Origin of the sequence: Pseudomonas sp. IPO3747 (genome assembly GCF_013385245.1) — a bacterium.
GTDB classification, from domain to species: Bacteria; Pseudomonadota; Gammaproteobacteria; order Pseudomonadales; family Pseudomonadaceae; genus Aquipseudomonas; species Aquipseudomonas edaphica.
The window spans coordinates 146,064-203,734 of sequence record NZ_JACAQL010000022.1 but is presented as its reverse complement, the minus strand read 5'-3'; the positions used below and the strand labels follow the sequence as shown (position 1 = coordinate 203,734).

Sequence of the window (57,671 nt, the reverse complement as noted above, 5' to 3'; positions counted from 1 at the left end):
ACGCATGCTGATACGCCGGGCGCGTGATGAAGTCATAGGACAGGTCGGCGCCGCCGTGGGACATGGCGGCAATATCGTCGACAGTGAGGTTCAACTCCTGAAAGCTGAACCCGCCCGCCTTGCGAATCGCCCCGCCCAGCAACTGGTTGCCGGTGATCGACAACGGGTGGCTTTCCGACCAGGCAGTGCCGTCCAGCTTGCGTTCCACGCCGAGGAAGCCGTTGGCGTCCAGGCGCAGGATCTTGGCGCCCATCACATCAATGGCATGCAGGGCGTCGCCGATGATCATCTGCTGCGCGGCAAACGAAGGGTCGAGCCAGTTCAGCGACGGCTGGCCTTCCTTGAAGTAATGCAGGTACACCCAGCGGCGCGGCTTGTCATCCACACCGATGACCACCGGGGTTGCACTCCAGTCAGTTTCCTTGACGCCGGGTTCGAAGAAGATCACCCGCTGCAACTGGCCAACGATGTAATGCTTGTCGCGCAGCGCATCCACCTGCGCGGGGCTGAGGTTTTGCGCATCCCGCCCCTCGGCAACGTCGGGCAGCAAGGGCCAGTCTTCCTCGCGGATCTCGACCATGTGGTAGAGCCCCGGATAGTCCTCATACGCCATCTCTGCCAGGCGGAAGTCCGCGCCCTTGCCCGTGTGGGAGGGGATCACATCGTCGATGATCACCGCGTTGTGCGCGGCGGCCATGCGCGTCAGGGCCTGCAACTGCGCTTCGGTGCCCAGCTGTGGGTCAATCTCGAAGCTGATGCGGTCGAAATTGCCATCGATGGTCGGCGTATGCCGTGTGCCGTCGAGCCCGCCGGACTTTTTCAGCGGGCCGTTGTGAATGCCCTGGATGCCGATCTTCGACAACGCCTGCCACAGGCTTTCATCGCCCAGGGCTTCGAGCACCGTGCCGTTCTCACGGGTCACAATCGAGGCCGGATAAGCGGTGAACCATACCGACGACAACGCTGAGGCATCACGCGGCCGGGTCTGCGCATACGGCTGCTGCCACAAACGCCCTTGCCCGCTGTACAGCCTTGCCCGCTGACGCGCCGCATTGAGCATGGATTGTTGCACCAGCCAGTTCACATGATCGTTATCCGCCGCCGTCATAAGCCTGTTTCCTATTGCCGTGAAAAGGTGATTGGTAAGCATAGGAGCGGCGGAGGCCTTGATTCGTTGCATTTACTCCAATTGCCGGTACTGCCTGGGCGTAAACCCGGTCAATGCCTTGAACTGGCGGGTAAATGCGCTGTGGTCGGTGTAGCCGCATTGCAGCGCCACCTCGGTGATCGGCAGGTCGGTGTGCAACAGCCGGTGCGCATGCTCCAGGCGCACCTTCTGGATCATCTGCCGGGGTGTGAGGTTGAATACACGTTTGCAGTAGCGCTCCAGTTGCGCCACGGAAATCCCGGCAATGCGGGTCAGCTCGCCGAGGGTGACACGGCGGTTGAAATGTTGGCGAATGTGCTCATCCACGGCGGCCAGGCGCTGGTAGGCCGGATGCTTTTCGCTGGCCGATTGCAGGTCCACCGAAATACCCGCCAGGCCGATGATCGCGCCCTTGTCGTTGTACAGCGGCCATTTGTGCGTCAGGCACCAGCCCGGTTCGCGGCTGCCATACAGGTGCAGCTCAAGCTGGTCTTCGAGCACAAAACCCTGCTCCAGCACGCGCCGGTCTTGCTCGGTGTAGCCCGGCCCCAATTGTGCGGGGAACACTTCGGCGCTGGTCTTACCCAGCAGCGGCTGCAGCTGTTTGAGGCCGCAGCGTTGCACCAGGGTGTGGTTGGCGAGGACGTAGCGGGCGTCGATATCCTTGATGAAAATCGCCGCGTTGGGGATTACGTCGAGCAAGGGCAGCAACTGCGCGACCCCCGCCAATAGTTGCTCGATGCTGTTGGGGCGGTTGGCCTGTAGAAAGCTCGCAAATGCACTGGGCAGCATGGCCTGCACTCCATTTTTTTTAAGCAGATTGCCCTATGCCAGCCTGAGTATCCACACAAGGTTGTGGCAGCCTTGGAGGCCACACTCGATCAAAAATGTGGGAGCTGGCTTGCCTGCGATGCAGACGCCTCGGTCATTCAGGCAAACCGAGGTGATGCAATCGCAGGCAAGCCAGCTCCCACAAAAAAGCCTGGATCGGCGGATACAAACTGTGCCGAATTCGTCATTCACATCAACGCAAAACATCAATCGCAGCGCCCTTGATCGGTTCAGGATATCGCCACTGCATGCCTATCCAATAACTCACAAGAAGGCGCCGCCATGTCTGCTCAAGGCAAGTTCAAGAAACAACTTTCACTGATGGACCTGACCTTTATCGGGTTAGGCGCCATCTTCGGTTCGGGCTGGTTGTTTGCGGCCAGCCACGTGTCCGCCATCGCCGGCCCGGCGGGGATTATTTCCTGGCTGATCGGCGGTTTCGCCGTGCTGCTGCTGGGCATTGTGTACTGCGAACTCGGCGCCGCCCTGCCCCGCGCCGGTGGCGTGGTGCGTTACCCGGTGTATTCCCATGGCCCGCTGCTGGGCTACCTGATGGGCTTTATCACGCTGATCGCGTTCTCCAGCCTGGTGGCGATCGAAGTGGTCGCCTCGCGCCAATACGCCGCGGCCTGGTTTCCCGAGCTGACCAAGGTCGGTTCCAGCGACCCGACCACCCTGGGCTGGTTGGTGCAATTTGCACTGCTGTGCCTGTTCTTTGTGCTCAATTACCGCAGTGTGAAGACCTTCGCCATCGCCAATAACCTGGTCAGCGTATTCAAGTTCATCGTGCCGCTGCTGGTGATTGGTGTGCTGTTCACCTTCTTCAAACCGGCGAATTTCCAGACCCAGGGTTTTGCCCCGTTTGGCCTGTCGGGCATCGAGATGGCGGTGTCGGCCGGCGGAGTGATTTTTGCCTACCTGGGCCTCACGCCGATCATCTCGGTGGCCAGTGAAGTAAAGAACCCGCAACGCACGATTCCGATTGCCTTGATCCTCTCCGTGCTGCTGTCGACTGCCATCTATGTGCTGCTGCAAACCGCCTTCCTCGGTGGCGTGCCGACCGAGATGCTGGCCGATGGCTGGGCGGGTATCAGCAAGCAACTGGCGCTGCCTTATCGTGATATTGCCCTGGCGTTGGGCGTGGGTTGGCTGGCCTACCTGGTGGTGGCCGATGCGGTGATCTCACCCAGCGGCTGCGGCAATATCTACATGAATGCCACGCCGCGTGTGGTGTACGGCTGGGCGCAGACCGGCACGTTTTTCAAGATCTTTACGCGCATTGATGAGAAGTCCGGCATCCCGCGCCCGGCGCTGTGGTTGACCTTTGGTTTGTCGGTGTTCTGGACCCTGCCGTTTCCGTCCTGGGAAGCACTGATCAATGTGGTGTCGGCGGCGCTGATCTTAAGCTACGCCGTGGCCCCGGTGACCGTCGCGGCGCTGCGCCGCAATGCGCCCGGCATGGCCCGGCCGTTCCGGGTCAAGGGCATGGCGGTGCTCGGCCCGCTGTCGTTCATCATCGCCGCGCTGATCGTTTACTGGTCCGGCTGGAGCACCGTGTCGTGGCTGCTTGGCCTGCAAATCCTGATGTTTGTGGTGTACCTGCTGTGCGCACGCTGGGTGCCGACCGCGCACCTGAATCTCAAGCAACAAGTGCGCTCGTCGGCCTGGCTGATCGGCTTCTACGCGGTGACTATCCTGCTGTCCAAGCTCGGCAGTTTCGGCGGCATCGGCGCGATCAGCCACCCGTTTGACACGCTGGTCGTCGCCCTCTGCGCCCTGGGCATCTACTACTGGGGCGCCGCCACCGGCGTGCCCGCGCACCTGGTGCGCCTGGAACACGAAGACGACGAAAGCGAAGCGGTCAGCGACGCGCATTACAGCGCGCCACTGTCGCCAGCCACTCACTGATGGAGCCTGTTATGAAGCGCCTGCATGTTATCGACTCCCACACCGGCGGCGAACCGACGCGCCTGGTCATGGACGGCTTCCCTGCGCTCGCCGGCGCTACCATCGCCGACCAGTTGCACACCTTGCGCAGCGAACACGATCAATGGCGCCGCGCCTGCCTGCTGGAGCCACGTGGCAATGACGTGCTGGTCGGCGCGCTGTACTGCGCGCCGGTCACGCCAGGCGCCACCTGCGGGGTGATCTTTTTCAACAATGCCGGTTATCTGGGCATGTGTGGCCACGGCACCATCGGCCTGGTCGCCTCCTTGCACCACTTGGGCCGCATAACGCCCGGCGTGCACACCATCGACACGCCGGTCGGCCCGGTAGCCGCCACCTTGCACGACGACGGCGCGGTGACCTTGCGCAACGTACCCGCCTACCGTCATCAGCGGCAGGTGCCGGTGGACGTGCCGGGCTATGGCGTGGTGCATGGCGATGTTGCCTGGGGCGGCAACTGGTTTTTCCTGGTGTCGCAGCACGGCCACAGGCTGGCGATGGACAACGTCGACACCCTCACCGACTACACCTGGGCGATGCTCAAGGCCCTGGAAACCCAAGGCATCCACGGTGCCGACGGCGCACTGATCGACCATATCGAACTGTTCGCCGACGACGCCCACGCCGACAGCCGCAACTTCGTCATGTGCCCCGGCAAAGCCTACGACCGCTCGCCGTGCGGCACCGGCACCAGCGCCAAACTCGCGTGCCTGGCGGCTGACGACAAACTCGCCCCCGGCGCCACCTGGGTGCAAGCCAGCATCACCGGCAGCCAATTCGAAGGCCGTTATGAATGGGATGGCGAGCGCATTCGCCCCTTCATCACCGGCCGCGCCTACATGACCGCCGACAGCACCTTGCTGATCGACGAACAGGACCCTTTTGCCTGGGGCATCTGAGCCCGGGCCTTATTTAACTGAACGCTGGAGTTAGAACAATGAGCGACAACATCTTCACCGGTTGCATCCCTGCACTGATGACCCCGTGCACGCCTGAACGCAAACCGGACTTCGACGCCCTGGTCGCCAAGGGCCGTGAACTGATCGATATCGGCATGAGCGCCGTGGTGTATTGCGGTTCCATGGGTGACTGGCCGCTGCTGACCGAAGCCGAACGCCAGGAAGGCGTGGCCCGTTTGGTTGCCGCTGGCGTGCCGACCATCGTCGGCACCGGCGCGGTCAACAGCCGTGAAGCGGTGGCCCACGCCGCCCACGCGGCCAAGGTCGGCGCCCATGGCTTGATGGTAATCCCGCGCGTGCTGTCCCGTGGCGCTTCGGCCACCGCGCAAAAGGCGCACTTCTCGGCGATCCTCAAGGCCGCGCCGAACCTGCCGGCAGTGATCTACAACAGCCCGTATTACGGCTTCGCCACCCGCGCCGAGCTGTTCTTTGAACTGCGCCGTGAACACCCCAACCTGATCGGCTTCAAGGAATTCGGCGGCGGCGCCGACCTGCGCTACGCGGCAGAGAACATCACCTCCCAGGACGATGCCGTGACCCTGATGGTCGGCGTCGACACCCAAGTGGTACACGGCTTCGTCAACTGCAACGCCACCGGCGCCATCACCGGTATTGGCAACGCACTGCCGCGCGAAGTGCTGCAACTGGTCGCCCTGAGCAAAAAAGCCGCCAAAGGCGACGCCAAGGCCCGGCGCCTGGCACGTGAGCTGGAAGCCGCGCTGGCCGTGCTGTCGTCCTTCGACGAGGGTTGCGACCTGGTGCTGTATTACAAGCATTTGATGGTGCTCAACGGCGACCAGGGCTACGCCCTGCACTTCAACGAAACCGACGCACTCAGCACCGCCCAACAGCGTTACGCCGAAAACCAGTACGCACTGTTCCGCCAGTGGTACGCCAATTGGTCGGCTGAACAGAACGTGGCCTGACACCCTCGCGCGCCGCTGTGGTTCTCACAGCGGCCAACCCTCATTTTTCAAGGACACCCCATGACTCTGACGGGCAAGATGCTGATCGGTCAGCACGCAGTCTGCGGCCATCGCGAAGCGATCCAGGCCATTAATCCCGCCACCGACCAGCCCCTGGCGCCCGCCTACCCAGGCGGCGCTGGCGAGCATGTCGAACAGGCCTGTGCCTTGGCTTGGGCGGCGTTTGACAGCTATCGCGACACCTCGCTGGCAGCACGCGCGGCCTTTCTTGAAACCATCGCCGACAACATTGAAGCCCTCGGCGATGAGTTGATCGAACGTGCCATGGCCGAAACCAGCCTGCCACGCCCGCGTATCCAGGGCGAACGCGGCCGCACCTGCGGGCAATTGCGCACATTTGCCCGCACGGTGCGCGCCGGTGAATGGCTGGACGTGCGCGTCGACACCGCGCAACCGGCGCGTCAGCCATTGCCACGTGCAGACCTGCGCCAGCGGCATATTGCGCTGGGGCCGGTGGCAGTGTTTGGTGCGAGCAATTTCCCCTTGGCGTTCTCAGTGGCGGGCGGCGACACCGCCTCTGCACTCGCCGCCGGTTGCCCGGTGATCGTCAAGGCCCATGGCGCGCATCCCGGCACCAGCGAACTGGTCGGCCGTGCGCTGGCCAAGGCCGTTAAAGACTGCGGTTTGCCCGACGGGGTGTTTTCGCTGCTGTATGGATCGGGTCGCGAAGTCGGCATCGCATTGGTCACCGACCCGCGTATCAAGGCCGTGGGGTTTACCGGCTCACGCAGCGGCGGTATCGCCCTGACCCAGGCGGCGCAAGCGCGGCCGGAGCCGATTCCGGTGTATGCGGAAATGAGTTCGATCAACCCGGTGTATCTGTTTCCTGCGGCGTTGCACGCGCGTGCAGAGGCGTTGGCCCAAGGTTTTGTCGCCTCGTTGACCCAAGGCGCCGGGCAGTTTTGCACCAACCCTGGCTTGGTGATTGCGGCCGCAGGCCCGGCACTCGAGCGCTTTGTCGCCACGGCGAGTGAGTTGCTCCCGGTGTGCGCCGCCCAGACCATGCTGACGCCAGGTATTTTCCAGGCCTATGAAGCGGGCGTCGGCAACTTGACTGAACACGCACAAATCGCCGCCAAAGGCATGGCGGCGCAAGGCCCGAATCAAGGCCAGGCACAGCTGTTTGTGACCCAGGCCAGCGCGTTTTTGCGCAATGAGCATCTGCAGGCGGAAGTCTTTGGCGCAGCCTCCTTGGTCGTGGTGTGTGCCAACGACGAAGAAGTGCGCCAGGTTTCCGAGCAGTTGGAAGGCCAGTTGACCGCCACACTGCACCTGGACGACGCGGACCTGGCACGCGCCCAAGCCCTGCTGCCGGTATTGGAGCGCAAGGCCGGGCGCATGCTGGTCAACGGCTGGCCGACCGGTGTGGAAGTGTGCGACGCCATGGTCCACGGCGGCCCGTTCCCGGCCACCAGCGACTCGCGCAGCACCTCGGTCGGCACCGCAGCGATCCTGCGTTTTCTGCGCCCGGTGTGTTACCAGGACTTCCCGGACAGCTTGCTGCCCGCTGCGCTGCAACACGCCAACCCGCTGCTGTTGCGACGCTTGCTCGACGGCCAGAGAGAGGCCTGAACGATGAGCGACAGCAACCGTGCTGATATCGCTGTGATCGGCGCCGGCATCATTGGCGTCGCCTGCGCCCTGCAATTGGCCCGTCAAGGCCAACGCGTGGTGGTCATCGACCCACAGGCGCCGGGCATGGGCGCGTCCTATGGCAACGCCGGGCATTTGGCCACCGAGCAAGTGTTCCCGATCGCCGACGTGTCGATCCTCAAGCGCCTGCCCGCCATGCTGATGGACCCTATGGGTCCGTTGCGCCTGGACTGGAAGTACCTGCCACGCGCCCTGCCCTGGTTCGTGCGCTTGTTGCTCAACCTGCGCCCGGCGAACTACCGGCGCACGGTGGCGGGCATTCGTGCGCTCAATGAGGCCAGCCTGGGCGCTTGGCAGCGTCTGCTGCAGGCCATTGAGCAGCCGCAACTGTTGCGCGCCGAGGGTTCGTTGCTGGTATTTGAGCGTGCCGCGTCCGGGGAAGCCATCGACGCATTGCGCCAACGCATGCAGCAGCAGAATGTGCCGGTGGATTTCTGGTCGGGCGAGGCAATACGCAAGGCCGCGCCGCAACTGAACGATGCGATCCAGGGCGGCCTGTTCTTCCCGGGCACCGGGCATTTTATTGATCCGTACAGCGTGGTGTGCGCACTGGTGAGCGCGGCCAAGGCTTGCGGTGTGCAGTTTGTGCAGCAACGCGTGCTCGATGGGCGCCTGGCGTCGGACGGCGTATCGCTGCTAACCGACCAAGGCAGCCTGACCGCCCGCCAGGTGCTGATCGCCTGCGGCGCCCATTCGGCCAAACTCACCGCTGCACTCACCGGCAAGCAGGTCCCGCTGGACACCGAGCGCGGCTATCACCTGATGCTGCCCCACGAACACCAACGCTTGCCCTTTGCCGTGACCTCGTTCGAGCGCAAATTTATCATGACCCCCATGAACGATGGCTTGCGCCTGGCCGGCACGGTCGAATTCGCAGGCCTGGAGCGCCCCGCCAATATGCAACGCGCCTGGCAACTGCAACGTTTGAGCCAGGGCTTGTTTCGCCAGGACTTGAGTACCCGGGACGCAACCCCATGGATGGGCTTTCGCCCGTCGCTGCCGGACTCGCTGCCGATCATTGATCGGGTGGCTGATGGCAAGGTACTGCTCGCGTTTGGGCATCAGCATTTGGGGTTGACGCAGGCGGCGGTGACGGCGGAGATGGTCGTGCAACTGGCCACGCCAGGTAAGCGCATGGCGCTGCCGGACCTGGCCCCTTACCGATTGGCGCGCTTTTAGGTCTTTGGCGTTTTTGTGGCGAGCAGGCTTGCCCTGCGTTGGGCTGCGCAGCAGCCCCATACCGTTACACCTGACTCACCGAGTCGTCTGAATGAGGGGCGGCTTCGCCACCCAACGCAGGGCAAGCCTGCTCGCCACAGTGACAATCACAGTGGCAGTGCTCGCCCTCAACGCTACTTGACCAAGCGCTTCTCTTTGGACGGCCGATAGCCGAAATACGCGCTGTAGCACTTACTGAAATGGCTCGGCGACACAAACCCGCACGCCACCAGCACATCCACCTGTGACAGTTCGGTGTGCTGCAACAAACGCCGCGCCTCGGTGACGCGTAACTCCATGTAATAGCGTTGCGGCGTAGTGCCCAGTTGCTCCTTGAACAGGCGTTCGAGCTGGCGCCGCGAACGGCCGGCGTAGACTGCCAATTGGTCCAGTTCCAAGGGTTCTTCGAGGTTGGCGTCCATCAGTTTCACCACTTCACGCAGTGGCGCGCTGACGCTGATGTTCTCTGTGGGTTTGATACGCCGGTAGCGTGACTCTTCAAACGCCAGGATGTCTTCGATACCTTCGACCAAGGCCTTGCCATGCAGGCTTTTGATCCAGTCCAGGGCCATATGGAACGCGCCCGATGGGCTGGAGGCGGTGAGGCGATCGCGGTCAATCACGTAGGGTTCGCTGGTGACCTGCGCAGCTTTGGACACTTCCGACAGCGCCGGGCGATGTTCCGGGTGGATCGCGCAGCGGTAACCCTGCAACAGCCCGGCGCGACCAAGGAACCAGGCGCCGTTCCATAGGCCGGCGAGGCTCACACCCTGTTCGGCGGCGCTGCGCAACAGCTGGATGAAATCCTCGCCGGCTTTGAGTTCGGTGCGAAAACCGCCGCAGATCACCAGCAAATCCAGGTCGGGCAATGCCGACGCTTGCAGGCGGGCATCCGGGCGGATCACCAGGCCCAGGTCGCTGATAACTTCGCCCTCGTCACACCCGAAGGTACGCGTGGCAAACAGCTCGGGGCGCAACAGGTTGGCGGTGATCAGGGTGTCGAGGGTCTGGGTGAATGCCGGCAGGGAAAAGTGTTCGAGCAGCAAAAAACCAACGCGGGTGACCGGCGACGGCTGCTGGAAGTTTTCATTCAGGTAGCGCAGGTTCTTGCCTTTCATGCCACCGCTGAACTGGCGTCTTTCCATCGAGGGTTGGCCCACTCTTTTTGTTTATGCAATGGGCGCTATCTTAGGGGCAAATGCGCCGGCTGTCGTGCCGCATTCCCACGAAAAATAATGACTATGCTGCGTGGCCGCCGCCACGATGGAGGACGCTTGCCTGTTGATAGTCAACACGACCTTTAAGCCTGATCTTTACAAAAGCAACCGCCTCCCAGGCCCGCAGCCTGGCAGCTGCGGGACCATCTGATACGGTTTTTTCTTTGCTATCTGCGTCTGTATCGAAACGCCAGTGAAGCGGACAATGGGCGCCATTCCGACACTCCTGTCGACTCCCTTCCCTTCGGAGGCCTTATGACCAAGATGGCAATTTTCCTGTTCGGTTTTCTGGTGCTGACCATCGGTATCGGCTTGCTGGCAACCATCTCGCCGGTGTGAGGCACTGCTTCACGCAAAAAGCATCGGGTACAACGACAGCACCAACAGCGCCGCCATCGACCCGTTGAATACCCGCAACCAACGCGGCTCGCGCAGCACGTTGCGCAATCCACTGCCGCAGCCCACCCACACGCACACACTGGGCAGGTTGACCACCGCAAATACCAGCGCAATCACCAGTACATTGGTCACATAACCTTCGGCCGGCGTATAGGTGGTGATTGCTCCCAGCGCCATGATCCATGCCTTGGGGTTGACCCACTGAAACGCGGCCGCGCCAAGAAAGGTCATGGGTTTGCCACGCTCGTCAGGGTTCTCGGACATGCCGCCAGCGGTGGCAATCTTCCACGCCAGGTAGAGCAAATAGGCCGCTCCCACATAGCGCAACACCGTGTAGGCCCACGGGAATACCTTGAACACTTCGCCCAGGCCCAGGCCTACCGACATCACCAACAGCATGAAGCCGATGCTGATCCCCAGCGCGTGGGGCATCGAGCGGCGAAAGCCAAAATTCACCCCCGAGGCGAGCAACATGGTGTTGTTCGGGCCGGGCGTGATCGAGGACACGAAGGCAAACAGGACAAAGGCGGACAAGAGGCTGGTGGACATGAACATGGCGCGGCATCCAGGCGGTAGTGGTATGCCTGCGACAGTAGTGGGTTACAGCCCTTGCCGCCCCGTACAGCTAGGGGCGGATCGAGGCATACACTTTGGCGTTATCGAGCTGATCGGTAGAGTTGCGCGCCTTGCTTGAGTCTGCGCTGAACACATCACAACGGCGTACAGGCCGACTACGGTTCCCGCTGAGCCCGGCGGGAACCGTTGGTGTTGGCAGACAACCCACGCGTCTCAGTTTTGGGGCCGTTGCTTGGTCGAGTCCAGCTCAGCCTTTTTGCCCGTGGAGATCTCGGTGATCTGCGCGGACTTGGCGATGGCAAAGTCGAAGGTGTCCTGCATTTTGGCGATGGCGTCGGTCGAGGTGCCATCGAGCCCACCCTTGGCCGCCCAATCGAAGTTCCACACGCCGGAGAGGTTATCGGCCCCCGCCACGTCGTGGGTTTCGATCGCAGTGAACACGTCCGGGTGGCGCTCCATGTACTTGGCAGCGTCGGACACATCCGTGGGCACTTTGCCCGAAGCATTGTTGGCCAGTTGCGTGAGTTCCTGCTTGGTGATCGCTGACTTGCCCGTTTGGCGCATGTAGTCGGCAATAACCTTGCTGGACTTGGCAATGTTCAACTTGTCGTCGAACGTGGAAGGCGAAGACTTTGGCGTATTCGACCCGCCAGACGCGGGCGTTACGGTAGTAGACATCGGCGCTGCTCCTTCAATGGAACGAATGAAATCGTCAAGCTGACGATACCCCGACGCGGACGTTAGCATGGGCAAAGGGCCATTCCGCACGCTTCACAACATTTCACAACGCCAGGCGGGTTTTGCCGGTGTTTTCGAAGCGCCGTTACCCTGTGCTAGCTGACAACCTCTAGTATGAGTGGGCTGTTGTGGCGAGCAAGCTTGCTTGCGCTGGGGTGCGAAGCAGCCCCAATAAAGGCACTGCAATGTTCCTGAAAGAACTCAGCGACTGGGTTTGGCGCTGCTTCGCAGCCCAACGCAGGCGGTGCGACGATTCGACAAGCCTGCTCGCCACAGGAGAAACTGGCTGCCTTGAAAAGTTGTGTAGGTACCTAGGGCCATCGCAGGCAAGCCAGCTCCCACATACAAGCAATTCGAAAAAATCATCAAGCCGGGCGCACATCCCGCTGCCTGGCCAACCCTTCCAGCGTAAACCGTGCCTGCATCAGCACCACATCGCGCACCGCCTCCATCTCCTTCTGATTCACCTCGGTCCACTTCAGCGCTTCCAGCAACTTGGGCTTCTGCACCCGAAACGCCAAGCCCTGGGTGAACAGCGCCATGGAGTGAATCACCGTGCGCTCGTCTTCCACGGCAAAGCCGGAAAGGCGCGCGATCAGTTGGCGTATGACCCGACCAATGCGTGCCTTGAAGCGGTCTTCAAAGGCGGTAGTTGCGCTTTGCGGGCACAGGCCCGCCTGATGACGATCCATAAATGCGCGCCAGATCGTGGTCTGGGGGCTGTCCTGGATGGTGGACACCACCGTACCCAGAATGCCCAGCGAGACGTCGATCAAGGTTTTATCGCTCGCCTTGGCATCCGCCAACGCGGCCTCGGCCGCTTCCACGCACGGCGACATCTTGCGCCACAGCAGCGTGATCAAATGCTCGACACACTCCAGGTACACGCCTTCCTTGCCATCGAAGTAGTACTGGATCGCGGGCGCATTAACCCCGGCAGCCGTGGCGATGTCACGGGTGGACGCGCGGTCATAGCCGCGTTCGCCAAACACCTCGACCGCCGCTTCGACGATACGTGCGCGGGTTTCTTCACCGCGCTGGTAACCACCTTCGGCAGCAGGTTTATGTCGTGCCATGTGCAGCTCCTCTCGAATACCGGACCAAAATATACCAGTTGACAAAAATTCGCGAAAAATAGAATTTATTCCATCCGATATAAAACCGGCTCTCACAAACAGGAATGACCCGATGTCCGCTGCAACACCCTCCCCTCAGGTCATTCCTGAAGACACCGTCAATGGCCAGCGCAGCAAGGCGCGCCGCATTCTGCTGGGTATCGTCAGCCTCGCGCTGCTGGGCGGCCTTGGCTGGGCCGCGTGGTGGTGGCTGGACGGGCGCTTTATCGAGACCACCGACGATGCCTACCTGCAGGCCGACAGCATCAGCGTAGCGCCCAAGATCAACGGCTATGTGGCCGAGGTGCTGGTCAGCGACAACCAGAACGTCAAGCGTGGCGACGTGCTGGTGCGCCTGGATGCGCGCAAATACCAGGCGGTGAGCGACGAAGCCTCGGCGACGATAGCTGCGCGCAATGCCGACTACGCCAAAGCCCAGGCCGACCTGGTACAGCAAGATTCCACCATTGCCGAAGCCCGCGCCCAATTGCAAGGCGCCCAGGCCGACGCACAACACGCGCAAACCGAAGTGGCTCGCTATGCGCCGCTGGCCCGCTCCGGCGCCGAGCCGGAAGAACGCCTGGCGCAACTCAACAACCAACTGGCGCAGGCGCGCAGCACCGTGGCCGCCAAACAGGCTGCGCTGCGCTCCAGCGAAACCCGCTACGGCACCCTGCAAGCCCAACTCAAACAAGCCCAGGCGCAACTCGGCGTGGCCAAGGCCAGCGAAGCCCAGAGCCAGTTGGATGTGGATGATGCGGTGATCCGCAGCCCGCTCGATGGTCGGGTCGCCGACCGTGGTGTGCGCGTCGGCCAGTACGTGCAGCCCGGCACGCGCTTACTGACGGTGGTGCCAATCAGCGCGATCTACCTGACCGCCAATTACAAGGAAACCCAGATCGGCGAGATGCGCCCCGGCCAGGCCGTAACGGTACACGTGGATGCACTGCCCGGCCGTAACCTGCAGGGCCATATCGACAGCCTGTCGCCCGGCACTGGCGCGCAGTTCGCCTTGTTGCCGCCGTCGAATGCCACCGGCAACTTCACCAAAATCGTCCAGCGTGTGCCGGTGAGGATCGCGCTTGATGTACCCGATGATATTCGCGCCTCGTTGATGCCCGGCCTGTCGGCCACCGTCGAAGTCGACACGCGTAGCCACGCGGCGGATGCCAACCATGGCTGAGGCGCTGATGGCCGAGGCCGTCGCCGAAAAACCGCGCAACGCCTCGTTGACCGACTGGATCGCCGTGGCTGCCGGAGCATTGGGCGCCTTGCTGGCGACGCTGGACGTGTCGATCACCAACTCGGCGCTGCCGCAGATCCAGGGCCAGATCGGCGCGACCGGCACCGAAGGCACGTGGATCGCCACCGGCTACCTGATGTCGGAAATCGTCATGATCCCGCTCGCCGCATGGCTGACGCGGGTATTCGGCCTGCGCCGCTTTCTGATCGGCACCGCGCTGATGTTCACCGCGTTTTCGATGTTCTGCGGCTTGTCCTCCAGCCTCGGCGCGATGATCGCCGGGCGCATCGGCCAGGGCTTTGCCGGCGGTGCGATGATCCCCACCGCGCAGACCATCGTGCGCACGCGCCTGCCCCCGCACCAACTGGCGATCGGCACCACCATGTTCGGCATGACCGTGATTCTCGGCCCGTTGCTGGGCCCGGTGATCGGCGGCTGGCTCACGGAAAACATCAACTGGCGCTGGTGTTTCTTTCTCAACCTGCCCATCAGCATTGCGCTGATCACCTTGCTGATCACCGGCCTGCCGACCGAGCGCATGAACCTGCAGCGCTTTATCAGCGCTGACTGGTTGGGCATCCTCGGCCTGGCCATGGGTTTGAGTTCGCTGACCGTGGTGCTCGAAGAAGGCCAGCGCGAACACTGGTTTGATTCGCTGCTGATCATCTGGCTGAGCATCGCCACCGTCACCGGGTTCTTCCTGATTGCCGTGGGGCAACTGCGCTCAACAACCCCGATCCTGCGCCTGCAACTGGTGCTCAACAAAAGCTTTGGCAGCGTGCTGTTGATCGGCACAGCGGTCGGCGCCGGCATCTATGGCACGGCGTACCTGGTGCCGCAATTCCTGGGCATTTTGTCGGGCTACAACGCGCAGCAGTCGGGCGCGATCATGCTGTTATCGGGGATTCCGGCGTTTGTGTTGATGCCGATTCTGCCAAGAATGCTGGGCCGCTACGACCTGCGCTGGATGGTCGGCGCCGGGCTGTTGCTGTACTGGGCCAGTTGCTACGTCGACACCACGCTCACCACTGACAGCGTTGGCCATGACTTTATCTGGTCGCAACTGCTGCGCGGGTTCGGGCAGATCCTGGTGATGATGCCTCTAAGCCAATTATCCATGCGCTCGGTGCAAACCCACGAAGCCGGGGACGCTGCCGGGCTGTACAACATGTCGCGCAACCTGGGCGGCACCATCGGCCTGGCCCTGCTCGGCGTGTTGATGGACCGGCGCAGCCACTTTCACGACGACATGCTGCGCGAAGGCGTCCAGGCCAACAGCCAATTGGCCCAGGACCACATGGCAAGCAGCACCGCCAGCTACCTGGCACAAACCGGTGATGCGTCCACCTCACAGCTGCAAGCCTTTGCGCAACTGGCCAATGATATCGCGCGGCAAGCTTCGGTCATGGCCTACAACGACTCGTTTTATCTACTGGGACTGGCGATGCTGGCGTGCCTGCCCCTGATCTTTATTCTGAAAAAGCGCACGGTAACCCGATGATCCCTCGCAAGCTTGCTCTTCTGTTCAGCGTTGCGCTGCTGTCCGCCTGCACGGTCGGCCCCGACTACCAGGGTGCCCCCAACGTTGCGCCAAAAACCCTGGCGGCCGGGCGCCTGCCGCATGCCGATAACACCTCCGCTGGCGCACCCGCTGTCGCGCAGTGGTGGCGCACGCTGGGCGACGCGCAGCTCAACGAACTGGTGGACAAAGCCCTGCGCAACAGCCCCGACATCGCCACCGCCCAGGCCCGGTTGAAGCAATCGCGCGCCAGCCTTAGCGGCGCACAGGCCAACGCGATGCCCAAGGTCAGCGGTGATGCTGCGATGCTCAAACTGCGCTCGCCCGACACCTCCGCGCTGGGTGGCAACAGTGGCGGCGGCCGCGGCCCGCTGAACCTCTACCTCGCCGGCTTCGATGCCAGCTGGGAAGCCGACCTGTTCGGCGGCACCCGTCGCGCCGTCGAGGCTGCGCAGGCCGAAGCCGACGCGTCCCAGGCGCAATTGGCCGATGCCCAGGTGCAACTGGCCGCCGAAATCGTCCAGGCCTACACCGACCTGCGCGACCAGCAAACACGCCTGGCACTGGTGGACTCCAGCGTCGACATCGAAAACCAGGCCCTGGACCTCACCCAGCAGCGCCGCGAGCGCGGCGTGGCCTCGCAACTGCAACTTGAACAAGTCATCACCCAAGCCGAAAACACCCAGGCCCAGCGCCTGCCACTGCAAGCCGCCATCGTCGAATCCCTCGACCAACTCGGCCTGCTTTGCGGCCTGGAACCCGGCGAACTGGATGGCCAACTCGCCACTGCCCGCGCCCTGCCCGCCTTACCCAGCGCCGTGCCGTTGGCCGACCCGGCGGCGCTGCTGAAGGCGCGCCCGGATATCCGCATGGCCGAGCGTAAACTGGCCTCCGCCAACGCACAGATCGGCGAAAAAACCGCCGACTGGTTCCCCAAGCTCAGCCTCACCGGCGACCTGTCCTTCTCGGCCAGCGACCCCGGCCACCTTGCGCGTAAAGACAGCGGCACCTGGCTGGTCCTGCCGCGCATCACCTGGAACGCCCTCGACTTCGGCCGCGTCGCCGCCAGCGTCAAAGGCGCCGAGGCCGGACGCGATGAAGCCTTGGCGCAGTACAAGAGCGTGGTATTGAGTGCATTGCGCGATGCGGATGTGGCCTTGGCACGCTATGGGCATCAGCGTCAGAATGTGGTGCTGCTGCGTAACGTGGAATCTTCGGCAATACGCGCCGCCGACCTGACCCGCCAGCGTTATCGCGCGGGCACGGCCAGCACCCTCGATTGGCTGGATGCCGAGCGCACGCGCTACCAGGCGCAAGAGAGCCGGATATCCGGCGACGCTGAACTGCTGAAGGATTTTGCCTCGCTGCACAAGGCGCTTGGGTTAGGCTGGACGCTGTAAAGGGTTCTACGCACATAAACCAAGGAACAACATGATCACCCTTCGTAAAGCGACAACGGCCGATATCGATACGCTGCGCGAGGTCGGTTGCCAGACCTATCGCGAGCATTTTTCGACATTATGGTCGCCTGCCGGTATGCACGGTTTTCTTGAGCAGGATTTTTCATCCAGTGCGCTGCGCCAGTCACTCGAGTTGCCAGGCAAGCATGCGTGGTTCACTGCTTTCGATGAACAAGGCAACGCCGTCGGGTTTGCCAAAGTGAATTGGTCGGTGCCGGCGCCGTTAACCGCTGAAGTGGGCGCGGAGCTGCAGAAAATCTACCTGCTCAAATCCGCCGCCGGAAGGGGTTACGGCAAACAACTGTTGCAGTGTGTTCGCGATGAAGTGGCGCAACGTGGTGAGCATTTACTGTGGCTGGACGTGCTCAAAACCAACGTCAGTGCACAGGGCTTTTATGAGGCATTCGGGTTTCGGCGCATGGGCGAAATTCCCTTCAGCACGGACCTTGCCGACATCGGGATGGTCGTCATGGGACTTCAATTGAAACAGCAGGTGCAGCGCTAAATGGCCGAACTGATAGAGGGACTCGACGGGCCCAGAACCGCACAACAAGAACTGTTTTACGACCTTGACGACGCGCGCGCAGTTATCGGCTGGTCGGTGGTGGAGCTGACGGCGATGGCCGCGAACGGTAGAACACCCGAAGAAGCAGTGGCCCTGATGAAAATGTGCGCATTGCTGGCTGCGCAACAGGAAAAGCTTGGCGTGTACGCCGAAGAGGTGAAGGCACAGCGTATTGTCCGCGCTGAGGCCTAGCGAGTAATAAAAAAAGGAATATATACATGCCGTTTTCATTGGAAGAAAGAACCGCCTTGCTCGCTCTCAAGGGCGTAGGCCCCACCGTGATTACACGGCTGGAGCAGTTGGGCATTGACTCATTGGAAGTGCTTGGAAAGTCGAACGTGAGCGACATTCTGGCGCAAGCATCGGCAGCAGTCGGGTCGACCTGCTGGAAAAACAGCCCTCAAGCGCGGGCGGCCATTACCGCTGCGGTGGCGCTCGCACAAAAAGCCTGACAAAAAAGTGTAAACCACAGCCGAAATCCTGCACGTTTTAACGGCCATCACCCATCAATTAAAGGCTAACACCGTAACTGTGGCGAGCAGGCTTGCCCTGCGTTGGGCTGCGAAGCAGCCACAGTTCGCTCTAACTGACGTGTCACGCCGCCTGAATAGGCTTAGCTCGCAGCTCAATCAGTCGATAATCACATCGCGACCTTCCGCCTTCAAACGGGCAAGGTTGTCCTTCATCTGCTGCAACCGCTCAGGCGCATGCCCCTGCCACTTCGTCACCTCAGCCACCACCCGTAGCGGCTCCAACGAGCGATAGGACAGCGTCGGGTTACCGGCAAATTTCTTATCCGTCACGTTGGGGTCATCCAAGATTGGCCCGGTGGCCTCTACCACGTAAATCCGTTCTGGACCGTCACCCAACGCCAGCTCAGCGCCCCAAATCGCAGCGTCCAACGTGCCCGCGAAATACACCCAGGACAGTGGCTTGCCCGTTGTGAAGTTGGAGGGGTAGCCGACGCGGACGGTGTCGCCTGGCTCCAGGTCAGCCCGGGTGCCGTGGAAGAACTGGCGGGTGAATACGCCGGCAGTAGTGGACATGGCTGGGTGCTCCTTGGAGGAAGGGAGTTGGGGGTAATAACACAAAAAATGGATGAAATGGAGAAGCCAAAACAGTGATGGCACTGTAGCATCACTGCTTTTCTTTTGAGGCCCCCGCGTGAACAAGAAATTTCTATATTGCACTGGCGCGTTCATTCCGTTGGCCGCTGTCGTTTATGCCTTCCCCCTTTACGTCCGTGTTGACCCGTCGATTAAATTCTGGCTTTTCCTTGGGGTTCTGGCGCTCATCGTGATGATCATGCACGTGGCTGCGCACCTTGGCGCACTCGCTGATAACAAAGCGTTTCTGGAGGCAATAAATCGCCTTCCCACCGTGCGCATCACCCACCGACTGACTCGGGAAAACCTGATCAAGAAAATGCAGGCTGGCGTATTGATGCCCTACCCGGCAAAGCGCGGGCGCCTGCCAGAATGGTTCGCCCATTGGATGGATGGCAAACACCCCGCCACCTGGGTATCCATTGGCAAACCTGAAGACGTCAGCCCTGCTCTGCTGGGGTCCGTTCGTCAAAAAGAATGGCCCATGGCAATTTCGTTCCATGTGCCAAGTACAGACATCGTGATGCCACCTGGTTTTCTGAAACACCTGTATGGCTGCTACCAACAGCGGCTGCTCAATACGGTGAAGATCCCACACAACGCCGATCTGTATAAACGCGTCGGGAAAAATTGGCAGTTGCTGAGCCTTCTGGAACGCCAAGCACTGTACGCTCCGGTTGCTATGGCGGTGGCGGCTTAACAAAAGAAAGGGATGGATTCATGTCACTGAACATAGGTCCGCCCCTTCTCTCGGCAGCAGAGCATCAGCGCTGGTCGATTTCGATTTTTTGAGTTGGATCGGGGCTGTACTTTTGGCGTTTTAATTGCGGGTCGCCTTTGGCCAGGCAAAAGAAGAATATCTCCGCCTCCCCGCAGCCGCCGCGCATGGCTCGCGCATTCGCTTGACTGCAAATGCGCGAGCCATGCGCGGGGTTGCGGAACGGCTTTCAAATTGCAGGCATTAAAAAACCCCGTAGACCGTTGATCTACGGGGCTTCCAAGAGTGGAGGCCGAGGTCGGAATCGAACCGGCGTAGGCGGATTTGCAATCCACAATTAAAACTCTAAAAATCAATTAGTTAAATAAATTACTTTTCCGCATTTGTGATGTATTTAAACGGCCGGAGACCTTTGTTTGCGCGACGTTGATTTTTCATTGCGGAACTGTTTTTCGCTCCAATCTTGGCTGATCAGCATCGCCGCCGTCGATTCACCCACTCCCTGAGCTGGCCCTCGACACAACGGCAAGACAGGCAGCTATCGGCCCAAAACATTCCTTCACGAAGAGCAGGAATTGGCTGATTCCTGCTGCCTGCAACCGACACAAGACCGAGCGCATGGGGCTATTTTTTGGGCGCCATAGATCACTCCCCCCATATTTCTTTGAGAAAATCGGGTCCTTGCGTTTTCTTAATTTACCGGTGGCTTCTTTAGGCCAACCGAGTCGCCGGCCTATTCGATGGCTACAAGGCATCTAGATCGATCGGGGCGAAAGCGACAGGCAGTTGCACCTTCACAGCGTCCCGTTGTGCCAGGGGTATCAACATGCCCATGCTCTGATCGAAAGAGTCCAATATGCGCGGCATAGCGGTCAACGGTTGGTCCAAGGGCTCAAAAAAATTATCCCAATGGATCGGGATCACGATTTTAGCGCCCGTCTGGACAACCGCCTCTTGCCAATATTGCGCGACAAACTCCGGGGTTTGTTTACCTAACGTTCCGATGCCAAGGAACACCACATCTGCCCTGACATCCTTGAACTTGCCTGGACTGTAATTACCACTGGCGATCACCAGAAGACGACGGCTGCCATGAGTAATCAGGTACGAGAAGTTTTCGCCAACTTTGAAATCCTCCTGCCGGGCAGGAGTGTGCAGCGGATGATCGATGAAGCCTGGTGAGGTGGGATGTGGTGAATGCGGGGTCTCGAAGGCTTTGATTTGAAATTGACCAAACGAAAAAGAATCTCCGTCTTTGATTACCTTGATACGCTCAGGAGGTAATCCGGCACCCATAACGGCGTTGGCAGTCGATGCTGTACCCAATACCGTAGCGCCTGTTTTGAGAGCAACCAAGCCACTGTCCAGGACATGGTCGTAATGCGAATGCGCGACGAATATCGCTGCAAGCTTGGAAATGCCAGCGCTGCGCAAACTTGCATCAATGCGCTGCTCATTAGGCTGTATAGCCGTCAGTAGCACCGAATAAATACTTGGCCGTGAGAAAAAACCGTCCTCCATGATCGCAGTCTCCCCATCATCGAAGCTCAATGTGCCAGCGCCCAGAAAACGCACCGTCAAGTCCGGAGATCCTTGACCGACTTGCGGTCTTAGCGAAGCAAAGGGTTGAACCGAGGGTGATGAGAATTTCCATGCCCCCCAGAGCGTCCCTGCCAACACTGCCATAACAAATGCACAGCCCAACACTTTTTTGCTACGACTCACGCTACATCTCCTGATATTGATATTGAAATGGATAGGCATCGCTGCCCTCCATAGCCGGATCTAGTTTTTTATCTAAGCTGCCCGCCTCATATAAGACGAGACGCATTAAGCTACGCTGTAAGCGCCCGCTAAGTAAGCGTTTGCCAATCACACTTTGCGATGACGCCAAGACTGTGTCTATATTAAACGGATCGTTTCCCCACGTCTCATATTCGTAATCCAGTCCAGATTGCCAGGTCGGCGGAGTCAGCCCAAGAATATCAATTTCCCTGGTTACTACCCGGCGCTGGTGTCCATGTTTGCAGTAGCGCTACAGCGCTGCCCAGAATTTCAGGCTGTCATCGATTGCTTTGCTGATGGCCGAACCTTCGGGCTCGAGGTCGCACTGGGCGCTCATCCAGGCATGCAAAATATTCATCACCAATTCACACCAAAACCGGCTGTATATCTAGCACTGTCCAAGTTGCTATTATCGGATTTACCCGCGACTACCGCGTGTTCATATTTCAGATTTAAGGAAGCCCATTCCGTGACACTGTAACGCAAGCCTAGCTCAGAGTCATAAGCATAATATGCTATATCGCTGAGTGGCCTTCCCAACTCACCCGATGTAAAAAATTCAAACTTTTTTCCAACCAGATATCGTTTGAAGTCCCAGCGGGCAGACGTGAAGTAAAACGTACTACTGCTACCGTCTGAGTACCCGAAACGCATACGATTCAACAGCGCTACGATGGTAAGCTTGCCTAATTGATCGTCCCAGAATTGGTAACCGGGACCGGTGCCAATTTTTCGACTGGTTATTAGGTCTTCGAACTGATCCTTTTTGTAATTGAAGCCTCCTTCCCAAAGCCAGTTATCGGTTAGGAAACGATCCACGGAGTACTCGGCACTCCAGTTTGCCGTACTTGCAACCTCTGCGTCATCTTCGCGGACGTGAGCAGTCGCGCTATGCCGCCAAGAGCCACTGACAAAACTTGTTTGTGCCGCAAGTTCAACATTTTCACTCTCTGCCTTAGCCTTTTCGGCATGAAGCGCAAGGTCAATGTTCCCCTTCCAAATTGCAGCCGTGAGGTTGGGTTGGGGCTTCATAATCTGGTCGATATTGTTAAGGTCGACAAGACTCAAACCAACGCCCACACCAACTCGCACGTTGCCTTGCGGACCGGTTTGAATCGATTCAACAGTTCCTTGCAACTGGCCCACTTGCTTTACCATGAGCGGCTGCTTGCTTTCCAAAGTTTGAATCTGGTCCTTACTGATCGTTATATCGCCTCCGTAATTCGTACTCAGAACAAGATTTGCGCCCTCCATCAAAATGATGTCTCCGCTAACACGGTCACCATTTTTCAGCATTACATTGTCCGCAGATGCGCACAGTGAAAGAACGCTCACGTAGACAGAGCACGACAATATCACCGCTGTTAATCGCATGACGAACCCACCGGGCTTGAGAAACCTGCCATATGTCACAATTACCGTGTTTTACATTATGAAGAACCGCCCTCCGTTCGCTTTGCAGCGTGAAGTCAGCATCGCAATCTCAATGCCGTCGTTAGCCGCGAGATCTAAGTTTCTAAATAGAGCTATTTAGCTTGACCGATTCGAAATCATACAGGACTGCTGCGCATCACTTATTTACTTGACAGTTGACGCTCATACCAGCATTAAAGAAAACAAGCTATTTTATCCATAGCTTGTTTCGCTTCAGGTATCGGAAGGATTGGCCACACGTGAATCATTCCTCTCCCGATATGCAACTGAACCTCACCTCCAAGCGCCAACGTTTTCTCACAGAAATTAATTGCATCGTGGTGAATAATGTCGCGGGTGCCAGCGAAAATAAGGATCGGAGGTAGATTTTCTGGATCTCCGTTAATCGGACTTACGTAGTTGTGGTCCGTACCAAGATCTCCCGCATACATCATGCCGGCCGCTCTTAAACCTCTCGCGGAGAGCATTGGATCTGACTTCTCGGTTTTTGAAATTAACTCGTTACTCAACGTGACATCCATCCAAGGGCAGATCAATACTAGCTTAGTAGGTTGCACATATCCGATATCTGTTAACGCGAAGCAGAGGGCAACTGCAAGGCCGCCGCCAGCTGAGTCGCCCATTACATTCATTGCGTGACATCGAGCGTTAAAACAAGCAAGCTTATATATAGACAACATGCGAAAAATAACGGTTTTACATTTAGTCTCTGGTGCAAGGGGATAAAGCGGCACTATGATAATATAGCCATATCTTTCGACTAACGTTTGAAGAAAGCGCCAGTGCAGAAACGTAATAGGCCAAACGTAAGCTCCACCATGAAGATAGAAAATATGTTTGGAGCTTGCTTGGTCATCTTTAGGGGCTAGCCTGTAGACTTCGATACCATCAACCATTTGGAGTTCGATGGAGATTTTCTTTTGCATTTTAATAGTTGGTCTTGCAGGGCCCTGCTCTCGTGATTTCCGAAAACTCTTCAGCACTCTATCCAAGGAGCCATAAACTGATTTTCGCCTGACCAGCAAAAGATATGCTATAAGTGCGCGACTTCTAAAACTAGATTCTTGAGGATTAGTTAGCGAGCCCACAATATATTCCAGTATAAATATTATTAAAAATTAAAATAAGTAATCGTTCAAACCAGCGTTGGTCAACCGGTCTAAGCAGTATTCGTTATTGCGAAACGACTCAACATTGGCGAATGGTACATCGCGGAACACTGCCGCCCACTCTCCAATGCCTGCTATTACCGCTTTTCATCGCACTATAGCGAGCTGGCCATCAGATGATTGGCCACCGCTCGATAGGCGGGCAAGGTAGTCGGATCGAAGTTCGAACTGCTAGCCAAGGGGTGCGAGGCATAACGCACAATGACCATTTTCGCCTTGGGGTCGATATACATGCTTTGTCCGTGGAGCCCACGTGCCGAGTAGACGCCATGAGTGTCGTGGGACACCCACCACATGTTGCGATAACTCCAGTTTGGCAGCAGCTCATAGCCTGCCTTGGCGAAGTCTTGCTGGCTGGCGCCCCCACGAATATTCGCGATCACGCTCTTGGGCACTATCTGCTGGCCATTAAACTTGCCGTCCAGGCGCATCATCTCGCCGAAACGGGCCAAGTCGCGCAACGAGGTGTTGAAACCGCCACCGGTAAACGCGGTACCCACCTCATCGACGATCAAGTAGGCGTCCTGCTCGGCCCCCAGCTTGCTCCAGATGCGCTCTTGTAGATTGACTGCGATGGGTTTGCCCGTCGCGCGCTGGATCACCCAGGACAAAACGTCGGTATTGACCGTCTTGTAAGCAAAGGCCTGACCGTGCTCGCCCTCTTTGCGCAGTTTCATCAGGTATTCGGTCACCGCGGTTGCGCCGACGTATCCCTCCGGTCGCGATGTCATATGGGCGGCTCGTAAGTACTCCCAGATTTCCGCTTTGGGGTCGGCGTAGTCTTCCGAGTAGCGAACACCGACTGTCATATCCATTACTTGGCGTACCGTGGCATCGCCAAATGCACTGTCCCTCAACTCCAGAACGTAGTGGCTGACCTTCGCCTGTGGGTCGATACTACCTTCCTCGACCAGCATCGCCGCCAAGGTGCCGATAAAAGATTTGGTGACCGACATGGCAATGTGCTGGCCCTGATCAGTCAACGCGCCGAAGTAGCGTTCATAGACCACTTGCCCGCGGTGCAGTACCAGGATCCCATCGGTGTAGTTGGCCTTCAGTGACTGTTCCCAGGTCATAGTGCGGTCGCTGCCCAGTAGGGTGAAGACCAGGGCGTCGATGTCTCCGCGTTCGGCGCGAGGTAACGGGCTGGCTGCTCCCTTTCCACGCGCGACCTGCACGCTTGGCAACAGCTCGCGCAGATGCGAGAACGACCAGCGCGTCTGGGGGAACTGCAGGATGTTGCTGAATCGCACGACCTTTTCCGGCACCGGCGGTGAACCTTGCATCCAGCCTATGACCTGCGGATCGCTGGCGTCGGCGCTGAGGAACTGCGGCTGGACGTCAGACTGGGCTATAGCGCTGCCCGGCAAGGTTTGCAGAGCGTCTATTTTCACTTGCATTTTAGTCTCCTTCGCACGCTTGATTACTCGGATTGCGTCGCAATCGGGTGGCCAGCAGGCCTTTTCTGTTCACGGCAACCAATTAGACCTAAGGCCGCAAGATCACACGGAGCTCTGTACTCAATTGCAGGTCGTGAATGCCTTTGAAGATCTTCGAGAAGGTCTCACCCTTTTTAAAGTTGAGCCGGCCGTCATCGTTTCAGGGCATCGAAACGCAAACGCACAGGTTGCCAGCCAAGCGCAAACTCTGGCGAATTTTCTGGGAGTGAGGTACAACCGTCCAATGCAAATATGAAGAGCGATTGATGCATTGAGCGACTTAATTGACTTGAAGCGAATTCGTCACCTGGTCTTGCTTGGAGAGGAACTGCACTTCTCCCGGGCCGCGGAGCGAGCCCATCTTTCGCAGACGGCGTTCAGCCGTAGCATCCAATCGCTGGAAAAAGACCTAAAGGTGCGCCTGTTTGATCGGGACACCCGCTCAGTGACGCTGACATGCGCTGGTCACCAGCTCATTGCTCGGGCGCGCGAGATGCTGGCGTGCGCCGACAAGTTGGTCGCGGAGGCCAGCGACATCGCCGGGGGGCAGGGAGGTGAACTCAACTTCGGCGTCGGCATGATGACCGCCAACACCACCCTTCCCAACGTGCTGCTGGCCTTGCGCAAGAGCGCGCCCAAGCTGGTGGTGACCCCTGAAGTCAATTACTGGCATCACTTGGCCAACCAACTGGCACAGGAAGACATCGAGTTTGTCGTAGCGAGCGTGCGGGTCGAGCAGGGGGTAGACCCACGCTTTGACGTTCGGAGTTTGCCGCCACAACCGGCCTCTATCTTCTGTCGCCACGAGCACCCACTGGCTCGACAGGCCGAGCCGGTGACGCATCAGCAACTACTCGCCTACCCGTGGGCTGCTGTGACCACGGACGACGTGCACGCCCGGGCGCTATTCGGAATGCCCTCGACGACACTACTGCCGTGGAAGTTGGTATGCAATGAGCTGAACTGCCTGCGTCAGGCCACGCTGACTAGCGACGCGCTACTGCTCACTTGGCAATCTTGGCTAGCGCCTGATTTGGAGAGTGGCGTGCTGATCGATCTAATCGAAAAAATCCAGCCTGCGATCCCCATACATTTGCGCTCTATCCCGGAAACCATCGTGTTTCATGCCGGCCGTACGTTGTCACCCATCGCCAGAAAAACCATCGCACTGATTATCGACGAGGCAGAAAAACGCCTGCCTGTCGTAACTCAGTCAGCGGCCATCTCGGACTAACTTCAGACTACGGTCGAGCTCCATCTGAGCAAACGAAGCGCTGGTCAGCATGAGAACCGAACTTTCTCTCTTTCCCCTCCGTTGTATGCAGGGCTGACTGACAAAGCAAACCCTTGCTTTGACGTTCGCCGAAACAAGGAAAAGCCACGGGACTATTATGCCGGTGAAACCGTATGGAACGCGGTATACGCGGAAGCGGTACAGGAGTTCATGGACGCGATGGATCTGGCCTACCTGACCGGCCAACGTCCCGCCGATGTGCTCAAGATTGCAGCCACCGACTTGAACAATGGCTTTTTGCTGATTGGTCAGGGCAAGACCGAAAAACGTCTCCGTCTTCGTTTGGAGGATGCCGGAATCCAATCCGGCCTGAGTAGCTTTATCGACGACCTGCAAGAACGCCGAGCCGTCAATGGAATCCGAACGTCAACCTTGATAACAAACGCGTCTGGACTTCGGATGAGCCAGCAGATGCTACGTATGACCGCTTCCGGCCGTTGTGGGCGCTTAGGCTCCTTAGTCTCAAGCACAATCCCACGTCCAATCGAGGAGAGGCTAACGATAACGGCGTCTTGAATTTCCCGAAAAAAGGCAGTGTTGCGGAAGTGATCCGAAAAATTGCGGAAGCGATGACCAAATCGCAGACAATAAAAACCCCGTAGACGTTAATCTACGGGGTTTTCAAGAGTGGAGGCCGAGGTCGGAATCGAACCGGCGTAGGCGGATTTGCAATCCGCTGCATAACCATTTTGCTACTCGGCCTCAAACGATCAACGCCCTGACTACTGACATTCACCGCATAAAAACTTGAGTGGGCTGTAAAACCCTGCCTCTACTCTAACTCATTGAATGCATTGAAGTTTTAAATGCTTCGTTGCGTTCGATGGGCGCCATTATGTACGTATTTGCTTTTACCTGCAACCCCTTGATTTCAAAAATATTTCGTATAGCCATCAAGGGGTTGCGGGCCTGCCCTACTCCTGGATGCGCTGCTGCTGATAGTGCGGGTCGGCCTTGATCTGGGCTTCGGTGAAGGGCAGCGCGCGCAGCTTTTTCTCGGAGAAGGCTTGGGTCTGGTCCTTGGCGTGTTTGGATGCGGGGTTGCTGGATTCGGAGAAGGCCAGCACGCCCAGTGCCTGGGGGCCTTTGTCGTCGAAGGTGACGATTTGCAGGTAGCTGGTGCCGCTGACGACTTCGCGTTTGCCGTCGGCGCGGGGCACGGTTTGCATGGCGTTGTAGATGCCCAGCTGTTGCGGGCCGCCGTGCATGGGGGTTTGGCCGCTGACCTGGATGTCGCCCCAGCGGGTGGCCTTGAGTTTACCGACCTCTTCACTGGAGGCCAGCATGGCTTCGCGCAGGGCTTTGGCCACCTCGATGCGGTCGATGGCCAGGCCACGGGGTGTGGTCAACGGCTGCGCCGGGTCGAAGGCGACGCGCCAGGCGTCGGGGATTTGTTGCAGGTGTTCGACCAGGTTAATGAAATGCACCAGGCCGATGCCGCTGTCGAGGTTGGCGTGCTGGTCCCAGGCTTTCAGGCTGGTACACAACGGTTGCAGCGCGGCGGCGTCAGTGCCCAGATGTTTGGCGCAATATTCGAGCAGGTCTGGCATGACTTGTCCGGCGAGATACACCTCGTTGTCCATGACCATGTTTTGCAGGTCGGCCACGCTGATCGGTTGCTTCTCCAGGGATTGCAGGCGTTGCACGGCGAAGCGTGCGCGCGGGCCGAGGCCGATGTGGTCCTGGCTGATCACCGGGGAGAAGCCGTTGAGTGGCGCCTTGGGGTTGGCCAGCCACGCCGAGTCGTTGGAGTGTTGCACGTAGTCGGTGCGCTGCAATTGCGGCAACTGGTCGGCAGCGAAGATGCCCGGTTGCGCTGCACGCGGGTCAACGTCCCAGGCGCAGGCGCTGTGGGCGCCGTCGAGCATGATCATTTGCAGGCCCGCGCGAGGGTCGCTGCATTGCGCCAGTTTGGCGGCGCTGACGTTGGGCACCACCGACAGGTTCATGTAGAGGCTCTGGCCCTGGTCGTCGGCGGCCACGGTATTGACCCACGGTATGCCTTGCAGGGTGTGCACCGAGGTTTGCAGGTCTTTAAGGCTGGTGGCGCGGTTCATCGCGTACCACTGTTGCAGCACGCGGTCGTTACCCAGGTTGGCGTCGCGCAGGCTGAAGGCGTAGTGGCTGTCCCAGTCGAGCTTGCCGGGCCATTGCACCACGGGGCCGAATTGCGAACTGTAGACCGTATGAGTGACCTCTTTGAGGCTGCCATCGGGTTGTTTGACTTGGACCTTCACCGCACGATGCTCCATAGCGATGGATTTCCCATCCAGCAGAAAACGCGTGGAATCCTTGGGATCGAGGGTCAGTCGATACAGCGTGAAATGCTTGGACGTGTCCACCGTGTGGGTCCAGGCCACGTGCTGGTTAAAGCCGATATTGATCACCGGCAAACCCGGCAGTGCTGCGCCCATCACGTCCAGTTGGCCCGGGATGGTCAGGTGCATCTCATAAAAACGCATGCCACCGACCCACGGAAAATGCGGGTTGGCCAGCAGCATGCCACGGCCATTAAATGAACGATCACGGCCCACGGCCACGGCGTTGCTGCCACGGTCGAGGCTGAAGCGTTGTTGATTGGCTGCTGCCAGTTCAAAGGCCTTCATGCTCGACGGCACAGCGGCAGTCGCGTTAGGCGGCGTGGCGCCGACCAGGGCTTCGGCGAATTGGCCGACACCGCCTTCCACCAGCAGCCTGCGGGTCAGCTTGACCAGGTCTTCCACGACCAACGGGCGCACCCAGGTGGCGTGGCACTGGGTCGGTGCGCCCTGCTCTTTCAGATAACGGTTGTAGCCGGCGACATAGCCTTCGATGCGCTGCTGCATCTGTGGGGTTTGCGCCTTCCAGAATGCGGCAACCGCCTGGGGCGTATTCAGCCAGTTGAAAAACACATCACTGGCCAGGTTGTTGCGCTCTTCGAGGGTCGCCTGGTCCGGGCCGAAAAACCGCGCACGCTCGCCGTTCACCGTGACCACTTCATTGGCCAGCAGGCACAGGTTGTCTTGCGCATACGCGTAACCAATACCGTAACCCAAGCCACGCTCATCATTGGCGCGGATGTGCGGCACGCCGAAGGTGGTGCGGCGAATATCGGCTGAAGCCTGTGTCACCTGTTCACGCGCTGAAGCATTCAGGCTCAGCCCCAGCAACAGCCCTGCCACGCACGCCTTGGACAACCGGTTGGAAATAATCACGCAAGCTCCACAGTCAATTTGGACACCCTTACAGGGGGCAACGACCCCACCGTAAGAACGCAGGCAACCGGGAATAATTTAGCCGCAGCGGGTGTTTTTTAAGGGCGGTCGACGTGTGACAAAGCGGATACCGACAAAATTTCTACATCCAGGACTTCATGATTTCGCTCGCTCGTTCGTCTTATTCAAATAAGAGCGCCATCATTTTCCTGATCAGGCTCTGATAAGGAGTTTTTTGCATGTACAACCCGCAACCGCCCATGGATGGACATTCACCGGCTGCCGACGCCAATTACGGCGGCGGCGCACAAGCGTTCGGCAAAGCGCCGGAGCACGGCAACCAGCGTATCCGCCATTTGCTCAAGTGCTTCGGTTTGCGCACCAGCCTGATCCGGCTGAAGGTCATTGACGCCCTCCTCACTGCTGCCGACAACCAGCGCACATTGGGCGTGCGCGGCGTGCACAGCCATTTGCTGGAGCTGGGCATTCCGTTGTCGTTTCTCAGTGTGCGCGAGGTGCTGAAGCGCCTGTGCAGCGAGGGCGTGATCACCCTCAATGCCGATAAGAGCTACAGCCTCCATGCAGAGGCTGCCAAAGTGCTCGACCGTCGCGCCTGACGCTTTCGCTCGGCGCTCCAGCAGGCATCAGAAGTGAGGCTTGACCTTGCGACGCATGATGCCGTTGATCACCACTACCACGACGGCAATCGCAATCGCCAGGTACTGGAACGTTTTTTCGCTGATCACGCCGGTGTTTTGCAGATAAGACAGGCCAAACATCGACGCCAGTACTGTCAGGGCGATCAGAATCGAATATTTCAAACGTTGCTTTTGGGTCATGACGGGTTCCTGAAGCTTAAGAATGTATCCACTTTGTATCGCCGAGCATGCCAAGCACATACCCGGTTACGGGGATGGCACCGGTTCGGCAGGGTCATATGTTACAGGCGCTGAGAAATTTTGGCTTGTTCCGCGCCTGATTGAACCTGTCGGTACTTTAGAGGATTTGAAAATGCTCCGTCGAATCACACTGTTGATTCCATTGCTGATCATGTTGACCATGAGCGGCTGCTTCTTTTTCCCACGTGGCGGCGGTGGCGGCTGGCACGACCACGACCATCGCTACGATGGCGGCCCTGGCTACGAGCGTCGCTGACACCACGCGCGCCTCGCTTTGCAGTGAGCAAAGCGAGACGCCTGCAGTCAGCCTGCGTGCACCCAACGTTGATATAGCCAGCGCGCAAAGGCATCCAGCGCAAACCCCAGCAAGCCGATCACCACCACCATCGCCATCAACTCCGAATACGCCAGGCGGTCACGCGTGTCGAGGATGTAATACCCCAGCCCCGCGCTCACCCCAAGCATTTCGCACGGCACCAGCACGATCCACAAAATGCCAATGGCCAGGCGCACGCCGGTCAACACATGCCCGACTACGCCGGGAATGATCACCCGTCGCAGGGTTTCCCAGCGCGTGGCGCTGAGGCTTTTACTCAGTTGCAACCAACGCGGGTCCAACTGGCGTACACCAGCGGCGGTGTTGAGCATGATCGGCCACACCGCCGCAAACGCCAGCAGGAAGTAAATCGGCTGGTCACCCACGCCCATCAACATCACCACAATGGGCATCCAGGACAGTGGCGAGATCATCCGCAGAAACTGGAACGCCGGTGTGGTGGCGGCCTCCAGGTTGCGCGAACTGCCCACCAGCAGCCCCAACGGCACACCGACCAACAAGGCCAGAAACAGCCCAACGAATATGCGCTTCAGGCTCACCGCGATGTGCAGGTACAGCTCGCTGCGCCCGAGCAATTCCCACAAGCTGCTTGCCGTTGCCGCCAGCGAAAAGCGCGCCGACAAGCCATCGGCGTCGCCAAACACTTTCACGCCCAACCACCACAGCAACAGCAAGCCGGCCAAACCACTCAGCCCCAGCCACCAGCCAGGGATTCTGCCGTTGTTCAAACGCCGATCTCCTCGTGCCGTTCGTAACCGTCGGGCAAACCGAAGGTTTTCATGCCGCCCACGGATTCGATGGCATTGCGCACGAAGCGGTCGTCCACCAGGTCCTTGGCCACGAACGTTGGGTCCAGGTCAGCGAGGAATTTCTTGTCGCCTTCGATCAAAGTGTCCTTCAAGCGCCGTACCAATTCCTCGGTGTAGCTGGGAAATGGGTACGGCTGGAAGTCGATGCGATGCTCGTCCCAGTTGGCATGCTGGATCGCGCCGTCAGCCAGGTACGCGGCACGGTCGGCGGCGGCCGGGGCCAGCACCTTGCTCAACACCGGCTCGGCGTGCGGTGTATAGCGGTTCGGGCCGTCCTTGGACAGCAGCTTCACCGCCTCTTCGCGGTTCTCGCGAGTCCACACCTGCGCCTTGACGATGGCATTGACCACCTTCTGCGACCACTCCGGGCGGTTGGTCAGGTCATACTCGTGCATGAACACCACGCAGCAGGCGTGGTTGCGCCACACATCGCCGGTAAAGCGCTGCACGCGGCCGACCTTGAGGTTTTCCGCCAGGGCGTTGAACGGCTCGGCGACGATGTAGCCGTCAATGCGTTTACTCGCCAATGCCGGCGGCATATCCGAAGGCGGCAACACGATCAGGTTGACCTCATTGGCCGCAATCGCAGCCCCGGCGGCACGCGCTACTGGCGTGAGGCCGTTGTCGCGGAACAGTTGCTGCACCACTACGTTGTGGATCGAGTACCAGAACGGAATCGCCACCGACTTGCCGCCCAATTGCTTCACCTCGGTAATGCCCGGCGAAACCGTCAGGCCCGAACCGCCGACATGGTTCCAGGCCACGACTTTGGCCGGCACCTTGCTGCCGTAGCGCGCCCATACCGTCATCGGCGACAGCAAGTGAATCACGTTGACCTGCCCGGAAATAAACGCCTCGATCACCTGCGCCCAACTGCGCAACAGCACCGGGCGCTCGGCCTTGATGCCTTCGGCCTCGAACAAACCGTTGTTATGCGCCACCAGCAAGGGCGTGGCGTCGGTGATCGGCAAATAGCCGATGCGTACAGGCGCGTCCGGCTCGCTGGCGGCGCGGGCTTGCAGGCTGCTGAGCAGCGGCAAGGCACCGGCGGCACTGAGCACCGCCGAGAGTTTGAGAAAGTCACGGCGCGAGTGCGTAAGGTCATCCAGACACATGTGAAAACTCCTGTTGATCAATGAGGTTGGGTTGAGGGCGGCTCGCCTGCCGTAAGGTTTTCAGAATCTCGATACGCAACGCGCCGATGGCTTCAACCTGCTCTTCGCGCGGTTGCGGCAAATCGATGCGCCATTCGCCCAAGGTCCGCGCCGGGCGGTTGCCCAGTAGCAGGATGCGGTCGGATAGCAGCAGCGCTTCGTCGATGTCGTGGGTGATCAATACCGCCGCCGAACCCTGCTCGCGATTGACCTTGAGCAGCAGGCGCTGCATGTCGGCGCGGGTGACTTCATCCAGCGCGCCGAACGGCTCATCCAGCAGCAACACCTGCGGCTGGCGGGCGAGGCAACGGGCCAACGCGGTGCGCTGGGCCATGCCGCCGGACAACTGCGCTGGAAACTGCTGGCGCGCATGTTCCAGGCCGACCGCCGCAATGGCGTGGTCGACGCGCTGGCGGCGCTGCTCAAGGCTCAAGTGCGGCTGACGGGCGAAATCCAGGCCAAAGGCGACGTTCTTTTCCAGGTTCAGCCAGGGCAACAGGCTGGGGTCTTGAAACGCCACTGCCACCCGTGGATGCGGCCCGGCCAGCGGCTCGCCCAGCACCTGCACGCTACCGCCCTGCGGCGCCTGCAAACCGGCCAGCACGCGCAACAGGCTGGATTTACCCACGCCGCTGGGGCCGAGAATCGACACCACTTCGCCCGGCTGCAGCTGCAAATCAAACCCTTGCAACACCGGCCCACTGGCATAGCCCAGGCAAATACCCTCGGCGCTCAGTACCGCCTGACTCATAGGTTGGCCTGACGGTGCAGCTCGGTGCGCAGTTGCACCAGGCTTGGCGTCACGATCGGCACAAAGGCCGACTCGCGCCAGCGCCGTGCAAAGCCACTGCCATGGGCTGTGAGGTAGGCCTTGCCACCACTGGCTTGCAGTTCCAGCTGCACCGCGCTGGCGGCGGTTTCGGCCAGGGCGATGCGCAGTTTGAACAAGGGCACCGGCTCGACGGCAAAACGACCGGCCAACAGGCCGCCTTTAAGTTCTGTGACCAGGTGATCGAGGGTCGCTCGCAAGGCTTCCAGCTCGTCACGCAACACCGTGCGTGAGGAGCCCAAATGGTTGGCCACTTCCGCCAGTGAGCGCCTCGCCAGGCCAATGGACATGCCGCACTGCAAACCCAGGAACGCCGGGCGCACCGCCGGCAGAAACTTGCGTGCATCTTCATGCAGCAACCAGTCGCGGCTCAGCTCCACGCCTTCCAGGCCCAGGGCCGCGGTATTGCTCGATTGCAGGCCCATCAGTTCCAGGTCACGCGAACGCTGCAGCCCTGCGACCGAATCCGGGATGGCCAGGATAAACGGCGCGCCGCCGCCGGCATGCTCAATCGCCGCCGCCGCAACAAAACCGTTCTTGCGCAGGTTGGTCACCCAGTGCAGGCGGCCATTAAGGGTCCACCCGTCCTCGGTCGGCTCCGCGCTGATTTGCAGGGTCTCGATGCCGGACAAAAATTTCATCGCGTTCGACAGCCCGGTCGCCCCGGCCAGCTTGCCGCTGAGCAGGTCCGGCAACAGTTGCTCGCGCAGCCGCTCATTCGGGCTCTGCAACAAATATTCGATAAAAGAGCGCTGGCCCCAGCACACAAACGCCGCCGCCAGGGAATGGCTGGCCACGTTGGCAATGGCTTCCACCGCGCCCGTCACATCACCGCCCAAGCCGCCCAGCGCCTTGGGCACGCCAATGCTTAATACATTCGACTCTGCCAGCCTTGGCAGCACTTCCTGTGGATCGCAACTGCCCACATCCAGGGCCTGCGCTTGAACATCGAGCCAACGGCTCAAGATAGGGTCAAGCATTCGTTTCTCCTTTTTACAGCAGGTGGACCATCGCCGATTCAGCTTGCCGGTTTTTCCCAACGGTATTGCGCCAGCTCCGGGTTCAGCGGGGTACGGGCAAACACGTTAGCGAAGTTGCACAGGGTTGCCAGGCTGACGCCCAAAATAACTTCCAGCGCCTGGCCCTCGGTATAACCGGCGGCGCGGAACGCTTCAAAACCCGCGTCGCTGACATCGCCACGGGTGGCGATCACTTCGCGGGTGAACGCGGCGAGTGTCTCATAACGGGCGTTGGGCAATTCACCGCGCTGGCGCAGGGCGTCAATCACGTCTTCGGGCAGCTTGGCTTTATTGCGCGCCACGGCGGTATGGCCGGCCACGCAGAAATCGCAGCCGTGGGTGGTGGCGGCAATCAGCTGCACCACTTCGCGGTCGGCCAGGCTCAGCTCAGACTTGGCGTTGAGCCCGGACACGGTGATGTAGGTTTCCAGCGCCGCCGGTGCATTGGCCAACACGGCGAGCAGGTTGGGAATGAAACCCGAGCCTTTGAGCGCATTTTCCAGGAAGGGCTTGGCCGCTTCCGGAGCGGTTTCGGGGGTGAGCAACGGTACACGGGACATGGAGTGGTCTCCTGATGGGTTCATCGCCTAAGTCTGTTGGTTATAAAAAAACGCCTCAATAGGCTAAAGTAGCGATTACTTGCTCTAGAGTCTTTCCGTTAGATGAATTCGTCCAGTGCGCTCGTTGATTGGTTATTAGACAGCCTCGAACTCAACACCAGCCTGTTCCATGTCGGCCGCTATTGCGGCGCGTGGCATGCCAGCACCCATGGGCTGGCCAGCGCGAGTTTCCACCTGATTGTGCAGGGCCAATGCTGGTTGCATATTGACGGCGAACCCCTTCCCCATCACCTGAATAATGGTGATGCGGTGTTTCTGCTGCGTGACCTCGAGTATCGGCTGTCTGGCGAGGCCACGGCCGCGGCAGCGCAGGAATGCCCGCGCCGACCGATGCTGGCGCTGGACCGCAACGCCGACGATGGCGTCGGCCTGGTCTGCGGTTTTTTTCACTTCCATTCCGGTTTGTCGGCGATGATCGTCGACGGCTTGCCCGCCTGGATCATCCTGCGCGCCGGCGACCCATCGCTTACTGCTGCGCGTAATTTGTTCGAATTGATCCTGCAAGAGTGCGAGCGCGTCCCGGCGCCCTCCTCGGCATTGCTCGAGCGTTTGTGCCATTTATTGTTTCTGTATGTGCTGCGTCAGCAAGTCATCGATAACAGCGAACTGGGCGGTCTGGCGGCACTGGGCCGACAACCGGCGTTCGCCGAGTTGCTCGAGCAATTGATCGCCCGACCGGCAGACCCATGGACCCTGGAAAGCATGGCAGCCTGCACCGGTTTGTCGCGCTCGGCATTTTTCAAGCGTTTCAGCGAGCTGTGCGGGCAATCGCCGGGGCAGGTGCTGTTGATGATGCGCATGCGCCATGCCTGCCGCTTGTTCAAAGAAGACATGACCGTGGCCGATGTGTCACTGGCGGTGGGTTATCAGTCGGTGGCAGCGTTTACTCGGGCGTTCTACAAGACCACCGGCCAGCAGCCTGGGGCTTATCGCAAAGGTCAATGGCGGAATTAGCAAACAGGGAAGCTGGAAATCGCATGAGAACGCACCACACAACAGGCCCGGCTCACGTGCCGACGCGGCGGTGGTGTATTGCGATCCGACCGTTTTAGGCGATGTGAGAGGCTTCCTGTTTATACCTGCAGTCGTGAAATGGACCGGCCTTTGCGCAAGCGCTACCTGGTCTGACCCTCTACGGCCGATCATCACCGGACGAACGACATATCCAGTCGCAAGCTCTACGCGGTTGCCAGGAACGCTCTTGCATCGATCGCCCACGTAAGAGGAGCCCTGACATGCGGTCAGGTTTATACCTTGGTTATCGAGAAGGACATCACCATGCTCTCTCCCTACGCTCACGCCCCAGCAACCGCGCGTCACCTTGTGCCAAGCGTCGAGCCGGTCAAGCCCAAACCTTCACCCTATGATCCACCCGCCGACCTGTCACCGGGCGCGCGAGACGTCAGGACACACATACTGCTCCAAAAAGGCGATGTGACCTTTAGCCGCGAAATCACCTGGAGCACGGCGTACCCCGGTAAACCTAAGATTGTTGCCAATCAACTTAAGGTGGAAACCGGTAACGACGACGACATCATTCGCGTGCGCAGCTGGCCAGGTGACAAGTTGCAGTTCATCGTCAACGGACAGTCGTATGTGGTCGATATCCCACCCCAACAAAGCTTGAACAACAACCTGTTGATCAAGACCAATGGCGGTAATGACACAGTTATCGTCGAGGATGACGTCAAGCATTACGTGTTAATCGAGGGGGGTGATGGTGACGACAGACTCCAGGCCGGCGCAGGCCCGACCGGACTCCTTGGGCAAGACGGCAACGATACGCTGCGCTTGGGCAGTGGCTTTGGCGTTGCACAAGGTGGCGACGGCAACGACAGGCTGTACGGCGGCAGCGGCCCTACCATTCTGTTCGGCGAGGCTGGCGACGACCACCTCCAGGCCGGGTTCAGCAGCGCGCATAAATGGAACCTTCTCAATGGTGGTCCCGGCGACGACACGCTCTTGGGTGGGAGTGGGGACAACTACCTGCACGGAGAAGGCGGCGACGACGAATTGGTGGGGCATGACCGTACGTCGTTCTTCACCGGCGAAGGTAATGACCGCATTCGGAATAATCGGAGCAAGGACCGTATTTTCGCTGGCGCCAATGATCACTTCGACACCACGCAAGGCTCGGCTTTCACTGAGGTGAAACCGAGCACCACTGGCCAATAAGGTCAGCTCAAGGGGTGACCTTGCAGTGGCGAACACCGGCAAGGTCACCGTTGCCCACTCACTTTGCACCATCGTACCTAAAGCTCCTTCTCTCCAAGCCGATAGCCCTACGAAGCTCTAACAAAGCCGCGTCGATAATAACGCTTCGTAAGGACGATCCCATGCCCCCTCTGCGCTCCATCCAAACCCGCTACACCTTGTTTCTGGTGCTGTTCGTCCTGCTGATATTGGTGTTGACCGTTGTCGGTATCGGCCAGTTGGTGGCCCCCACGCTGCGCCATACCGAAGAACAGGTGGTGCTCAACCGCGTCGCCGAAGTGGCTGAGCGCATCCAGGGCGAACTGAACAAGGTTCAAGCCCAACAACGTAGCATCACCCAAACCATTCCCCTGCTCGACAGCGATGCCATCGACAAGGTGCTGCCCGGCCTGGTGGACCAGTATGGCGAGCTGAAAGTCTTCGGCGGCGGTATCTGGCCACTGCCCAACCAGCGCGCTCCAGGGCGCAACAAGTTCAGCACCTTCTGGCACCGTGATGCGTCGGGCAAACTGGCGGTCAACACGTTCTGGAACAGCGACGCTGCGCCCAACTACTACGACCAGAGCTGGTACAAAGGCGGCCTCGCCTCGCCGCGCGGCCAGTGCGCCTGGGCCGCCGCCTACAAGGACGACGCCAGCCAGGAGCCACGCACCAACTGTGCCATGGCCATTCAGCGCGATGGCGCAGCCTATGGCGTGGCCACCATTGACGTAACCCTGGGGTTCTTCAATGAGCTGGTGGCCAGCAAGGAAAAAGACATCGGCGGCCAGATGCTGATCGTTGAAGGCGACGGCAAGATCATCAGCAACAGTTCGCGCATCAGCGGCCCGGTGGTGTTGAAGAACATCAGCGAGCTGGCCAGCACCTCGGCGTTTGCCGCCCAAGTGAGTAAAGCACTGGCCCATCGTGACCAAGGGCTTGTGCGTAACGAGTTCGACAACCAGGGCGTGGCCAGCACCTTCTACCTGCGCCCGATCGAGGGCACGCCGTGGTTCCTCGCCACCGCCCTGCCGACCTCGTTGATCACTGCCCAGCGTGATGACGTGCTCGGCAGCCTGGCCCTGCTGCAAATTCCCATGGTGTTGCTGCTGGTGCTGCTGGCCGCCTATGCGATCCGCCAACTGGTGCAGCGCATGAAGTCGTTGAAGACCAATATCGATGCCTTGTCAGCCGGCGACGCCGATCTGACGCGACGCATCACCATTCGCGCCGAAGACGAACTGGGCGCCATCGGCCATTCGGTCAACCACTTTATCGTCTACTTGCAGAACATGATTGGTGAAGTGACCCAGGCCACGGGCGCCATGTCGTCGAGCCTGGCGCAACTGCAGCAGACATCGGCCCACACCAACCAGATCCTGGTGCGCCACGCCTCGGAGACCGACCAGACCGTCACCGCCATCACGCAAATGAGCTCGACTGCCGACACCGTCGCGCAAAACGCGGCGGAAACCGCCTCGTTCACCCAGCGCGCCAACGAGCATGCCGACCGCTCCCGCGTGGTGGTGGGCGAAGCGTCCACCAGTGTCAGCGCCTTGATCGGCGAAGTCGCCAGCGCCACCCACACCGTGGAGGCCATGCGCCAGGACGCTGCACGCATCACCGAAACCCTCGGCGTGATCGGCGCGATTGCCGGCCAGACCAACCTGCTGGCCCTTAACGCAGCCATTGAAGCAGCGCGGGCTGGCGAGCAAGGCCGTGGTTTTGCGGTGGTGGCCGATGAAGTACGGGCGCTGGCGGCACGGACCCAGGCCAGCACCTCGCAGATCAACGAGATGCTCGCGCGCCTGACCACCGGCGTGAGTTCGTCGGTGGCGGCCATGGAAAACACCCAGGCCAGTTGCCAGTCGGCGGCGGATGCCACGGCACGGGTGAACACCGGGCTGGATGAGATGGCCGGTTCCGTCAGCCATATCAATAACCTCAGCACCCAGATCGCCACGGCGGCCGAGCAGCAAAGCGCGGTGACCGAGGAGATCAACCGCAGCATGGTGCAGATCCGACAGATGGTCGATGAGTTGGTAGAAAGTGGCCACGCCACCCAAACCAACACTCAGAGCCTGTTGGATGCCAATGGCCGGGTCATTGCATTGATGGGCCGCTTCAAGGTGCGCTGATAAAAGACTGAGACACTCCCGTGCAATGCGCGGGAGTGGGACTATTCTGACAGTTCTCAGGACAAACTCTCGCCACACAGGAGGTGTGTCATGCATGCAGCTGAGCATTCGGCCCGCTTGGAGCGGATCAGTCAGGAACGCTTCATCCAGGCGCCAATCGAGGTCATCTACGACTATGTGACCCAGCCGGATCGCTGGCACGAGTGGCACCCCACCTCCCTGAGTGCCGACACCGGCACCACCGGCTCACTGCCGGCCGGCACGCGCTTTACCGAAATCATCGACCTGCTGGGCGTGCGCGTCCCCATGAGCTATCGCGTACAAATCGCCCGCCGCCCCAGTGAATTCAAGACCGTGTTCACCTCCCTCGCGGTAGACGGTTCGATTCACTACTTCCTGCAACCCCACCGTGGCGGCACGCTGTTCAAACGGGTGCTCACCTACGAGACCGAATTGCAATTGGCCACCTTGCACGCGCGCATGATCGACCTGTCGACCATTGCGCTGGACCAACTCAAGCACCGCCTTGAAAACGCGGCTTTCGTATAATTTAGAAACATTACTGCCACCCCTCTCACCCTGTGGGAGCTGGCTTGCCTGCGATGACGTCGTCATGATCGCCGCAAAATCCCGACGCCGTCCTCTTGCCCACGAGCCCCACATGAAAAACCCCCTGCGACTGGCCCTACTTTGCGCCCTGTTCACCACCACACTGGCCCAGGCGGCCGACCTGATCCCAATCGACGTGCACCGCGATGCCAACTGCGGTTGCTGCAAAAAATGGATCAGTCACCTTGAAACCAACGGTTTCAAGGTTAATGACCATGTCGAAGCCGATATGAGCGCCGTCAAGCAGCGCCTGGGCGTAGCGCCGCGCCTGGGCTCGTGCCATACCGCCGTGATCGACGGCAAGTTCGTCGAAGGCCATGTGCCCGCCGAGCAGGTGCTGGCACTGCGCAAACGTGATGATCTGCTAGGCATTGCCGCGCCCGGCATGCCCATGGGCTCGCCCGGTATGGAAATGGGTGAGCGGCGCGAGGCCTACCAGGTCATCGGCCTGACGCGCGACGGACAGGATGTGGTGGTGGCTGACTACCCGGCCCACTGATTAATGCTCGCCGGTTACCTGGGGCTGTTTTTTGCCGCCTTTGGCGCAGCAACCTTGTTACCACTGCAATCGGAAGCCGTGCTGGTTGGCTTATTGCTCAGCGGCCACTATAGCCTGTGGCTGCTGCTGGGTATTGCGACGGTGGGCAATGTCCTGGGGTCGGTGGTCAATTGGTGGCTGGGCCGCTGGGTTGAACACTTCAAGGATCGCCGCTGGTTTCCAGTCAGCGCAAAGCAACTCGACAAGGCCAGTCGCCATTACGAACGCTGGGGGCACTGGACGTTATTGCTCAGTTGGGTGCCGATCATCGGTGACCCGCTGACCTTGGTCGCTGGGGTAATGCGCGAACCGCTGTGGCGGTTTTTGCTGTTGGTCACGCTGGCCAAGAGCCTGCGTTATGGCGTGCTGGCGGCGCTGACCCTGCACTGGGTGTTAATCCCCACTTAATCCCCTCGCAACAGCATCCGGGCATTCCTTCCGGAGCCCTGTTCATGTCTCTAATCCGCGCCTTTTGCATCACCGGCCTGCTCACGGCGAGCGCCGCTCCCGCCCTCGCCGCTGCTCCCCTTGCCACGACCTATGGCCCCGAGCTGCAAGGCTTTCAATACCCTCACCCGGTCGAACATTTCAGTTTCCAGTCCCAAGGCAAAACCCTGCACATGGGTTATATGGACGTGCCCGCCAAGGGCCGTGCCAATGGCCGCAGCGTGGTGTTGATGCACGGCAAGAACTTTTGCGGCGCCACTTGGGAAGATTCGATCAAGGCCTTGAGCGAAGCGGGTTACCGTGTGATCGCGCCGGACCAGATCGGGTTTTGCACCTCCAGCAAACCGGACCACTACCAGTACAGCTTCCAGCAACTGGCGATCAACACCCACCAACTGCTGGAGAAACTCGGCATTCAGAAGGCCACCCTCATCGGCCATTCCACCGGCGGCATGCTCGCCACCCGTTATGCACTGCTGTATCCGCAACAAACCGAGCAGTTGGCACTGGTCAATCCCATCGGCCTGGAAGACTGGAAAGCCTTGGGCGTACCGTATCGCAGCGTCGACCAGTGGTATGAGCGCGAGTTGAAACTCAGCGCCGAAGGCATTCGCCAGTATGAACTCAACACTTACTACGTCGGGCGCTGGAAGCCGGAATACGAACGTTGGGTCGACATGCTTGCCGGCCTCAATAATGGACCGGGCCATACCCAGGTCGCATGGAACTCGGCGCTGATTTACGACATGATCTTCACCCAGCCGGTGTACTACGAGTTCAAGGATTTGCAGATGCCCACGCTGCTGTTGATCGGCACGTCCGACACCACCGCCATTGGCAGTGATATCGCGCCGCCGGCGGTCAAGGCCAGGCTCGGTCACTACGACGTGCTGGGCAAGCAGGTGGCCAAGCTGATCCCCCATGCGACCCTGGTGGAGTTCCCGGGCCTGGGCCACGCACCGCAGATGGAAGAACCGGCGCAGTTTCATAAGGCACTGTTACAGGGGTTAAACGCCCTTTAATCCAACCTTTTTCGAGGCACTTCTGAATGTCGGTACAGATCGCAGTCATTGATGATTGGCAGAATGTGGCCAGTGGTGTGGTGGATTGGTCGGCATTGGCGGCGGTGGGCCAGGTGCATTTTCTGCACGATTACCCCGCCGATACCGTCACGATGGTTGAACGTTTGCAGGGGTTCGACGTGATTTGCCTGATGCGCGAGCGCTCGACCTTCGATCAGGCCCTGTTGCAAGGCCTGCCCAAGCTGAAACTGCTGGTGACCGGCGGCATGCGCAACGCGGCCATCGACATTGCCGCGGCTAAAGCCCTGGGCATCCAGGTGTGCGGCACCGACAGCTACAAGCAGGCGGCGCCGGAGTTAACCTGGGCGCTGATCATGGCCTCGACCCGCAACCTGCTGGCCGAAGCCAACTCACTGCGCGCCGGCGGCTGGCTGGTCGGGCTGGGTGGCGATCTGTATGGCAAAACCCTGGGGGTTCTCGGACTGGGCAGCATCGGCCAGAAGGTTGCGCAGTTTGGCCAGGCATTTGGCATGCGCGTGATTGCCTGGAGCGAGAACCTTACGCCGGAGCGGGCCGCAGAGGCGGGTGTGAGCTGGGTCAGCAAGCGTGAGTTGTTCGAACAGGCGGATATTCTGAGCGTGCATCTGGTACTCAGTGAGCGCAGTCGCGGCCTGGTGGATACGCAGGCGCTGGGTTGGATGAAACCGAGTGCGCGCCTGGTCAATACCTCACGTGGGCCGATTGTGGATGAGCAGGCGCTGATCGAGGCGTTATCGGCCGGGCGACTGGCGGGGGCCGCATTGGATGTGTATAGCGAAGAGCCACTACCGGTTGATCATCCCTTCCGGCGCTTGCCGAATGTGTTGGCCACGCCCCACGTCGGGTATGTGAGTGAACAGAATTATCGGCAGTTTTATCAGCAGATGATCGAGGACATTCAGGCCTGGGCCAGCGGGACGCCGATTCGCAGCCTATAAGCGGCATCGCAAGCAAGCTTGTCTTGGCATTCAGGCTTGTTGTGGCATGCAAGCTTGTTGTGGCGAGCAGGCTTGCCCTGCGTTGGGCTGCGCAGCAGCCCCATAATGAGCACACCCGGTCTATCTGATGCACCGATTGAGCGATTTGGGAGCGCTGCGCGCTCCAACGCAGGGCAAGCCTGCTCGCCACAACAAGCCTGCTCGCCACACCAGCTCTTTTCACTTCAATTACCCGCCGTTCTCCCAGAATCACCGCAAGTTCCGAACGGTGCATATCGTTACAAGTTTTTTGTCCTACAAAAAACCCCTAGAAACCGTACAGTCTCTGGGATCTGTCCTAGACTGATGACCGATGGGTCCGTTTCAAAACAAAAACCCCGCAAAAAATCGAAACTTTACAACTCTGCCGCAGGTCAAGTTTTTAAGGGAGACGAGCGCAGGCGCTTCAGCCGAACGCCCGTCCATCCACTCTTTTTTCGCAATGGGTGCAACTGGCATACGCCTTGCCAGCTTGTACTGTGCTTGTGCGCCTGGCCGCAGGATGTGGCCAATCGGAGCCGATGGCAGCGGGCCATCAGCCGACCAAACATGTAGGAGAGAACTATGATCAGTGCTGCAGTCGATACTCAGGGAGAGCGTTTTAGTCAGCCGGCAGGGGGACCGACTTCGTTGGCCGACCTGCCCAACACTGTGCGGCCGATCGTGAGTCAGAACCCTAATCGTAAGAAAGTCCTGTTTGTGACGTCCGAATTCGCCGACCTGGTGAAAACCGGCGGCCTGGGCGACGTCTCCGCTGCCCTGCCCCGCGCCATGGCGCACCTGCATGATGTGCGCGTGTTGATCCCGGGCTACCCGCAGGTAATGGAAAGTGACAACCCGATCCATATCATTGGCGAGCTGGGCGGGCACGCAGCGCTGCCGCCGTGCAAGATCGGGCGCATGGACCTCAAGGATGGCCTGGTTATCTATGTGCTGATCTGCCCCGAGCTCTACGAGCGTGAAGGCACGCCCTACGGCGCCAACAATGGCCGCGACTGGCCGGACAACCATATCCGCTTCGCTCGCCTGGGCCTGGCCGCCGCCGACATGGCCGCCAACCTGGCGCAGATCCACTGGTGCCCGGACCTGGTGCACGCCCATGACTGGCCGGCTGGCCTGGCGCCGGCTTATATGCACTGGCGTGGGTCGCGCACCCCCACGCTGTTCACCATTCATAACCTCGCCTATCAAGGTGTGGTCAGCCTGGCGTCGACCCCGGAATTGGGCATTCCACCCCATGCCCTGCAACAGGAAGGCATGGAGTTCTACGGCAAGATGTCGTTCCTCAAGGCGGGCATGGCGTATTCCAGCCATATCACCACCGTGAGTGCGACCTACGCCCAGGAAATCACCACCCCGGAATTCGGCTGTGGCCTCGACGGCTTCCTCGCCAGCAAGACCCAGCAAGGCCTGCTCAGCGGGATTCCCAATGGCATCGACGAAAGCTGGGAAACCTCCACCGACACGCATCTGACCCATAACTTCAATATTGGCGACTGGGAAGGCAAGGCGGTGAACGCCGCCCATGTGCGCGAACTGTTCGGCCTGCACGAGTCCAGCGGCCCGCTGTTCGCGGTGGTATCACGGCTGGTGTACCAAAAAGGCCTGGACCTGACCGAAGCGGTCAGCAGCTTTATTGTCGAGAACGGTGGCCAGATCGCCATCATCGGCCGTGGCGAGCCGGAAGAAGAACACGCCATGCGCGAACTCGCCCTGCGCTTTCCTGGCCAGGTCGGGGTGCGCATCGGCTTCAACGAAACCGATGCACGGCGCATGTTCGCCGGCAGCGATTTCCTGCTGATGCCCTCGCGCTATGAGCCGTGTGGCTTGAGCCAGATGTACGCCCAGCGTTTCGGCTCGCTGCCGGTGGCGCGCAATACCGGCGGCTTGGCGGACACCATCGAAAATGGCGTCACCGGCTTCCTGTTCAATGAGTCCACTGTCGAGAGCTATAAAGAAGCACTGAGCCGCGCGTTCAGGGTGTTTGCCAATAAAGGCCTGCTTAACGCCATGCGCAGCCGCTCCATGACCCAACCGTTCAACTGGTGCCAGGCGGTGGAACCCTACGCCGAGCTATACGAGCAACTGGTGGCCAAGGCCCTGGGGAAACCTACGAAGTAATTTTTTGGTTGTTGTTTCAAAAAAGGGAGGTCTTCATAGATGCCGTCACGGACTCTGGAAACCTGGCCCCACGGCGCAATCATGCTGGACGCGCAACACACGCGTTTTGCCTTGTGGGCGCCAGACGCGTTTTATGTCAGCGTTGAATTGCAAGACGGCAAGTCCATCGCCATGCTGCCCCAGGCAGATGGCTGGTTCGAGGTAGAAACCGAGTGCCCGGCGGGCACTTGTTACCGCTACAACATTGATGGCGAACAGGACGTGCCGGACCCGGCATCCCGGGCCCAGGCACTCGACGTGCACGGCTGGAGCGTGGTCGTCGACCCCCTCGCCTACGAATGGCGACACAGCCAGTGGCAAGGGCGCCCTTGGCATGAGGCGGTGATCTACGAACTGCATGTGGGCGCACTGGGTGGCTATGCCGGCGTGCAAAAGCACCTGCCACGCCTGGCCGAACTGGGCGTGACCGCCATTGAACTAATGCCGCTGGCGCAATTTCCCGGCGAGCGCAATTGGGGCTACGACGGGGTGCTGCCCTACGCCCCGCAAGCCTCCTATGGCTCCCCCGAACAACTCAAGGCCCTGATCGACAGTGCCCACGAACACGGTTTGGCGGTGATCCTGGATGTGGTCTACAACCACTTCGGCCCCGATGGCAATTACCTGGGCCAGTACGCCCAAGGCTTCTTTGAAGAAGACGTGCACACGCCGTGGGGCGCCGGGATTGATTTTGATCGCCGTGAGGTGCGCGACTTTTTCCTCGACAACGCACTGATGTGGTTGCTCGAGTACCGCTTCGACGGCCTGCGCCTGGACGCGGTACACGCCATCGACAACCCCGGTTTCCTCAAGGAACTTGCGCAACGGGTACGCCAGCAGGTGGACACCGGCCGGCACGTGTGGCTGGTGCTGGAAAACGAACTCAACCAGGCTCGCCTGCTCAAGCACGACTTTGATGCGCAGTGGAATGACGACTTCCATAACGTACTGCACGTACTGCTCACGGGCGAAACGGATGCGTATTACAGCGACTTCGCACAAGCCCCCACCGAGAAACTCGCGCGCTGCCTGGGCGAAGGTTTTATCTACCAAGGCCACACCACCCGTCACGGCCATGCGCGCGGCGAACCCAGTGGTGATCTGCCACCCAGCGCCTTCGTGGCGTTTTTGCAAAACCACGACCAGGTCGGCAACCGCGCCTTGGGCGAGCGCCTGCACCAACTGTGCTCGCCCCAGGCGCTGAAGGCGGCCACCACCTTACTGCTGATGTCGCCGATGATTCCGCTGATGTTTATGGGCGATGAAGTCAACGCCGAGCAGCCGTTCCTGTTTTTCACCGATCATCACGGTGAGCTGGCCGAAGCCGTGCGCGAAGGCCGACGCAACGAATTTGCCGATTTCGCCGCGTTTAAAGACCCTGAGCGGCGCGAACAGATCCCTGACCCGAATGCGCTGCCGACTTTCCTGCAGTCGGCGCCCCGCTTCACCGAGAACGAACACGCGCAGCTTTACCGTCAGCTGCTGAGCCTGCGCCATCGGCACATCGTGCCGCACTTGCCCGGCAGCGTGGCCCTGGGCGCGCAGGTACTGGCCGACGGCGCCGTCACCGCGCGCTGGCGCCTGGGCAACGGCAGCCTGTTGCAGATTGACCTGAACCTGGGTGCCACGCCGCTGGATCACCCGGCGCCGCCGCACCTGCTATTCGAGACGTCTGCCCATGAAGGCGCGCAACTGGCGCCGTTCAGCGCACGCGTCGCCTTATCCCCTGTTGGAGATCACCCTTGAGCGAAGCGAACCTGGAAATACTCGCCAGCCGCGCGGGCCTGGCCGTCGATTGGATCGACGCAAACGGCCGCCCGCAACATGTCGAACCCGCCGCCTTGCGTGCCGTCCTCAAAGGCCTGGGCCACCCGGCCGATACTGACGCCGAGATCAATGCCAGCCTGCTCGAAATGGAACGGGTGCAACAAGACAAGCACCTGCCACCGCTGATGACCGTGGACACCGGCGTGGGTCTGGACCTCGCGCATTACTTCGCCCCGGACACACCGTGCCGCGTCAGCCTGGAACAGGGCGAAACCCTGGAATTGCGCCTGGACGGCAATGCCGAACTGCCCGGCGTAATCGCGCTAGGTTATCACCAGGTGCATATCGACGACCAAACCTTCACCCTGGCCGTGGCCCCTACCCATTGCTACAGCGTCGCTGAAGCGGTCGACAGCCAACCGGCCCGCGCCTGGGGCCTGAGTGCGCAGCTGTATGCACTGCGCCGCCTGGGTGACGGCGGCTTCGGTGACACCCTGGCATTGGAGCACCTGGCCCGCAGCGCCGCCGAACGCGGCGCCGATGCCTTGGCCATCAGCCCGATGCATGCGATGTTCAGCGCCGACACCGAGCGCTACAGCCCCTACTCACCGTCCAGCCGCCTGTTCCTCAACAGCCTGTATGCCTCGCCCGCCTGCATCCTTGGCGAGCGCGAAGTGCGCAACGCCATCGAGGCACTGGACCTTACGGATGAGCTGCACGCCCTGGAACAGCTCACCTTGATCGACTGGCCCACCGCCGCCCGCGCCAAGCAGCGCCTGTTGCGTGCCTTGTATGAAGATTTCCGCCACGGCCAGCACCCGCAACACGCCGACTTCCTGAGCTTTCGCCAGGCCGGCGGCGAAGCCCTGGAGAACCACTGTCGCTTTGAAGCCGTGCAAGCCTTGCGTGCCGCCGCCGGTGAAGACCTCGACTGGCGCCACTGGCCCGAAGCATGGCGCTCGCCTCAGAGCCCGGCGCTGACGCAATTTGCCGCCGACCATACGAATGAGATCGGCTATTTTGCCTTCTGCCAATGGCTGATCGCACGCAGCCTGGAGCGCGCGCAACAAGCCGCGCGTGGCAGCGGCATGGGCATCGGCCTGATCGCAGACCTGGCGGTCGGTGCCGATGGCGGCGGCAGCCAGGCGTGGAGCCGGCAGGACGAGCTACTCGCCAACCTTACCGTCGGCGCGCCACCGGACATTCTCAACCGCGCGGGTCAAGGCTGGGGCATCTCGGCGTTTTCCCCCGAAGGTCTCAAGCGCAACGGCTTTCGCGCCTTTATCGAAATGCTGCGGGCCAACTTCGCCCACGCCGGCGGCCTGCGCATTGACCATGTGATGGGCCTGCAACGCCTGTGGGTCATCCCCATGGACGCTACGCCGCGCGAAGGCGCGTATTTGTACTACCCGGTGGATGACCTGCTGCGCCTGCTGGCGCTGGAATCCCACCGCCACCAGGCCATCGTGCTCGGTGAAGACCTGGGCACCGTGCCCGATGGCCTGCGCGAAAAACTCAGCGGCCGCTCGATCCTGGGCATGCGCGTCTTACTCTTTGAACAAAACCACGACGGCCACTTCAAGCCGATCCTCGACTGGCCGGACAACGCCCTGGCTACCACCAGCACCCACGACTTGCCAACCCTCAACGGCTGGTGGCACAGCCGCGATATCGAATGGAATATCCAGCTGGGCCTGATCGATGCGCCGACCGTGGAGCAATGGAGCGAACACCGCCTGCGCGAACGCCAGGCGCTGCGCCAGGCCTTGAGCCAGGACCCGCAGAACTTCGTCGATGAAATCCGCAATGACACCGACCATATGCTCGACGCCAGCGTGCGCTACCTGGGCCACACCCGCGCGCCGTTGGTGCTGTTGCCGCTGGAAGACGCGCTGGGCATCGAGGAACAAGCCAACCTGCCCGGCACCACCGACACCCACCCCAATTGGCGCCGCCGCCTGCCGGGTGAAGCCGCCAGCCTGCTCGACAACGACAGCGCCGCCCGCCGCCTGGAGCTGCTGGCCGTGGCGCGCAACCAGGCCCATGAGCGTGACCGATGAACGCATTACCCCTGCGCGCGACCCAGCGCCTGCAATTTCACAAAGGCTTCACCCTGGATGATGCCGTGCCCCTGGTGCCCTACTTCGCCCAACTGGGCATCAGCCACCTGTATGCCTCGCCGCTGCTGGCCGCCCGCGCCGGTTCCATGCACGGCTACGATGTGGTTGACCCGACCCGCGTCAACCCCGAGCTTGGCGGCGAGCCGGCCTTGCACAGGTTGGTTGCGGCGCTGCGTGAGCACCGGATGGGGCTGATCCTCGATATCGTCTCCAACCATATGGCCGTCGGCGGTGCAGACAACCCGTGGTGGCTGGACCTCTTGGAATGGGGCCGCCTGAGTCCCTACAGTGAGTTTTTCGATATCCAGTGGCACTCGCCGGACCCGCTGCTCAAGGGTCAGTTACTGATGCCGTTTCTGGGCAGCGACTACGGTGAAGCGCTGCAAAGCGGCAACCTGGCGCTCAAGTTCGATGCCGTGCAGGGCGGTTTTTACGTCGAGCATTACGAGCACCGCTTCCCGATTTGCCCGCGTGACTACGCCATGATTCTGGGCGGCGATGAATTGTTGAAGCCCCTGGCCGAGCGTTTCAGCGCCCTTGCCTGCCAGGATGACGCCTACACCGAAGCCGGCTGGCTCAAACACGTGCTGGCCGAACGGGCCACCGAAGCCTCGGTGCTGCACGCCATCGAACGCCAGCTGGCCGAATTTGATGGGCGCCAGCCGGACGGCTTCAATCACTTGCACGCCTTGCTGGAACAACAGGTTTATCGGCTGGCCAGTTGGCGCACCGCAGCGGACGATATCAACTGGCGGCGCTTCTTCGACGTCAACGAACTCGGCGGCCTGCGCGTAGAACGCAGCGCCGTGTTCGAAGCCACCCACGGCAAGATTTTCGAGCTGATCAGCCAAGGGCTGGTGGACGGCTTGCGCATCGACCATATCGACGGGTTGGCTGACCCACGCGGGTATTGCCGCAAGTTGCGCAGGCGCGTGGACTCGCTCTCGCCAACGCGGCATTTGCCGATCTTTGTAGAAAAAATCCTCGGTGAAGGCGAAACCCTGCGCGAAGACTGGCAGGTGGATGGCACCACCGGCTATGAATTCATGAACCAGCTGTCGCTGTTGCAGCACGACCCGACAGGCTTTGCGCCGTTGGCGCAGCTGTGGACGCGCCACAGTGAACGGCCCGCCGCGTTTATCGAAGAAGCCTGGCTGGCCCGCCAGCAGATTCTCAACGGTTCCCTGGCCGGTGACTTCGAGAGTGTGGCCCAGGCCCTGCTGCAAGTGGCCCGCGACGACGTGATGACCCGCGACCTGACCCTGGGCGCAATCCGCCGTGCCTTGCAGGAGCTGATCGTGCACTTCCCGGTGTACCGCACCTACATCAGTGCCCGTGGGCGCAGCGCCCATGATGATGTGTTTTTCCTGCAAGCCTTGGCCGGTGCTCGCAGCACCTTGGGCGAAGGCGACTGGCCGGTGCTCGACCACCTGGAAAAATGGCTGGGCGGCCAGCCGTGGCGCAACCGCCCGGTCGGGCGTGAACGCAAGATGCTCAAGCATGCCTGCGTGCGCTTCCAGCAGCTCACGTCGCCGGCGGCGGCCAAGGCCGTGGAAGACACCGCCTTCTACCGCTCGGCGGTGCTGCTGTCGCGTAACGATGTGGGCTTCAGCACCGAACAGTTCAGTGCACCGCTGGCGGACTTTCATGCGGCCAATCAACAGCGCCTGCAGACCTTCCCCGACAACCTGCTGGCCACCGCCACTCACGACCACAAGCGCGGCGAAGACACGCGAGCGCGCCTGGCGGTACTGAGTGAATGCGCACCTTGGTACGTCGAACAAGTCGAGCATTGGCGCCGCCTCGCGGCACCGTTGCGCGACGATGCACACAGCCCGTCGGCGGGCGATGAACTGATCCTTTACCAAGTGCTGCTCGGCAGTTGGCCGCTGGATAGCAACCCGGACATGCAGGGTTACCAGCAACGCCTGTGGCAATGGCAGCAAAAAGCCCTGCGCGAAGCCAAGTTGCAAAGCAGTTGGAGCGCGCCCAACGAAGCCTATGAACAGGCGGTCGATGCCTTCCTGTCACGCCTGTTGCTCAGCGATGCCGGCACCCCGTTACGCAACGCCATCGGCAACGCCGCCCAGGCCATCGCCCCGGCGGGCGCACTGAACGGCCTGGCGCAATCCTTGCTTCGTATCACCGTGCCGGGTGTACCGGATTTGTACCAGGGCGATGAGTTCTGGGACTTCAGCCTGGTAGACCCGGACAACCGCCGCCCGGTGGATTTCAACGCACGGCAACAGGCGTTGAACACACCGCCGGACGTCGGCGAGCTGTTGTCCCATTGGCGCGACGGGCGTATCAAACAGGCGCTGATTGCCCAGGTGCTGGCCGTGCGCAAGGCCAACGCCGAACGCTTCCAACGCGGCAGCTACACGCCGCTGGAAGTGGTAGGCAAACACGCCGATCACGTCGTCGCATTTTGCCGCACGTATCAAGGCAAACACCTGCTGGTGGTGGTGCCACGCTGGCCCCATCGCCTGCTGGAAAACAGTGAACAACCCCATATCAATGCGCAGGTTTGGGGCGATACGCAGGTGAAATTACCGTTCGCCACCACAACACAAAACTGGAAGGGACTTTTTCATACAGGCGCAGTCACACCAAACAAGGAGCTGTTGATCAGCGCTGCCCTGGGGGATTTCCCGGTCAATGTCTTTATCAATCCCGATGATCAAGAAAGCTGAAAATTTTCTGTGAGGAGTATTGTGATGAGTACTGAAGACAAACGCATACGCGAGTTGGCGCATCAGATCTGGGAATCCGAAGGCAAGCCCCACGGTGAAGATGCACGCCACTGGGAGATGGCGCGCAAATTAGCCGAAGCCGAAGCGCTGACCCCAAGCAAACCCAAAGCTGCGGCCAAACCCAAGACCGCTCCCAAGCCTGCGCCAAAAGCCAAGCCGCCGGCCCCGGCGGCCAGCAAGCCCGCACCGCCAGCGGCCAAAAAGCCTGCGGCGCCGAAAAAGCCCAAGCCTTAACAGCCCACGCGCCTCCTGCCGACACTGTCGCCAGGAGGCCCTTTTTACTTTTCAGTGCGCCAGCTGAGCAACCGTCGGCACGGTAGCGCTTGGCCCGAAAAAAGACCCTTGCAGGAGCAATTTAATGAGCAAACCCGATAACAACCCAGCCACGCCGGAAAACGAGCCGTCGCGGATTCGTGAAGGTTTGCCCTTCCCTCTAGGCGCCACCTGGGATGGCCTGGGTGTCAACTTTGCGCTGTTCTCAGCCAATGCCACCAAGGTCGAGCTGTGCCTGTTCGATGATACCGGCGAGGTCGAGCTTGAACGTATCGAACTGCCCGAATACACCGACGAAATCTTCCACGGCTACCTGCCCGACGCCCATCCCGGGCTGATTTACGGCTACCGCGTGTACGGTGCGTATGACCCGGCCAATGGTCACCGCTTCAACCACAACAAATTGCTGATCGACCCCTATGCCAAACAGCTGGTGGGTGAACTCAAATGGTCCGAGGCACTGTTCGGCTACACCATCGGCCACCCGGACGACGACCTCAGTTTTGACGAGCGCGACAGCGCGCCCTTTGTGCCCAAGTGCAAGGTCATCGACCCTGCGCACACCTGGGGCAACGACCAGCCGGTACGGGTGCCGTGGGACCGCACGATCATCTACGAAACCCATCTGCGTGGCATCAGCATGCGTCACCCGTCAGTGGGCGAGTCGGTGCGCGGCACCTGTGCCGGGCTGATGGAAGATGACGTGCTCAAACATATTCGCCAGCTCGGCGTGTCATCCGTCGAGCTGCTGCCGGTGCATGCCTTCGTCAACGACCAGCACCTGCTGCAAAAAGGCATGACCAACTATTGGGGCTACAACAGCATCGCGTTCTTTGCGCCTGACCCGCGTTACCTGGCCAGCGGCAAGATCGCCGAGTTCAAGGAGATGGTCGCGCACCTGCATGAGCAGAAGCTCGAGGTGATCCTCGATGTGGTCTACAACCATACCGCCGAGGGCAACGAGCGCGGCCCTACCCTGTCGATGCGCGGCATCGACAACGCCTCGTACTACCGGCTGATGCCCGACGACAAGCGCTTCTACATCAACGACTCCGGCACCGGCAATACCCTGGACCTGAGCCACCCGTGCGTGCTGCAAATGGTCACCGACTCACTGCGCTACTGGGCCACCGAAATGCACGTGGACGGCTTCCGCTTTGACCTGGCGACCATTCTGGGGCGCTACCGCGACGGTTTCGACGAGCGCCACAGCTTCCTTGTGGCCTGCCGCCAGGACCCGGTGCTGCGCCAGCTGAAAATGATTGCCGAACCCTGGGACTGTGGCCCCGGCGGCTACCAAGTGGGCAACTTTCCACCCGGCTGGGTGGAATGGAACGACCGCTTCCGCGACACCGTGCGCGCCTTCTGGAAAGGCGATGACGGCCAGTTGGCGGACTTTGCCGGGCGCATGACCGCCTCGGGCGAGATGTTCAACCACCGTGGGCGCAGGCCCTACAGTTCGGTGAACTTCATCACTGCCCACGATGGTTTCACCCTGCACGACCTGGTGTCGTACAACGACAAGCACAACGAGGCCAACGACGAAAACAACCAGGACGGCAGCAACAACAACCTGTCCTGGAACCACGGCGTCGAAGGCCCCACCGAAGACCCGGAAATCAACGCCCTGCGCCTGCGCCAGATGCGCAATTTCTTCGCCACGCTGCTGCTGGCCCAAGGCACACCGATGATCGTGGCCGGTGACGAGTTCGCGCGCACCCAGCACGGCAACAACAATGCCTATTGCCAGGACAGCGAGATCGGCTGGGTCAACTGGGACCTGGACGACGACGGCAAGGCACTGCTCAAGTTCGTCAAACGCCTGATCAAATTGCGCCTGGCCTACCCGATCCTGCGCCGTGGGCGTTTCCTGGTGGGCGACTACAACGAAGACCTCGGCGTAAAAGACGTCACCTGGCTGGCGCCGGATGGCAACGAGATGAGCACCGAACAGTGGCAAGACAGCCATGGCCGCTGCCTGGGCATGCTGATGGACGGCCGCGCCCAGGAAACCGGGATTCGTCGCGCTGGGGGTGATGCGACCTTGCTTCTGGTGGTCAACGCCCACCACGACATGGTGAATTTCCGCCTGCCGCCGGTGCCCCAGGGTGAATTCTGGACCTGCATGCTCGATACCAATGCACCCGCCGTGCGCGGTCAGGAGCGTTTTGATTTCGAGCACGAATACGCGGTAACCGGACGCTCACTGCTGCTGTTCGAATTGCAACGCGACGACGAGGTGTGAGATGGCTCTGCATGGATTCCTTCAAGGCAACCGCAGCTACGCCGACACGCAGGCGCTGGGCGTTGCACTGAAGGCGCTTCAGGAGGAAGGCCTGGACCAACTGCCATTGCCCGGCAGCGGCCAGACGTTGGAACGCTTCAGCCGGCTGGCGCAGGTGGCAGGTCATGACCTGCGCCTGTGCAAGCTGTTCGAAGGTCACACCGATGCCCTGGCGATCATCGCCGAGCTCGACAGCCCCTTGCCGCCCGTGGGCAGTGTTTGGGGCATGTGGGCCGCCGAACCGCCGACGGCCAAGGTACGCGTACGCCGCGACGGCCAGCGCTTGATCGTCGATGGGCGTAAAGCCTGGTGTTCCGGCGCAGCGGTGGTCAGCCATGGCTTGCTGACCGCCTGGGACGAAGACGACCGCCAACAGTTGGTGGCGGTCGAGATGGACCAGCCCGGCGTCACCGTCACCCACGAAGGCTGGAAAGCCGTGGGCATGGCGGCCACCGGCAGTGTCGAAATCATCTTTGATGAGGCCCGCGGCATCGCGGTTGGCGAGCCGGGCGACTACCTGTCACGGCCTGGCTTCTGGCACGGCGGCGTCGGTATCGCCGCGTGCTGGTATGGCGGCGCGCAACGTCTGGCTGAGGTGCTGCGTGTGCATTGCAGCCAACGTCCCGAACAGCATGCGCTGGCGCACTTGGGCGCGGTCGACAGCGTGCTCAACAGCGCCGCCTGTGTACTGCGCGACGGTGCTGAGCAGATTGACCGCCACCCTCGCGCCAATGCGCGGCAACTGGCCCAACAGGCACGGGCGTGCGTCGAGGATACCGTCGAGCAGGTCATTCATCACGTCGGGCGCGCGGTGGGTGCCGGGCCTTACTGCAAAGATCCGCATTTCGCCCAATTGATGGCGGACTTACCCGTATATGTACGTCAAAGTCACGCCGAGCGTGACCTGGCGGCGCTGGGAAAGCTGGTTGCGGACGACCCCACAGGTAGGTGGCTGTTATGAAACTCAACCCGATCGTTGGCCAGGGCACGCCGTTGCATCAATGGCAGGGTTCAGCCCATATGGCCCAATTGCCGCAAATCAGTGTCGAGCAGTTGGTGCCCGCGGGGCATCGCGCCGTTATTATTGCTCCGCACCCGGACGACGAAGTGCTGGGCTGCGGCGGCCTGCTGCAAGGCCTGGCCATGCTGGACCGGCAGATCCAACTGATTTCCGTCACCGACGGCATCGCCAGCCACCCAGGCTCCAGGCGCTGGCCGGTCGAGCGCTTGAGCATCGTGCGCCCGCAGGAGTCGGCCCAGGCCCTGCACCGTCTCGGCCTGCCAATGCACAGTTTGCAGTGGCTGCGCGCAGGCTTTGCCGACAGCCAGGTGGCGGCCCGTGAAGATGAGTTGAGCGCGTTCATAGAGCGGTATCTCAAGCCCACCGATGTGGTGTTCACCACCTGGCGCGAAGACGGGCATTGCGACCATGAAGCCGTTGGCCGCGCCAGCGCCAAAGCGGCGCAGGCGGTAGGTGCGACCCTGTACGAACTGCCCGTTTGGACCTGGCATTGGGCAACGCCCGAAGACAGCCAGGTGCCATGGCAACGTGCGCGCAAAATCGTGCTGACACCTGAAGCGGTGGCGCGCAAACGGCATGCCATTCACGCCTTTGCCAGCCAACTTGAAGGCGACCCGCAAGTGGGTCTGGCACCGGTGCTGGCACCCTATGTGGTTGAGCGTTTGCTGCAACCTTTTGAAGTGGTGTTTGTATGAGTGTGGCCACACCCTATTTTGATCAACTGTTCGCCGGTAATGACGACCCTTGGGCCTTTCGCCAGCGCTGGTACGAACAGCGTAAACGCGCACTCACCCTGGCGGTGCTGACACGGCCCCGCTATCGCTCGATTTTTGAACCCGGCTGCGCGAACGGCGAGCTGAGTGCCGAATTGGCGCCGCGCTGCGAGCGCCTGGTGTGTTGCGACACGGCCGCCGCTGCCGTAACGCTGGCGCAAACCCGATTGCGGGGGTTCAGCCACGCCCAGGTTCATCAAAGCCGTTTGCCTGAGGAATGGCCGCCCGGCCAGTTCGAACTGATTGTGTTGAGCGAACTCTGCTACTACCTCGATGCCGAGGATTTACAGCGCTTGATCGACTGTGCCCTGAATGCGCTGACCGACAACGGCCAACTGCTCGCCTGCCACTGGCGCCCGCGCATCGATGGCTGCCCGCAAACGGCCGAACAGGTGCACGAAATGCTCGCGCAACGCCTGGGCATGGCCCACCTCGCCCACCATCACGACAGTGACTTTCTACTCGACCTGTGGAGCCGTGACGGCACCTCGGTCGCCACCCATGAGGGCTTGCGATGATCGGCATTCTAATCCCGGTACATAACGAAGAAGCGCTATTGGGCGAGTGCCTCAAAGCCGCGATGATTGCCGCCAGCCACCCTGATTTGCTGGGTGAGCCTGTGCAGATCCTGGCCGTGCTCGACAGCTGCAGCGATGGCAGTGCGGCGATTGCCCAGGCGTATCCGGTGCAGTGTTTACACGTGCTGGCACGTAACGTCGGGCAGGTGCGCGGAGTGGGTGCGCGGCACTTGTTAAACCAGGGTGCACGCTGGATTTCGTGCACCGACGCCGACAGCCGTGTCGCCCCCGACTGGTTGGTGGCGCAACTGGCCTTGGGCGCCGATGCTGTGTGCGGCACAGTGACGGTGGACGACTGGAGCGAAGGCTTCGGCGTGGCAGCCCAAATCCGCTACACCCAAGCCTATGAGGCTCGCGACGGCCATCGCCATATTCACGGTGCCAACCTGGGCGTGAGTGCCGGGGCGTATGTGCAGTCCGGCGGATTCGAACCGTTGGCCTGCCACGAAGATGTGCAACTGGTGCGCAACCTGGAGCGCTGCGGTGCTTCAATCGCCTGGAGTCACACGCCACAGGTAATTACCAGCGCACGCCTGGACTGCCGTGCCCAAGGCGGTTTTGGTGATTATTTGAAGAGTTTGATGCAGGCCACCTGAATAT

The 57,671-nt window shown here is 60.5% G+C and carries 52 protein-coding genes, 1 tRNA gene and 3 pseudogenes (1 of these 56 only partly in view); 34 read left to right on the top strand and 22 right to left on the bottom strand.

Annotated features, from left to right (window positions below; all coding sequences use genetic code 11):
* Both treS and HX790_RS22425 read right to left on the bottom strand, forming a co-directional pair.
* On the bottom strand, window positions 1-1,108 hold the 5' portion of the coding sequence (treS, locus tag HX790_RS22430; protein WP_169986175.1) for a maltose alpha-D-glucosyltransferase. 959 nt of this gene lie to the left of the window's left edge; the window shows 1,108 of its 2,067 coding nt (coding positions 1-1,108); it begins with the start codon at window positions 1,106-1,108; the stop codon falls past the left edge of the window.
* Window positions 1,109-1,180: 72 nt separating this feature from the next.
* Window positions 1,181-1,939 carry an AraC family transcriptional regulator gene (locus HX790_RS22425; protein ID WP_176992168.1) on the bottom strand — a complete coding sequence of 253 codons (759 nt, stop codon included), beginning with the start codon at window positions 1,937-1,939 and terminating at the stop codon, window positions 1,181-1,183.
* Window positions 1,940-2,260: 321 nt separating this feature from the next.
* Here HX790_RS22425 and HX790_RS22420 point away from each other — a divergent pair, with 321 nt between their 5' ends.
* The 5 genes from HX790_RS22420 to HX790_RS22400 are packed head-to-tail and all read left to right on the top strand — an operon-like array spanning window position 2,261 to window position 8,702.
* Window positions 2,261-3,886 carry an APC family permease gene (locus HX790_RS22420; RefSeq protein WP_017138871.1) on the top strand — a complete coding sequence of 542 codons (1,626 nt, stop codon included), beginning with the start codon at window positions 2,261-2,263 and terminating at the stop codon, window positions 3,884-3,886.
* 11 nt (window positions 3,887-3,897) lie between these two features.
* On the top strand, window positions 3,898-4,824 hold the full coding sequence (locus HX790_RS22415) for a 4-hydroxyproline epimerase (RefSeq protein WP_017138872.1): 927 nt from the start codon (window positions 3,898-3,900) through the stop codon (window positions 4,822-4,824).
* Window positions 4,825-4,862: 38 nt separating this feature from the next.
* Window positions 4,863-5,810 carry a dihydrodipicolinate synthase family protein gene (locus tag HX790_RS22410; RefSeq protein ID WP_169986179.1) on the top strand — a complete coding sequence of 316 codons (948 nt, stop codon included), beginning with the start codon at window positions 4,863-4,865 and terminating at the stop codon, window positions 5,808-5,810.
* A 60-nt stretch (window positions 5,811-5,870) separates the two neighbouring features.
* Entirely contained in the window at window positions 5,871-7,442 is a 1,572-nt protein-coding gene (locus tag HX790_RS22405) for an aldehyde dehydrogenase (NADP(+)) (protein WP_176992167.1), read from the top strand.
* Between the two features lie 3 nt (window positions 7,443-7,445).
* Window positions 7,446-8,702, top strand: coding sequence for an FAD-binding oxidoreductase (locus HX790_RS22400; protein WP_176992166.1), 1,257 nt, complete (start codon window positions 7,446-7,448; stop codon window positions 8,700-8,702).
* A 173-nt stretch (window positions 8,703-8,875) separates the two neighbouring features.
* Here HX790_RS22400 and HX790_RS22395 read toward each other — a convergent pair whose 3' ends face one another.
* The 4 genes from HX790_RS22395 to HX790_RS22380 all read right to left on the bottom strand — a co-directional run bounded on the left by HX790_RS22395 (window position 8,876) and on the right by HX790_RS22380 (window position 12,747).
* Window positions 8,876-9,859: a GlxA family transcriptional regulator gene (locus tag HX790_RS22395; RefSeq protein ID WP_050547755.1), complete on the bottom strand. Its 984-nt coding sequence runs from the start codon at window positions 9,857-9,859 to the stop codon at window positions 8,876-8,878.
* Window positions 9,860-10,306: 447 nt separating this feature from the next.
* Window positions 10,307-10,912, bottom strand: a complete 606-nt coding sequence (locus HX790_RS22390) for a LysE family translocator (protein ID WP_017138877.1) — start codon at window positions 10,910-10,912, stop codon at window positions 10,307-10,309.
* Window positions 10,913-11,146: 234 nt separating this feature from the next.
* Window positions 11,147-11,611, bottom strand: coding sequence for a hypothetical protein (locus HX790_RS22385; RefSeq protein WP_017138878.1), 465 nt, complete (start codon window positions 11,609-11,611; stop codon window positions 11,147-11,149).
* Between the two features lie 425 nt (window positions 11,612-12,036).
* Complete coding sequence (locus tag HX790_RS22380) at window positions 12,037-12,747, bottom strand: CerR family C-terminal domain-containing protein (protein WP_138452617.1); 711 nt, start codon at window positions 12,745-12,747, stop codon at window positions 12,037-12,039.
* A 112-nt stretch (window positions 12,748-12,859) separates the two neighbouring features.
* On the opposite strand from HX790_RS22380, the gene HX790_RS22375 reads away from it, so the two are divergent.
* From HX790_RS22375 to HX790_RS22350, 6 genes are read left to right on the top strand one after another with little or no spacing between them, the layout of a single operon-like run.
* Window positions 12,860-13,969 carry an HlyD family secretion protein gene (locus tag HX790_RS22375; protein ID WP_176992165.1) on the top strand — a complete coding sequence of 370 codons (1,110 nt, stop codon included), beginning with the start codon at window positions 12,860-12,862 and terminating at the stop codon, window positions 13,967-13,969.
* A complete protein-coding gene (locus tag HX790_RS22370; protein ID WP_099549688.1) occupies window positions 13,962-15,530 on the top strand; it encodes a DHA2 family efflux MFS transporter permease subunit in 1,569 nt (522 codons plus the stop codon). The genes HX790_RS22375 and HX790_RS22370 overlap by 8 nt, the downstream gene beginning before the upstream one ends.
* On the top strand, window positions 15,527-16,948 hold the full coding sequence (locus tag HX790_RS22365; protein WP_176992164.1) for an efflux transporter outer membrane subunit: 1,422 nt from the start codon (window positions 15,527-15,529) through the stop codon (window positions 16,946-16,948). Before HX790_RS22370 ends, HX790_RS22365 begins: the two co-directional genes overlap by 4 nt.
* 31 nt (window positions 16,949-16,979) lie before the next feature.
* Complete coding sequence (locus tag HX790_RS22360) at window positions 16,980-17,513, top strand: GNAT family N-acetyltransferase (RefSeq protein WP_176992163.1); 534 nt, start codon at window positions 16,980-16,982, stop codon at window positions 17,511-17,513.
* The gene (locus tag HX790_RS22355; protein WP_176992162.1) at window positions 17,514-17,765 is read left to right on the top strand and encodes a hypothetical protein; all 252 of its coding nucleotides are present in this window, start codon (window positions 17,514-17,516) and stop codon (window positions 17,763-17,765) included.
* Between the two features lie 26 nt (window positions 17,766-17,791).
* Window positions 17,792-18,025, top strand: coding sequence for a Pathogenicity locus (locus tag HX790_RS22350; RefSeq protein WP_017138885.1), 234 nt, complete (start codon window positions 17,792-17,794; stop codon window positions 18,023-18,025).
* Window positions 18,026-18,202: 177 nt separating this feature from the next.
* Here the strand turns inward: HX790_RS22350 and arr are convergent, their stop codons facing one another.
* Window positions 18,203-18,619: an NAD(+)--rifampin ADP-ribosyltransferase gene (arr, locus tag HX790_RS22345; RefSeq protein ID WP_017138886.1), complete on the bottom strand. Its 417-nt coding sequence runs from the start codon at window positions 18,617-18,619 to the stop codon at window positions 18,203-18,205.
* Window positions 18,620-18,737: 118 nt separating this feature from the next.
* Here arr and HX790_RS22340 point away from each other — a divergent pair, with 118 nt between their 5' ends.
* On the top strand, window positions 18,738-19,379 hold the full coding sequence (locus HX790_RS22340; RefSeq protein ID WP_176992161.1) for a hypothetical protein: 642 nt from the start codon (window positions 18,738-18,740) through the stop codon (window positions 19,377-19,379).
* Between the two features lie 762 nt (window positions 19,380-20,141).
* Here the strand turns inward: HX790_RS22340 and HX790_RS22335 are convergent.
* The 6 genes and pseudogenes from HX790_RS22335 to HX790_RS22315 all read right to left on the bottom strand — a co-directional run.
* A complete protein-coding gene (locus HX790_RS22335; protein ID WP_236447893.1) occupies window positions 20,142-21,122 on the bottom strand; it encodes an MBL fold metallo-hydrolase in 981 nt (326 codons plus the stop codon).
* 145 nt (window positions 21,123-21,267) lie between these two features.
* Window positions 21,268-21,423: pseudogene (locus HX790_RS29635) on the bottom strand (kinase); the annotation flags it as partial.
* Between the two features lie 116 nt (window positions 21,424-21,539).
* Window positions 21,540-22,478 carry a DUF481 domain-containing protein gene (locus HX790_RS22330; protein WP_256349293.1) on the bottom strand — a complete coding sequence of 313 codons (939 nt, stop codon included), beginning with the start codon at window positions 22,476-22,478 and terminating at the stop codon, window positions 21,540-21,542.
* A gap of 311 nt (window positions 22,479-22,789) precedes the next feature.
* A complete protein-coding gene (locus HX790_RS22325) occupies window positions 22,790-23,542 on the bottom strand; it encodes an alpha/beta hydrolase (protein ID WP_017138893.1) in 753 nt (250 codons plus the stop codon).
* Window positions 23,543-23,880: 338 nt separating this feature from the next.
* Complete coding sequence (locus HX790_RS22320; protein WP_017138894.1) at window positions 23,881-25,185, bottom strand: serine hydrolase; 1,305 nt, start codon at window positions 25,183-25,185, stop codon at window positions 23,881-23,883.
* Between the two features lie 121 nt (window positions 25,186-25,306).
* Window positions 25,307-25,384: pseudogene (locus HX790_RS22315) on the bottom strand (hypothetical protein); the annotation flags it as partial.
* Window positions 25,385-25,495: 111 nt separating this feature from the next.
* Between HX790_RS22315 and HX790_RS22310 the strand changes: the two are divergent.
* The gene (locus tag HX790_RS22310; protein ID WP_017138895.1) at window positions 25,496-26,458 is read left to right on the top strand and encodes a LysR family transcriptional regulator; all 963 of its coding nucleotides are present in this window, start codon (window positions 25,496-25,498) and stop codon (window positions 26,456-26,458) included.
* Here HX790_RS22310 and HX790_RS29925 read toward each other — a convergent pair.
* The 3 genes from HX790_RS29925 to HX790_RS22295 form a co-directional block, all read right to left on the bottom strand.
* Window positions 26,438-26,854 (bottom strand): hypothetical protein, encoded by a 417-nt coding sequence (locus tag HX790_RS29925; RefSeq protein WP_176992159.1) that lies wholly within the window; start codon window positions 26,852-26,854, stop codon window positions 26,438-26,440. The genes HX790_RS22310 and HX790_RS29925 overlap by 21 nt on opposite strands.
* A 292-nt stretch (window positions 26,855-27,146) precedes the next feature.
* Window positions 27,147-27,220, bottom strand: a tRNA-Cys gene (locus tag HX790_RS22300).
* Between the two features lie 212 nt (window positions 27,221-27,432).
* Window positions 27,433-29,712 carry an acylase gene (locus HX790_RS22295; RefSeq protein WP_176992158.1) on the bottom strand — a complete coding sequence of 760 codons (2,280 nt, stop codon included), beginning with the start codon at window positions 29,710-29,712 and terminating at the stop codon, window positions 27,433-27,435.
* Window positions 29,713-29,951: 239 nt separating this feature from the next.
* On the opposite strand from HX790_RS22295, the gene HX790_RS22290 reads away from it, so the two are divergent.
* Complete coding sequence (locus HX790_RS22290; RefSeq protein ID WP_176992157.1) at window positions 29,952-30,329, top strand: fe2+ zn2+ uptake regulation protein; 378 nt, start codon at window positions 29,952-29,954, stop codon at window positions 30,327-30,329.
* A gap of 27 nt (window positions 30,330-30,356) precedes the next feature.
* On the opposite strand, the gene HX790_RS22285 is transcribed toward HX790_RS22290, so the two are convergent.
* A complete protein-coding gene (locus HX790_RS22285; RefSeq protein WP_017138898.1) occupies window positions 30,357-30,551 on the bottom strand; it encodes a hypothetical protein in 195 nt (64 codons plus the stop codon).
* Window positions 30,552-30,723: 172 nt separating this feature from the next.
* Between HX790_RS22285 and HX790_RS22280 the strand changes: the two genes are divergently transcribed.
* Entirely contained in the window at window positions 30,724-30,867 is a 144-nt protein-coding gene (locus HX790_RS22280) for a hypothetical protein (RefSeq protein WP_017138899.1), read from the top strand.
* A gap of 47 nt (window positions 30,868-30,914) precedes the next feature.
* On the opposite strand, the gene HX790_RS22275 is transcribed toward HX790_RS22280, so the two are convergent.
* The 5 genes from HX790_RS22275 to HX790_RS22255 are packed head-to-tail and all read right to left on the bottom strand — an operon-like array spanning window position 30,915 to window position 35,319.
* A complete protein-coding gene (locus tag HX790_RS22275; protein WP_370589405.1) occupies window positions 30,915-31,661 on the bottom strand; it encodes an ABC transporter permease in 747 nt (248 codons plus the stop codon).
* A gap of 11 nt (window positions 31,662-31,672) precedes the next feature.
* A complete protein-coding gene (locus HX790_RS22270; RefSeq protein ID WP_176992156.1) occupies window positions 31,673-32,872 on the bottom strand; it encodes an ABC transporter substrate-binding protein in 1,200 nt (399 codons plus the stop codon).
* On the bottom strand, window positions 32,859-33,662 hold the full coding sequence (locus HX790_RS22265; protein WP_176992155.1) for an ABC transporter ATP-binding protein: 804 nt from the start codon (window positions 33,660-33,662) through the stop codon (window positions 32,859-32,861). The genes HX790_RS22270 and HX790_RS22265 overlap by 14 nt, the downstream gene beginning before the upstream one ends.
* Entirely contained in the window at window positions 33,659-34,720 is a 1,062-nt protein-coding gene (locus HX790_RS22260) for an acyl-CoA dehydrogenase family protein (RefSeq protein WP_169986208.1), read from the bottom strand. Before HX790_RS22260 ends, HX790_RS22265 begins: the two co-directional genes overlap by 4 nt.
* Before the next feature lie 38 nt (window positions 34,721-34,758).
* On the bottom strand, window positions 34,759-35,319 hold the full coding sequence (locus HX790_RS22255) for a carboxymuconolactone decarboxylase family protein (RefSeq protein ID WP_099549676.1): 561 nt from the start codon (window positions 35,317-35,319) through the stop codon (window positions 34,759-34,761).
* A gap of 102 nt (window positions 35,320-35,421) precedes the next feature.
* Here HX790_RS22255 and HX790_RS22250 point away from each other — a divergent pair, with 102 nt between their 5' ends.
* The 19 genes and pseudogenes from HX790_RS22250 to HX790_RS22165 all read left to right on the top strand — a co-directional run bounded on the left by HX790_RS22250 (window position 35,422) and on the right by HX790_RS22165 (window position 57,667).
* Window positions 35,422-36,333 (top strand): AraC family transcriptional regulator, encoded by a 912-nt coding sequence (locus tag HX790_RS22250; RefSeq protein ID WP_176992154.1) that lies wholly within the window; start codon window positions 35,422-35,424, stop codon window positions 36,331-36,333.
* 324 nt (window positions 36,334-36,657) lie between these two features.
* Window positions 36,658-37,554: a calcium-binding protein gene (locus HX790_RS22245; RefSeq protein WP_080593797.1), complete on the top strand. Its 897-nt coding sequence runs from the start codon at window positions 36,658-36,660 to the stop codon at window positions 37,552-37,554.
* Window positions 37,555-37,715: 161 nt separating this feature from the next.
* Window positions 37,716-38,849 (top strand): annotated as a pseudogene (locus HX790_RS29920) (cache and HAMP domain-containing protein); the annotation flags it as partial.
* A 15-nt stretch (window positions 38,850-38,864) separates the two neighbouring features.
* Window positions 38,865-39,710 (top strand): methyl-accepting chemotaxis protein, encoded by an 846-nt coding sequence (locus tag HX790_RS29915; protein WP_370589404.1) that lies wholly within the window; start codon window positions 38,865-38,867, stop codon window positions 39,708-39,710.
* 90 nt (window positions 39,711-39,800) lie between these two features.
* Complete coding sequence (locus tag HX790_RS22235; RefSeq protein ID WP_017138908.1) at window positions 39,801-40,259, top strand: SRPBCC family protein; 459 nt, start codon at window positions 39,801-39,803, stop codon at window positions 40,257-40,259.
* Between the two features lie 112 nt (window positions 40,260-40,371).
* Window positions 40,372-40,818, top strand: coding sequence for a DUF411 domain-containing protein (locus tag HX790_RS22230; protein WP_138453598.1), 447 nt, complete (start codon window positions 40,372-40,374; stop codon window positions 40,816-40,818).
* 3 nt (window positions 40,819-40,821) lie between these two features.
* The gene (locus HX790_RS22225; protein WP_017138910.1) at window positions 40,822-41,265 is read left to right on the top strand and encodes a YqaA family protein; all 444 of its coding nucleotides are present in this window, start codon (window positions 40,822-40,824) and stop codon (window positions 41,263-41,265) included.
* A 44-nt stretch (window positions 41,266-41,309) separates the two neighbouring features.
* Window positions 41,310-42,326, top strand: a complete 1,017-nt coding sequence (locus tag HX790_RS22220) for an alpha/beta fold hydrolase (protein ID WP_099549670.1) — start codon at window positions 41,310-41,312, stop codon at window positions 42,324-42,326.
* Window positions 42,327-42,352: 26 nt separating this feature from the next.
* On the top strand, window positions 42,353-43,303 hold the full coding sequence (locus HX790_RS22215) for a D-2-hydroxyacid dehydrogenase family protein (RefSeq protein ID WP_176992152.1): 951 nt from the start codon (window positions 42,353-42,355) through the stop codon (window positions 43,301-43,303).
* Window positions 43,304-43,906: 603 nt separating this feature from the next.
* Window positions 43,907-45,463: a glycogen synthase GlgA gene (glgA, locus tag HX790_RS22210; protein ID WP_169986213.1), complete on the top strand. Its 1,557-nt coding sequence runs from the start codon at window positions 43,907-43,909 to the stop codon at window positions 45,461-45,463.
* 39 nt (window positions 45,464-45,502) lie between these two features.
* Complete coding sequence (gene treZ, locus HX790_RS22205) at window positions 45,503-47,248, top strand: malto-oligosyltrehalose trehalohydrolase (protein WP_176992151.1); 1,746 nt, start codon at window positions 45,503-45,505, stop codon at window positions 47,246-47,248.
* Window positions 47,245-49,329, top strand: coding sequence for a 4-alpha-glucanotransferase (gene malQ, locus HX790_RS22200; RefSeq protein ID WP_099549667.1), 2,085 nt, complete (start codon window positions 47,245-47,247; stop codon window positions 49,327-49,329). Before treZ ends, malQ begins: the two co-directional genes overlap by 4 nt.
* On the top strand, window positions 49,326-52,082 hold the full coding sequence (locus HX790_RS22195) for a malto-oligosyltrehalose synthase (RefSeq protein WP_176992150.1): 2,757 nt from the start codon (window positions 49,326-49,328) through the stop codon (window positions 52,080-52,082). The genes malQ and HX790_RS22195 overlap by 4 nt, the downstream gene beginning before the upstream one ends.
* 24 nt (window positions 52,083-52,106) lie before the next feature.
* Window positions 52,107-52,376, top strand: coding sequence for a DUF2934 domain-containing protein (locus HX790_RS22190; RefSeq protein WP_017138916.1), 270 nt, complete (start codon window positions 52,107-52,109; stop codon window positions 52,374-52,376).
* A gap of 124 nt (window positions 52,377-52,500) precedes the next feature.
* A complete protein-coding gene (glgX, locus tag HX790_RS22185) occupies window positions 52,501-54,660 on the top strand; it encodes a glycogen debranching protein GlgX (RefSeq protein ID WP_017138917.1) in 2,160 nt (719 codons plus the stop codon).
* Window position 54,661: 1 nt separating this feature from the next.
* Window positions 54,662-55,660 (top strand): acyl-CoA dehydrogenase family protein, encoded by a 999-nt coding sequence (locus tag HX790_RS22180; RefSeq protein ID WP_099549664.1) that lies wholly within the window; start codon window positions 54,662-54,664, stop codon window positions 55,658-55,660.
* Window positions 55,657-56,415, top strand: coding sequence for a PIG-L deacetylase family protein (locus tag HX790_RS22175; protein WP_176992149.1), 759 nt, complete (start codon window positions 55,657-55,659; stop codon window positions 56,413-56,415). Before HX790_RS22180 ends, HX790_RS22175 begins: the two co-directional genes overlap by 4 nt.
* Window positions 56,412-57,011 carry an SAM-dependent methyltransferase gene (locus tag HX790_RS22170; RefSeq protein WP_138453669.1) on the top strand — a complete coding sequence of 200 codons (600 nt, stop codon included), beginning with the start codon at window positions 56,412-56,414 and terminating at the stop codon, window positions 57,009-57,011. Before HX790_RS22175 ends, HX790_RS22170 begins: the two co-directional genes overlap by 4 nt.
* Complete coding sequence (locus HX790_RS22165; protein ID WP_017138921.1) at window positions 57,008-57,667, top strand: glycosyltransferase family 2 protein; 660 nt, start codon at window positions 57,008-57,010, stop codon at window positions 57,665-57,667. Before HX790_RS22170 ends, HX790_RS22165 begins: the two co-directional genes overlap by 4 nt.
* Window positions 57,668-57,671 lie beyond the last annotated feature (4 nt).

Coding starts and splice junctions, on each gene's coding strand:
- HX790_RS22245 (WP_080593797.1), top strand. CDS start 36,658: ATGCTCTCTCCCTACGCTCACGCCCCAGCAACCGCGCGTCACCTTGTG.
- HX790_RS22165 (WP_017138921.1), top strand. CDS start 57,008: ATGATCGGCATTCTAATCCCGGTACATAACGAAGAAGCGCTATTGGGC.
- HX790_RS22255 (WP_099549676.1), bottom strand. CDS start 35,319: ATGTCCCGTGTACCGTTGCTCACCCCCGAAACCGCTCCGGAAGCGGCC.
- HX790_RS22355 (WP_176992162.1), top strand. CDS start 17,514: ATGGCCGAACTGATAGAGGGACTCGACGGGCCCAGAACCGCACAACAA.
- HX790_RS22265 (WP_176992155.1), bottom strand. CDS start 33,662: ATGAGTCAGGCGGTACTGAGCGCCGAGGGTATTTGCCTGGGCTATGCC.
- HX790_RS22380 (WP_138452617.1), bottom strand. CDS start 12,747: ATGGCACGACATAAACCTGCTGCCGAAGGTGGTTACCAGCGCGGTGAA.
- HX790_RS22260 (WP_169986208.1), bottom strand. CDS start 34,720: ATGCTTGACCCTATCTTGAGCCGTTGGCTCGATGTTCAAGCGCAGGCC.
- HX790_RS22415 (WP_017138872.1), top strand. CDS start 3,898: ATGAAGCGCCTGCATGTTATCGACTCCCACACCGGCGGCGAACCGACG.
- HX790_RS22320 (WP_017138894.1), bottom strand. CDS start 25,185: ATGCAAGTGAAAATAGACGCTCTGCAAACCTTGCCGGGCAGCGCTATA.
- glgA (WP_169986213.1), top strand. CDS start 43,907: ATGATCAGTGCTGCAGTCGATACTCAGGGAGAGCGTTTTAGTCAGCCG.
- HX790_RS22410 (WP_169986179.1), top strand. CDS start 4,863: ATGAGCGACAACATCTTCACCGGTTGCATCCCTGCACTGATGACCCCG.
- HX790_RS22190 (WP_017138916.1), top strand. CDS start 52,107: ATGAGTACTGAAGACAAACGCATACGCGAGTTGGCGCATCAGATCTGG.
- HX790_RS22390 (WP_017138877.1), bottom strand. CDS start 10,912: ATGTTCATGTCCACCAGCCTCTTGTCCGCCTTTGTCCTGTTTGCCTTC.
- HX790_RS22420 (WP_017138871.1), top strand. CDS start 2,261: ATGTCTGCTCAAGGCAAGTTCAAGAAACAACTTTCACTGATGGACCTG.
- treZ (WP_176992151.1), top strand. CDS start 45,503: ATGCCGTCACGGACTCTGGAAACCTGGCCCCACGGCGCAATCATGCTG.
- HX790_RS22395 (WP_050547755.1), bottom strand. CDS start 9,859: ATGAAAGGCAAGAACCTGCGCTACCTGAATGAAAACTTCCAGCAGCCG.
- HX790_RS22280 (WP_017138899.1), top strand. CDS start 30,724: ATGCTCCGTCGAATCACACTGTTGATTCCATTGCTGATCATGTTGACC.
- glgX (WP_017138917.1), top strand. CDS start 52,501: ATGAGCAAACCCGATAACAACCCAGCCACGCCGGAAAACGAGCCGTCG.
- HX790_RS22220 (WP_099549670.1), top strand. CDS start 41,310: ATGTCTCTAATCCGCGCCTTTTGCATCACCGGCCTGCTCACGGCGAGC.
- HX790_RS22170 (WP_138453669.1), top strand. CDS start 56,412: ATGAGTGTGGCCACACCCTATTTTGATCAACTGTTCGCCGGTAATGAC.
- HX790_RS22235 (WP_017138908.1), top strand. CDS start 39,801: ATGCATGCAGCTGAGCATTCGGCCCGCTTGGAGCGGATCAGTCAGGAA.
- HX790_RS22250 (WP_176992154.1), top strand. CDS start 35,422: ATGAATTCGTCCAGTGCGCTCGTTGATTGGTTATTAGACAGCCTCGAA.
- HX790_RS22225 (WP_017138910.1), top strand. CDS start 40,822: ATGCTCGCCGGTTACCTGGGGCTGTTTTTTGCCGCCTTTGGCGCAGCA.
- HX790_RS22180 (WP_099549664.1), top strand. CDS start 54,662: ATGGCTCTGCATGGATTCCTTCAAGGCAACCGCAGCTACGCCGACACG.
- HX790_RS22360 (WP_176992163.1), top strand. CDS start 16,980: ATGATCACCCTTCGTAAAGCGACAACGGCCGATATCGATACGCTGCGC.
- HX790_RS22375 (WP_176992165.1), top strand. CDS start 12,860: ATGTCCGCTGCAACACCCTCCCCTCAGGTCATTCCTGAAGACACCGTC.
- HX790_RS22330 (WP_256349293.1), bottom strand. CDS start 22,478: ATGCTGAAAAATGGTGACCGTGTTAGCGGAGACATCATTTTGATGGAG.
- HX790_RS22285 (WP_017138898.1), bottom strand. CDS start 30,551: ATGACCCAAAAGCAACGTTTGAAATATTCGATTCTGATCGCCCTGACA.
- HX790_RS22215 (WP_176992152.1), top strand. CDS start 42,353: ATGTCGGTACAGATCGCAGTCATTGATGATTGGCAGAATGTGGCCAGT.
- HX790_RS22270 (WP_176992156.1), bottom strand. CDS start 32,872: ATGTGTCTGGATGACCTTACGCACTCGCGCCGTGACTTTCTCAAACTC.
- HX790_RS22425 (WP_176992168.1), bottom strand. CDS start 1,939: ATGCTGCCCAGTGCATTTGCGAGCTTTCTACAGGCCAACCGCCCCAAC.
- HX790_RS22405 (WP_176992167.1), top strand. CDS start 5,871: ATGACTCTGACGGGCAAGATGCTGATCGGTCAGCACGCAGTCTGCGGC.
- HX790_RS22370 (WP_099549688.1), top strand. CDS start 13,962: ATGGCTGAGGCGCTGATGGCCGAGGCCGTCGCCGAAAAACCGCGCAAC.
- HX790_RS22365 (WP_176992164.1), top strand. CDS start 15,527: ATGATCCCTCGCAAGCTTGCTCTTCTGTTCAGCGTTGCGCTGCTGTCC.
- HX790_RS22350 (WP_017138885.1), top strand. CDS start 17,792: ATGCCGTTTTCATTGGAAGAAAGAACCGCCTTGCTCGCTCTCAAGGGC.
- HX790_RS22195 (WP_176992150.1), top strand. CDS start 49,326: ATGAACGCATTACCCCTGCGCGCGACCCAGCGCCTGCAATTTCACAAA.
- HX790_RS22175 (WP_176992149.1), top strand. CDS start 55,657: ATGAAACTCAACCCGATCGTTGGCCAGGGCACGCCGTTGCATCAATGG.
- arr (WP_017138886.1), bottom strand. CDS start 18,619: ATGTCCACTACTGCCGGCGTATTCACCCGCCAGTTCTTCCACGGCACC.
- HX790_RS22325 (WP_017138893.1), bottom strand. CDS start 23,542: ATGCAAAAGAAAATCTCCATCGAACTCCAAATGGTTGATGGTATCGAA.
- HX790_RS22385 (WP_017138878.1), bottom strand. CDS start 11,611: ATGTCTACTACCGTAACGCCCGCGTCTGGCGGGTCGAATACGCCAAAG.
- HX790_RS29915 (WP_370589404.1), top strand. CDS start 38,865: ATGATTGGTGAAGTGACCCAGGCCACGGGCGCCATGTCGTCGAGCCTG.
- HX790_RS22290 (WP_176992157.1), top strand. CDS start 29,952: ATGTACAACCCGCAACCGCCCATGGATGGACATTCACCGGCTGCCGAC.
- HX790_RS22230 (WP_138453598.1), top strand. CDS start 40,372: ATGAAAAACCCCCTGCGACTGGCCCTACTTTGCGCCCTGTTCACCACC.
- HX790_RS22400 (WP_176992166.1), top strand. CDS start 7,446: ATGAGCGACAGCAACCGTGCTGATATCGCTGTGATCGGCGCCGGCATC.